Source organism: Streptomyces sp. NPDC006309, from assembly GCF_040613095.1.
In the GTDB taxonomy this organism is placed as follows: Bacteria; Actinomycetota; Actinomycetes; order Streptomycetales; family Streptomycetaceae; genus Streptomyces.
Genome location: NZ_JBEXRO010000018.1, coordinates 1 through 55,796, shown reverse-complemented (window position 1 = coordinate 55,796; position 55,796 = coordinate 1). Strand labels below are relative to the sequence as shown.

Annotated in this window: 54 protein-coding genes and 4 pseudogenes (1 of these 58 running past the window's edge); 33 read left to right on the top strand and 25 right to left on the bottom strand. The window is 71.9% G+C overall.

The features are described 5' to 3' along the window. The 3 genes from ABZ117_RS22685 to ABZ117_RS22675 form a co-directional block, all read right to left on the bottom strand. A protein-coding gene (locus ABZ117_RS22685; protein ID WP_356823423.1) for a 4'-phosphopantetheinyl transferase superfamily protein crosses the window boundary here: on the bottom strand, nt 1–111 show its beginning. It extends 555 nt beyond the left edge of the window; the window shows 111 of its 666 coding nt (coding positions 1–111); its start codon is at nt 109–111; its stop codon lies off the left edge, out of view. An 87-nt stretch (nt 112–198) separates the two neighbouring features. Further along, nucleotides 199–1,677 carry an AMP-binding protein gene (locus ABZ117_RS22680; RefSeq protein WP_356823421.1) on the bottom strand — a complete coding sequence of 493 codons (1,479 nt, stop codon included), beginning with the start codon at nt 1,675–1,677 and terminating at the stop codon, nt 199–201. Continuing rightward, entirely contained in the window at nt 1,677–1,928 is a 252-nt protein-coding gene (locus tag ABZ117_RS22675; RefSeq protein ID WP_356823419.1) for an acyl carrier protein, read from the bottom strand. Before ABZ117_RS22675 ends, ABZ117_RS22680 begins: the two co-directional genes overlap by 1 nt. 407 nt (nt 1,929–2,335) lie before the next feature. On the opposite strand from ABZ117_RS22675, the gene paaA reads away from it, so the two are divergent. From paaA to kynU, 9 genes are all read left to right on the top strand, one after another. Further along, nucleotides 2,336–3,439 (top strand): 1,2-phenylacetyl-CoA epoxidase subunit PaaA, encoded by a 1,104-nt coding sequence (paaA, locus tag ABZ117_RS22670; RefSeq protein WP_356823417.1) that lies wholly within the window; start codon nt 2,336–2,338, stop codon nt 3,437–3,439. Next, complete coding sequence (locus ABZ117_RS22665) at nt 3,439–3,750, top strand: 1,2-phenylacetyl-CoA epoxidase subunit B (protein WP_356823415.1); 312 nt, start codon at nt 3,439–3,441, stop codon at nt 3,748–3,750. The genes paaA and ABZ117_RS22665 overlap by 1 nt, the downstream gene beginning before the upstream one ends. After that, nucleotides 3,734–4,531, top strand: a complete 798-nt coding sequence (gene paaC / locus ABZ117_RS22660; protein ID WP_356823413.1) for a 1,2-phenylacetyl-CoA epoxidase subunit PaaC — start codon at nt 3,734–3,736, stop codon at nt 4,529–4,531. Before ABZ117_RS22665 ends, paaC begins: the two co-directional genes overlap by 17 nt. A gap of 74 nt (nt 4,532–4,605) precedes the next feature. Continuing rightward, nucleotides 4,606–5,100, top strand: a complete 495-nt coding sequence (paaD, locus tag ABZ117_RS22655) for a 1,2-phenylacetyl-CoA epoxidase subunit PaaD (RefSeq protein WP_356823599.1) — start codon at nt 4,606–4,608, stop codon at nt 5,098–5,100. A 779-nt stretch (nt 5,101–5,879) separates the two neighbouring features. After that, a complete protein-coding gene (locus tag ABZ117_RS22650) occupies nt 5,880–6,953 on the top strand; it encodes a 2Fe-2S iron-sulfur cluster-binding protein (protein WP_356823411.1) in 1,074 nt (357 codons plus the stop codon). 55 nt (nt 6,954–7,008) lie between these two features. Then, on the top strand, nt 7,009–7,785 hold the full coding sequence (locus ABZ117_RS22645) for an SDR family oxidoreductase (protein WP_356823409.1): 777 nt from the start codon (nt 7,009–7,011) through the stop codon (nt 7,783–7,785). A 103-nt stretch (nt 7,786–7,888) separates the two neighbouring features. Then, on the top strand, nt 7,889–8,743 hold the full coding sequence (locus ABZ117_RS22640; RefSeq protein ID WP_356823407.1) for a tryptophan 2,3-dioxygenase family protein: 855 nt from the start codon (nt 7,889–7,891) through the stop codon (nt 8,741–8,743). Then, nucleotides 8,733–9,581 (top strand): alpha/beta fold hydrolase, encoded by an 849-nt coding sequence (locus ABZ117_RS22635; protein WP_356823405.1) that lies wholly within the window; start codon nt 8,733–8,735, stop codon nt 9,579–9,581. The genes ABZ117_RS22640 and ABZ117_RS22635 overlap by 11 nt, the downstream gene beginning before the upstream one ends. Nucleotides 9,582–9,624: 43 nt before the next feature. Continuing rightward, the gene (gene kynU / locus ABZ117_RS22630; protein WP_356823403.1) at nt 9,625–10,875 is read left to right on the top strand and encodes a kynureninase; all 1,251 of its coding nucleotides are present in this window, start codon (nt 9,625–9,627) and stop codon (nt 10,873–10,875) included. Between the two features lie 42 nt (nt 10,876–10,917). Here the strand turns inward: kynU and ABZ117_RS22625 are convergent, their stop codons facing one another. The 6 genes from ABZ117_RS22625 to ABZ117_RS22600 form a co-directional block, all read right to left on the bottom strand. Continuing rightward, nucleotides 10,918–11,826, bottom strand: coding sequence for a PfkB family carbohydrate kinase (locus ABZ117_RS22625; RefSeq protein ID WP_356823401.1), 909 nt, complete (start codon nt 11,824–11,826; stop codon nt 10,918–10,920). A 118-nt stretch (nt 11,827–11,944) separates the two neighbouring features. After that, a complete protein-coding gene (locus ABZ117_RS22620) occupies nt 11,945–12,946 on the bottom strand; it encodes an SIS domain-containing protein (protein WP_356823399.1) in 1,002 nt (333 codons plus the stop codon). 78 nt (nt 12,947–13,024) lie between these two features. After that, nucleotides 13,025–13,867, bottom strand: a complete 843-nt coding sequence (locus tag ABZ117_RS22615) for an ABC transporter permease (RefSeq protein WP_356823397.1) — start codon at nt 13,865–13,867, stop codon at nt 13,025–13,027. Further along, nucleotides 13,864–14,772 (bottom strand): ABC transporter permease, encoded by a 909-nt coding sequence (locus ABZ117_RS22610; RefSeq protein ID WP_356823396.1) that lies wholly within the window; start codon nt 14,770–14,772, stop codon nt 13,864–13,866. Before ABZ117_RS22610 ends, ABZ117_RS22615 begins: the two co-directional genes overlap by 4 nt. Next, nucleotides 14,736–16,007 (bottom strand): spermidine/putrescine ABC transporter substrate-binding protein, encoded by a 1,272-nt coding sequence (locus ABZ117_RS22605; protein WP_356823394.1) that lies wholly within the window; start codon nt 16,005–16,007, stop codon nt 14,736–14,738. The genes ABZ117_RS22610 and ABZ117_RS22605 overlap by 37 nt, the downstream gene beginning before the upstream one ends. Before the next feature lie 16 nt (nt 16,008–16,023). Continuing rightward, nucleotides 16,024–17,202: an ABC transporter ATP-binding protein gene (locus ABZ117_RS22600; RefSeq protein ID WP_356823392.1), complete on the bottom strand. Its 1,179-nt coding sequence runs from the start codon at nt 17,200–17,202 to the stop codon at nt 16,024–16,026. A gap of 232 nt (nt 17,203–17,434) precedes the next feature. Here ABZ117_RS22600 and ABZ117_RS22595 point away from each other — a divergent pair, with 232 nt between their 5' ends. The 3 genes from ABZ117_RS22595 to ABZ117_RS22585 all read left to right on the top strand — a co-directional run bounded on the left by ABZ117_RS22595 (nt 17,435) and on the right by ABZ117_RS22585 (nt 19,805). Continuing rightward, on the top strand, nt 17,435–18,532 hold the full coding sequence (locus ABZ117_RS22595; protein ID WP_356823390.1) for a LacI family DNA-binding transcriptional regulator: 1,098 nt from the start codon (nt 17,435–17,437) through the stop codon (nt 18,530–18,532). Between the two features lie 581 nt (nt 18,533–19,113). Beyond that, entirely contained in the window at nt 19,114–19,284 is a 171-nt protein-coding gene (locus ABZ117_RS22590; RefSeq protein WP_356823389.1) for a hypothetical protein, read from the top strand. 230 nt (nt 19,285–19,514) lie between these two features. Then, nucleotides 19,515–19,805: a hypothetical protein gene (locus ABZ117_RS22585; protein ID WP_356823387.1), complete on the top strand. Its 291-nt coding sequence runs from the start codon at nt 19,515–19,517 to the stop codon at nt 19,803–19,805. Between the two features lie 162 nt (nt 19,806–19,967). Here ABZ117_RS22585 and ABZ117_RS22580 read toward each other — a convergent pair whose 3' ends face one another. The 4 genes from ABZ117_RS22580 to ABZ117_RS22565 all read right to left on the bottom strand — a co-directional run bounded on the left by ABZ117_RS22580 (nt 19,968) and on the right by ABZ117_RS22565 (nt 22,116). After that, a complete protein-coding gene (locus ABZ117_RS22580) occupies nt 19,968–20,462 on the bottom strand; it encodes a hypothetical protein (RefSeq protein ID WP_356823385.1) in 495 nt (164 codons plus the stop codon). Next, nucleotides 20,446–20,937 (bottom strand): RNA polymerase sigma factor, encoded by a 492-nt coding sequence (locus ABZ117_RS22575; RefSeq protein WP_356823383.1) that lies wholly within the window; start codon nt 20,935–20,937, stop codon nt 20,446–20,448. The genes ABZ117_RS22580 and ABZ117_RS22575 overlap by 17 nt, the downstream gene beginning before the upstream one ends. Nucleotides 20,938–21,070: 133 nt before the next feature. Next, the gene (locus tag ABZ117_RS22570) at nt 21,071–21,727 is read right to left on the bottom strand and encodes a class F sortase (RefSeq protein WP_356823381.1); all 657 of its coding nucleotides are present in this window, start codon (nt 21,725–21,727) and stop codon (nt 21,071–21,073) included. Continuing rightward, nucleotides 21,724–22,116, bottom strand: coding sequence for a sortase-dependent protein (locus ABZ117_RS22565; RefSeq protein WP_356823379.1), 393 nt, complete (start codon nt 22,114–22,116; stop codon nt 21,724–21,726). Before ABZ117_RS22565 ends, ABZ117_RS22570 begins: the two co-directional genes overlap by 4 nt. A gap of 509 nt (nt 22,117–22,625) precedes the next feature. Between ABZ117_RS22565 and ABZ117_RS22560 the strand changes: the two genes are divergently transcribed. The 4 genes from ABZ117_RS22560 (at nt 22,626) to ABZ117_RS22545 (ending at nt 25,063) form a co-directional block, all read left to right on the top strand. Continuing rightward, the gene (locus tag ABZ117_RS22560) at nt 22,626–23,057 is read left to right on the top strand and encodes a hypothetical protein (protein ID WP_356823377.1); all 432 of its coding nucleotides are present in this window, start codon (nt 22,626–22,628) and stop codon (nt 23,055–23,057) included. Nucleotides 23,058–23,335: 278 nt separating this feature from the next. Continuing rightward, nucleotides 23,336–23,830: a MarR family transcriptional regulator gene (locus ABZ117_RS22555; RefSeq protein ID WP_356823376.1), complete on the top strand. Its 495-nt coding sequence runs from the start codon at nt 23,336–23,338 to the stop codon at nt 23,828–23,830. After that, nucleotides 23,827–24,282 carry a MarR family transcriptional regulator gene (locus ABZ117_RS22550; protein WP_356823375.1) on the top strand — a complete coding sequence of 152 codons (456 nt, stop codon included), beginning with the start codon at nt 23,827–23,829 and terminating at the stop codon, nt 24,280–24,282. Before ABZ117_RS22555 ends, ABZ117_RS22550 begins: the two co-directional genes overlap by 4 nt. A 124-nt stretch (nt 24,283–24,406) precedes the next feature. Beyond that, the gene (locus tag ABZ117_RS22545) at nt 24,407–25,063 is read left to right on the top strand and encodes a hypothetical protein (RefSeq protein ID WP_356823373.1); all 657 of its coding nucleotides are present in this window, start codon (nt 24,407–24,409) and stop codon (nt 25,061–25,063) included. Here the strand turns inward: ABZ117_RS22545 and ABZ117_RS22540 are convergent. Next, nucleotides 25,047–25,700 (bottom strand): response regulator transcription factor, encoded by a 654-nt coding sequence (locus ABZ117_RS22540; RefSeq protein WP_356823371.1) that lies wholly within the window; start codon nt 25,698–25,700, stop codon nt 25,047–25,049. The genes ABZ117_RS22545 and ABZ117_RS22540 overlap by 17 nt on opposite strands. Further along, entirely contained in the window at nt 25,697–26,860 is a 1,164-nt protein-coding gene (locus ABZ117_RS22535; protein WP_356823369.1) for a histidine kinase, read from the bottom strand. The genes ABZ117_RS22540 and ABZ117_RS22535 overlap by 4 nt, the downstream gene beginning before the upstream one ends. A 485-nt stretch (nt 26,861–27,345) precedes the next feature. Between ABZ117_RS22535 and ABZ117_RS22530 the strand changes: the two genes are divergently transcribed. Continuing rightward, the gene (locus ABZ117_RS22530) at nt 27,346–28,836 is read left to right on the top strand and encodes a hypothetical protein (RefSeq protein WP_356823368.1); all 1,491 of its coding nucleotides are present in this window, start codon (nt 27,346–27,348) and stop codon (nt 28,834–28,836) included. Nucleotides 28,837–29,087: 251 nt separating this feature from the next. Here ABZ117_RS22530 and ABZ117_RS22525 read toward each other — a convergent pair whose 3' ends face one another. Beyond that, a complete protein-coding gene (locus ABZ117_RS22525; RefSeq protein WP_356823367.1) occupies nt 29,088–29,915 on the bottom strand; it encodes a MarR family transcriptional regulator in 828 nt (275 codons plus the stop codon). Nucleotides 29,916–30,735: 820 nt separating this feature from the next. Here ABZ117_RS22525 and ABZ117_RS22520 point away from each other — a divergent pair. Together ABZ117_RS22520 and lanL are read left to right on the top strand one after the other, a co-directional pair. Then, nucleotides 30,736–30,918, top strand: a complete 183-nt coding sequence (locus tag ABZ117_RS22520) for an SflA family class IV lanthipeptide (protein ID WP_356823365.1) — start codon at nt 30,736–30,738, stop codon at nt 30,916–30,918. Between the two features lie 71 nt (nt 30,919–30,989). Continuing rightward, nucleotides 30,990–33,500 carry a class IV lanthionine synthetase LanL gene (lanL, locus tag ABZ117_RS22515; RefSeq protein WP_356823363.1) on the top strand — a complete coding sequence of 837 codons (2,511 nt, stop codon included), beginning with the start codon at nt 30,990–30,992 and terminating at the stop codon, nt 33,498–33,500. Nucleotides 33,501–33,682: 182 nt separating this feature from the next. On the opposite strand, the gene ABZ117_RS22510 is transcribed toward lanL, so the two are convergent. After that, the gene (locus ABZ117_RS22510) at nt 33,683–34,702 is read right to left on the bottom strand and encodes an NADP-dependent oxidoreductase (RefSeq protein ID WP_356823361.1); all 1,020 of its coding nucleotides are present in this window, start codon (nt 34,700–34,702) and stop codon (nt 33,683–33,685) included. Between the two features lie 111 nt (nt 34,703–34,813). Between ABZ117_RS22510 and ABZ117_RS22505 the strand changes: the two genes are divergently transcribed. From ABZ117_RS22505 to ABZ117_RS22485, 5 genes are all read left to right on the top strand, one after another. After that, nucleotides 34,814–35,458 (top strand): TetR/AcrR family transcriptional regulator, encoded by a 645-nt coding sequence (locus ABZ117_RS22505; protein WP_356823359.1) that lies wholly within the window; start codon nt 34,814–34,816, stop codon nt 35,456–35,458. A 1,324-nt stretch (nt 35,459–36,782) separates the two neighbouring features. Further along, nucleotides 36,783–38,315, top strand: coding sequence for an amidase (locus ABZ117_RS22500; protein WP_356823357.1), 1,533 nt, complete (start codon nt 36,783–36,785; stop codon nt 38,313–38,315). Between the two features lie 120 nt (nt 38,316–38,435). Next, nucleotides 38,436–39,989, top strand: coding sequence for an MFS transporter (locus ABZ117_RS22495; RefSeq protein WP_356823356.1), 1,554 nt, complete (start codon nt 38,436–38,438; stop codon nt 39,987–39,989). Then, nucleotides 39,986–40,657, top strand: coding sequence for an HAD family phosphatase (locus ABZ117_RS22490; protein WP_356823354.1), 672 nt, complete (start codon nt 39,986–39,988; stop codon nt 40,655–40,657). Before ABZ117_RS22495 ends, ABZ117_RS22490 begins: the two co-directional genes overlap by 4 nt. A gap of 134 nt (nt 40,658–40,791) precedes the next feature. Further along, nucleotides 40,792–42,078, top strand: coding sequence for a galactosyltransferase-related protein (locus ABZ117_RS22485; RefSeq protein ID WP_356823352.1), 1,287 nt, complete (start codon nt 40,792–40,794; stop codon nt 42,076–42,078). 453 nt (nt 42,079–42,531) lie between these two features. Here the strand turns inward: ABZ117_RS22485 and ABZ117_RS22480 are convergent, their stop codons facing one another. Next, nucleotides 42,532–42,603 carry a DUF6207 family protein gene (locus ABZ117_RS22480; protein ID WP_356823597.1) on the bottom strand — a complete coding sequence of 24 codons (72 nt, stop codon included), beginning with the start codon at nt 42,601–42,603 and terminating at the stop codon, nt 42,532–42,534. A gap of 241 nt (nt 42,604–42,844) precedes the next feature. On the opposite strand from ABZ117_RS22480, the gene ABZ117_RS22475 reads away from it, so the two are divergent. The 3 genes from ABZ117_RS22475 to ABZ117_RS22465 all read left to right on the top strand — a co-directional run bounded on the left by ABZ117_RS22475 (nt 42,845) and on the right by ABZ117_RS22465 (nt 44,627). Next, the gene (locus ABZ117_RS22475; protein WP_356823350.1) at nt 42,845–43,381 is read left to right on the top strand and encodes a GNAT family N-acetyltransferase; all 537 of its coding nucleotides are present in this window, start codon (nt 42,845–42,847) and stop codon (nt 43,379–43,381) included. Between the two features lie 401 nt (nt 43,382–43,782). After that, nucleotides 43,783–44,199, top strand: coding sequence for a polyketide cyclase (locus tag ABZ117_RS22470; protein ID WP_356823349.1), 417 nt, complete (start codon nt 43,783–43,785; stop codon nt 44,197–44,199). Beyond that, the gene (locus ABZ117_RS22465) at nt 44,199–44,627 is read left to right on the top strand and encodes a MarR family transcriptional regulator (protein WP_356823347.1); all 429 of its coding nucleotides are present in this window, start codon (nt 44,199–44,201) and stop codon (nt 44,625–44,627) included. Before ABZ117_RS22470 ends, ABZ117_RS22465 begins: the two co-directional genes overlap by 1 nt. 137 nt (nt 44,628–44,764) lie before the next feature. Here the strand turns inward: ABZ117_RS22465 and ABZ117_RS22460 are convergent, their stop codons facing one another. Next, a complete protein-coding gene (locus ABZ117_RS22460) occupies nt 44,765–44,899 on the bottom strand; it encodes a hypothetical protein (RefSeq protein ID WP_356823345.1) in 135 nt (44 codons plus the stop codon). A 459-nt stretch (nt 44,900–45,358) separates the two neighbouring features. On the opposite strand from ABZ117_RS22460, the gene ABZ117_RS22455 reads away from it, so the two are divergent. Together ABZ117_RS22455 and ABZ117_RS22450 are read left to right on the top strand one after the other, a co-directional pair. Beyond that, nucleotides 45,359–45,919, top strand: a complete 561-nt coding sequence (locus tag ABZ117_RS22455) for a hypothetical protein (protein ID WP_356823343.1) — start codon at nt 45,359–45,361, stop codon at nt 45,917–45,919. Between the two features lie 29 nt (nt 45,920–45,948). Then, nucleotides 45,949–46,455, top strand: a complete 507-nt coding sequence (locus ABZ117_RS22450; protein ID WP_356823341.1) for a hypothetical protein — start codon at nt 45,949–45,951, stop codon at nt 46,453–46,455. A gap of 194 nt (nt 46,456–46,649) precedes the next feature. Here ABZ117_RS22450 and ABZ117_RS22445 read toward each other — a convergent pair. Next, nucleotides 46,650–47,180, bottom strand: a pseudogene (locus tag ABZ117_RS22445) (transposase). Between the two features lie 845 nt (nt 47,181–48,025). Here ABZ117_RS22445 and ABZ117_RS22440 point away from each other — a divergent pair. From ABZ117_RS22440 to ABZ117_RS22430, 3 genes and pseudogenes are all read left to right on the top strand, one after another. Next, nucleotides 48,026–48,793: a YihY/virulence factor BrkB family protein gene (locus tag ABZ117_RS22440; RefSeq protein WP_356823339.1), complete on the top strand. Its 768-nt coding sequence runs from the start codon at nt 48,026–48,028 to the stop codon at nt 48,791–48,793. Nucleotides 48,794–49,071: 278 nt separating this feature from the next. Continuing rightward, nucleotides 49,072–49,650 (top strand): VanZ family protein, encoded by a 579-nt coding sequence (locus ABZ117_RS22435; protein ID WP_356823337.1) that lies wholly within the window; start codon nt 49,072–49,074, stop codon nt 49,648–49,650. Between the two features lie 838 nt (nt 49,651–50,488). Continuing rightward, nucleotides 50,489–50,847: pseudogene (locus ABZ117_RS22430) on the top strand (fic family toxin-antitoxin system, toxin component). Nucleotides 50,848–51,205: 358 nt separating this feature from the next. Here ABZ117_RS22430 and ABZ117_RS22425 read toward each other — a convergent pair. From ABZ117_RS22425 to ABZ117_RS22415, 3 genes and pseudogenes are all read right to left on the bottom strand, one after another. Next, nucleotides 51,206–51,286, bottom strand: a pseudogene (locus ABZ117_RS22425) (transcriptional regulator); the annotation flags it as partial. A 113-nt stretch (nt 51,287–51,399) separates the two neighbouring features. After that, nucleotides 51,400–52,608, bottom strand: a complete 1,209-nt coding sequence (locus ABZ117_RS22420) for a PP2C family protein-serine/threonine phosphatase (protein WP_356823595.1) — start codon at nt 52,606–52,608, stop codon at nt 51,400–51,402. Between the two features lie 705 nt (nt 52,609–53,313). Further along, the gene (locus ABZ117_RS22415) at nt 53,314–53,919 is read right to left on the bottom strand and encodes a cadmium resistance transporter (RefSeq protein ID WP_356823335.1); all 606 of its coding nucleotides are present in this window, start codon (nt 53,917–53,919) and stop codon (nt 53,314–53,316) included. On the opposite strand from ABZ117_RS22415, the gene ABZ117_RS22410 reads away from it, so the two are divergent. Next, nucleotides 53,900–54,385 (top strand): hypothetical protein, encoded by a 486-nt coding sequence (locus ABZ117_RS22410; protein WP_356823593.1) that lies wholly within the window; start codon nt 53,900–53,902, stop codon nt 54,383–54,385. The two genes, ABZ117_RS22415 and ABZ117_RS22410, sit on opposite strands and share 20 nt — an antisense overlap. Nucleotides 54,386–54,439: 54 nt before the next feature. On the opposite strand, the gene ABZ117_RS22405 is transcribed toward ABZ117_RS22410, so the two are convergent. Next, nucleotides 54,440–55,369, bottom strand: a complete 930-nt coding sequence (locus tag ABZ117_RS22405) for an ADP-ribosylglycohydrolase family protein (protein ID WP_356823332.1) — start codon at nt 55,367–55,369, stop codon at nt 54,440–54,442. A gap of 56 nt (nt 55,370–55,425) precedes the next feature. Continuing rightward, a pseudogene (locus ABZ117_RS22400) lies at nt 55,426–55,701 on the bottom strand (transcriptional regulator); the annotation flags it as partial. Nucleotides 55,702–55,796 lie beyond the last annotated feature (95 nt).

The following is a 55,796-nucleotide window of genomic DNA, read 5'->3' as shown; positions in this document are numbered from 1 at the left end:
CTCCTCGGCGGGCCCGGCGGGGACGGCCTGCGGTTCCGAGACGACGGCGGCGCCCAGCCCGAGCCCGGCCGCCGCCCACTCCGGCCGCAGCGGGCGGAGCAGGGCGGCCACCTCGGCACCCGGACCGGGCGCTGCCCCCGGGCGCGTGCCCGGGCAAGGGCCGGCCGTCGGAGCCGGGCAGTGACACGGGCACACGCGTCAGGCCCGCAGCAGCTTCTTGACGATCTTTCCGGCGGGGTTGCGGGGCACCTGCTCGATGAACTCCACCCGCCGCGGGCGCTTGTACGGGGCGAGTCGCTGTCCCACGTGGGCGAGCAGGTCCGCGGCCCGGGTGTCCGGTCCGGCGACGACGTACGCCAGCGGTACCTCGCCGTAGTCCTCGTCGGGCATCCCGACGACCGCGGCGTCCCGGACCGCCGGATGGGACATCAGGGCCCGCTCGATCTCCGAGGGGTAGACGTTCTGCCCCGCCCGGATGATGACGTCCTTGGTGCGGTCCACGAGATGGATACGGCCCGCGTCGTCCACGAACCCCAGGTCACCTGTTCTGATCCAGCCGGCGAGGCTGATCTCGCGCGTGGCCTCGGGGTCGTTCCAGTAGCCCTGCATGACGCCCGGCCCGCGCACGACGATCTCGCCGATCTCGCCGCGCGGCAGCTCCCGTCCGGCTCCGTCGACCGCGCGGGCGGACATCCCGGGCACGACGCGTCCGCAGGGGATGCGGGCCGTGACGTCCCCGGGGGCCGGGTGCTCGTCGGGGCCGAGGGTGACGAAGGGCCCGCCCACCTCCGTCATGCCGTAGACCTGCCGGAAACCGCAGCCGAGACGCTCCACCGCGTCGGCGTACACGTCCAGGGGCATGGGGGCGGCACCGTAGAGGATCTCCCTCAGCGAGGACAGGTCGGCGCGCCCGGCGCCCTTGGCCTGGAGCATGAAGCGGAGCATCTGAGGGACCAGCCACATGTGTGTGGCACGGTGTTCCTCCACCGCGGCCAGCGCCCGCTGCGGGGTGAAGCCGGGCATGAGCACGACGGTGGCCCCGGCCGCCAGGTAGGTCAGGGACACCACCATGCTTCCGTGGTACAGGGGGCAGCAGTTGACCATGACGATGTCGTCGCCGGGCCGCGCCATGACCAGCCAGCCCAGGGCGATCGCGCGGAACGACGCGCTGTCGACCGTGACGCCCTTGGCCTGTCCTGTGGTCGCCGAGGTGTGCAGCACGGCGATCGGGTCGGTGTCGGCCACCTCGGGCAGGTCACGCTCGGCGGCCAGGGTGCCCAGCGCCTCGAACACCGGCTTGTCCAGGGCCACCCTCATCCGCACCGACGCCGGCAGCTCGGGGTGCCGGTCCAGCAGCTCCGACTCACCGAGGACGGCCACCGCTCCGACGCGTTCGACGATACCGGCGACCTCCGGCACGGTCAGGCTGTGGTTCAGCGGGACGAACAGCGCGCCGAGCCGGGCGAGCGCGAAGTATGTCTCCAGGACCTCGATACGGTCCTTGGACAGCACCGCGACGCGGTCACCGCGCCCGATGCCCAGATCGGCCAGTCCCCGCGCGAGTTCCAGCGTGCGGTCGTGGAACTGCGACCAGGTGAGCCGGCGCCGGTCGTCGACCAGCGCCAACCGGTCGGGCCAGCACTGGCGGTTGCGTTCCAGCAGCTGTGCCAGCCACATCACGCACCGCCGGCGCCTGCGACGGAACGCTCGGCCGTGAACCGCTCGTAGTCGGCGATCGTGTGCAGCTGCTCCATGTCGTCCGCGGTGATCTCCACGCCGAGCCGCTGTTCGACGAGCAGGACGAGACGCACCAGGTCGCCGGAGTCGATCCCGCTCGCGGCGAGGTCGACGTCGTCACCGACCCGCTCGGCGTCGGCGAACTCCGCGGTCCCGGTGAGTTCGACCAGCAACTCCCTGATGGTGCTCATGCTTTCCCCTTTCGCCGCGGCGAGTGACCGCCGGGCGGATCTCGTGGGTCCGGTGTCACCCGAACAAGAGGCCCGCGCGGCGCACGGCAATCCCCGCAGCCCGGCGTGAGCTTTGTCACGCACCCGCACCGGCCGACGCGGGGATAGCGCGGCCCGCTCCGAGCCTCTTTCCCCTACGAAAGACCGCGCGGCGCCCGCCCGGCGGACCGGGCGCCGCGACGCGCCGGGCGGCCGAATCCGGACGTGCCGCGACGCGCCGGACGGCCCGAGGCCCGACGCGCCGGGGCCCGCCGGGCGGGCCGAAACCCGAAAGACGCCGAAGGAGTGATGCCAGTGCCCAGGCCATACGTCCGGTCCGAGGACCGGTACGCGCCCGCCGTGGCGGCGACCGGCCGCGGAGGCACCGCATGAGCGCACAGCCGGCCGGCACCGCGCCCCCCGCGCAGGACGAGCTGCTCGCACACTTCGACGGCCTCATCGCCAGGGGCGAGACGATCGAACCCCGTGACTGGATGCCCGACGGCTACCGCCGCATGATGATCCGTCAGATCGCGCAGCACGCCCACTCCGAGATCATCGGCATGCAGCCGGAGGGCGCCTGGCTCACCCGAGCGCCCTCCCTGCACCGCAAATCGGTGCTCATCGCCAAGGTGCAGGACGAGGCCGGGCACGGGCTGTACCTCTACTCCGCCGCCGAGACACTGGGCGTGGACCGGGCCGACCTCTTCGACGCCCTGCACGCGGGGCAGCAGCGGGCCTCGGCGACGTTCAACCACCCCGCGCTGACGTGGGCGGACACCGGCGCTGTCGCCTGGCTGACGGACGGCGCCGCCGTCATCAACCAAGCGCCCCTGTGCCGCACGTCCTACGGACCGTACGCCCGGGCGATGCGCCGCGTCTGCCAGGAGGAGGCCTTCCACGTCCGGCAGGGGTACGACCTCATGCGCGCCCTGTGCGCGGGCACGCCGGAACAGAAGGCGATGGCCCAGGACGCGGTGAACCGCTGGTGGCTGCCGGCCGTGGCGCTGATGTTCGGGCCGCCCGACACCGAGGCCGGCGGCACCGACGCCCGCACCGCCGCACTCGGCGCCGCGGTCTCCCGCCGGGCCATGGCCTGGGGCATCAAGCGGCACACCAACGACGAACTGCGCCAGCGCTTCGTCGACAGCTGCGTCCCCCAGGCCGAGCGCCTCGGGCTCACCCTCCCCGATCCGGCGATCCGCTGGAACGAGGAACGCGGCCACTACGACTTCACCCCGGTCGACTGGGACGTCTACCGCCAGGCGCTCGGCGACGACACGCACTGGTCCCGGCAACGCGTCGAACACCGGCGCACGGCGCACGAGGACGGCGCCTGGGTGCGGGAGGCGTCCGCGGCGTACGCGGCGCGCTTCGGAGCGGACGGGGCACCTTCCGGCACGGCCACGGCCACGGCCACGGACACGGACATGATCACGGACACGGACACGGACGCGGCCCAGGGGGCGCGGGAACGGGTGGGTGAGCGCTGATGAGCCGGGAGCGAGAGGGCGCCCCGGCGTCCTGGGAGGTCCTCCTCAGGCCCCGCCGGGGCCTCGCCCACCAGCACGTGGGGTCCGTGCGCGCCTCCGACGCCGAAACGGCCCTGCTGCGGGCCCGTGATCTGTACACCCGGCGCGGCGACCCGCTGTCGCTGTGGGTGGTCCGCTCGGACGCCGTGCACGCGGCCTCCCCGGACGAACACGACCCGTTCTTCGCGGGCGCCCACCACAAGCCCTACCGGTACCCGGAGCAGTTCGCGCCGCTGACCGAGAAAGGCCCCGACGGTGACCCTCTCGACTGACCCCGCCGCGTCCGCCGAAGCCGTGCGCGTCGACGCCCACCTCGCCGTGCACCTGCTGCGCCTCGGCGACGACGCCCTCGTCCTCGGGCAGCGGCTGTGCCAGTGGATCACACGCGCGCCGACCATCGAGGAGGACATGGCACTGTCCAACATCGCCCTCGACCTGGTCGGCCACGCCCGCGCGCTGCTCACCCTGAGCGGACAGGCCGACGGAACCGGACGTACCGAGGACGACTTCGCCTTCACCCGCTCCGACCGCGAGTTCACCAACGCCCTGCTGACCGAACTGGCCAACGGGGACTTCGCGGTGACCGTCGCCCGGCAGCTCGCCTACACCCATTACGCGGTCCTGTACTACGAGGCCCTGGCCGGTTGCGCGGACCCCCGACTGGCCGGTTTCGGGGAGCGGGCCGCCAGAGAGGTGGCCTTCCACCGGATGCACGCCGACAACTGGACCCTCCGGCTGGGACTCGGCACCCCCGAGAGCTGCCGCCGCATGCAGCGGGGCCTGGAGCGGGTGTGGCCCTACACCGCCGAGTTGTTCGACGTGGACGACGTACTGAGCCACCTCGTCACGGCGGGTACGGTGCCCTCGCCCGCCCCGCTGCGTCCGGCCTGGGAGCGGAGTGTGGGCGAGGTCGTGGCCCGCGCCGGCCTGTCCGTGCCGGCCCCGCGCTGGCAGGCCCGCGGCGGGCGGGCGGGCCTGCACACCGAGGAGTTCGGTCCGCTGATCGCCGAAATGCAGTCGGTGTACCGCCAGTTCCCGGGAGGCCGCTGGTGAACGGCCCCACGCCCTCGGTGACGTCCCCGGCGCCGCCCCGGAGGACACCTCCGGCGCAGCGACCCGTCGTACCCCTGCGCCCCGCCCGCGCGGTGGCCGACGTCCGGGCCCTGGTGGAAGCACTGCCCGACCCGGAGCTGCCGATGATCGGCCTCGGCGACCTCGGCGTGATCCGCTCGGTCGCCCCGGCCGCCGACGGAGTGCTCGAAGTGGAGGTGACCCCGACCTACCTGGGCTGCCCGGCACTGCCCGCCATCGTCTCCGCGATCCGGGACGTGCTGGCCGCGAGCGGTCACCCCGAGGGGCGGGTACGGCAGGTCCTGTCCCCGCCGTGGACGACGGACCGCATCACCGAGGCGGGCCGGGCGCGACTCGCCGCCCACGGCATCGCCCCGCCCGTACCCGCCCCGGCGGACGGTCCGGTCCCGCTCCCGCTGGCCCAGGTGCCCTGCCCGCACTGCGGCTCCCGTGCCACCCGGCCGCACAGCCCCTTCGGACCGACCCGCTGTCAGTCCGTGCTCCGGTGCACGGCATGCCAAGAGCTGTTCCCCCACCTGAGCGCGCTGTGAGGCGGACCGTGAACACCATCGATACCTCCCACACAGCCGTCCCGTTGAGCGGGGCCGCCTCCGCCGCGGCCGAGGACACCCCAGGCGTGTCCGCCGAACCCCGCACCGCCTCCGCCGCCGACGTTCCGGCCGGGCCGGGCACTGCCTCGGCCGGGCCCGGCTCCTTCCCCGCCGGGCCCGGCACTGCCTCCGCGGCAGGTGTGTCCGCCACCGCAGGTGTTCCCGCCGCGTCGCGCCCTGCCTCCACCGGGACCGGCGCTATCCCTGCCGAGCCCGCCTGCGCCTCCGCCGCAGGCGTGTCCGCCTCGGCCGGGCCGGGCACTGCCTCGGCCGGGCCCGGCACCTTCCCCGCTGAGCCCGGCACTGCCTCCGCCGCAGGTGTGTCCGCCACCGCAGGTGTTCCCGCCGCGCCGCACCGTGCCTCCACCGGGACCGGGGCCATCCCTGCCGAGCCGGCCTCCGCCTCCGCCGCAGGCGTGTCCGCCTCCGCCGGGCCCGGCACTGCCTCGGCCGGGCCCGGCATCTTCCCCGCTGAGCCCGGCACTGCCTCCGCCGCAGGCGTGTCCGCCACCGCCGGCGTTCCCGCCGCGCGCCGCCCCGCCTCCGCCAGCACAGGCACCCTCCCCGCCGAGCCCAGCACCACCCCCGCTGCCCCTGCCCCTGACCCTGGCCCTGACCCCGCCTCCGCCGAGGGCGCCGTCCCGTCCGCTGTCGCAGCGCCGGTCGCCTCGGGTCCGCAACCCTCCGGCCGGACCCGGCGCAGCGGCTGGTACCCGCTCGTGGTCGCCGAGGTCGGGCACCTTCCCGGGGACGCGGTCGCGGTCACCCTGGAGGTGCCCGCGCCGCTGCGCGAGGTCTTCGCGCACCGGCCCGGCGAGCACGTCGTGGTCCGGCACCGCCTTGCCAGCAGGGAACTGCGCCGCAGCTACTCGGTGTGCCCCCCACCCGACGCCCCGGCCGCGCTGCGCCTGGTGATCAGGCGCGGTGCCCCCGACGGCTTCGGCGCCCACGCCGCCACCGCTCTGGTACCCGGGGACGTCCTCGAGCTCTCCCCGCCCACCGGCACGTTCGCTCTGCCCGGCCCACCCGGGGGTCACCACGTCCTGATCGCGGGCGGCTCCGGCATCACGCCGCTCGCCGCCATGGCCGCCACCGCGTTGCGCGAGGACCCCGCCTGCCGGGTCTCCCTGATCCACTCGGTCCCGACGTCCGCCGACGCCCTGCTGGCCGACGAACTCGCCCTTCTCAAGGACGCGTTCGTCGACCGTTTCACCGTCCTTTACGTCCTCACCAGGGAGGAGCGCGGCGCGGGGCTGCCTGGCGGGCGCGTCGACGGTGTGACGCTGCCGCGCCTGCTCACCGCGGTCGGCGCCCGCCCCGGCCCCGGCACCGCGTTCGCCGTGTGCGGCCCGGCCGGCCTGGTCGTCTCCGTGCGCCGGGCGCTCACGGCGTGGGGCGCCGAGGCGGCCCAGATCCGTTCGGAGATGTTCACTCCTGCCGGCACCGGCACCGGCACCGGCACCGGTACCCCGCGGCCGAGCGCGCCGCCTTCCCGGCCGCCGGCCGCCCCGCAGCAGACCCGTGTCACCGCGCTGCTCGGCGGTCACCGCCGTCTGGCGACCGCCGGACCCGGCGATGCCACGCTCCTCGACGCGCTGCTGCGCGCCCACCCCGACGTGCCCTACGCCTGTCGTGAGGGCGTGTGCGGCAGCTGCCGGGCCCGCGTGCTGTCCGGCCGGGTGACGGCGGCACCCCAGCACGCCCTGGACGCCGAGGAGACCGCCGCGGGCTACACGCTCGTGTGCAGGGCCCGGCCGCTCGGCACCGAACTCACCCTCGACTTCGACGCATGACCCGGCGCACGACGTTCGTGCGCGACCCCAGCCCACTCGCCCGAAGGAGAAGACGTTGACCACCACCTTGCGGCACGAGGGCAGAACCGCCCTGGTCACCGGAGGCAGCCGCGGTATCGGCCGGGCCATCAGCCGGCGCCTGGCCCGGGAGGGCGCCCTCGTGGCGGTCCACTACGGGCACGACCGGGCGGCGGCCGACCGAACCGTGAAGGAGATCGAGGCCGACGGCGGCCGGGCCTTCCCCGTCCACGCCGAACTCGGTGTGCCGGGCGACGCCGACGCGCTCTGGGAGGCGTTCGACCGCGCCCTGACCGGTCAGGGCGCGCACCCGGGCGTGGACATCCTCGTCAACAACGCCGGCATCACCCTGCCGCGCCGGATCACGGACGTCACCGAGGCCGACTACGACCGGGTGTTCGCCATCAACACCAGAGCACCGTTCTTCATCGTCCAGCGCGGACTGGACCGGCTGCGCGACGGCGGCAGGATCGTGAACGTCTCCTCGGTGGCCACCCGTTTCGCCTTCCCGGCGATCGTCGCCTACACCATGACCAAGGCCGCCCTGGACTACCTCACGCTGTCCCTCGCGCAGGAACTGGGCCACCGGGGCATCACCGTCAACAGCGTCGCTCCCGGCTACACCGAGACGGAGATCAACCCCACGCTGCGCATCCCGGAGATCCGCCAGAGGTACTCGGACGCCTCCGTGTTCGGCCGGCTCGGCGAGCCCGCGGACATCGCCGACGTCGTGTCCTTCGTGGCGAGCGACGAAGCCCGCTGGGTGACCGGCCAGTGGCTCGACGCCTCCGGCGGCGTGCACCTCGGCGTGTGAGACAGCCCCTCGCCGCACCGCTTTTCCCGCACCGCCCGACCGGTGGCCCCCCGCCCCGGCCGCAGGGCCGCGCTCCCGGCCTGTGGCAGCACTAGGAGATGCCATGAACGACAGCACGTCCGCCCTCGCCCCGCCCGTCGCGGACGACCTCGACCTGTTGACCCAGCCCTTCCCCGGCGCGAGCCCCTACGACGCCTACGTGCACGCGTCCGTCCTGAACACACTCCAGCACCCCCTCACCGAGGCCCCGGACGAGATGGGCTTCCTGGTCACCACCCAGGTGATGGAGCTGTGGTTCACCCTGATCGTCCACGAGTGGCGCACGGCCGGTACGGCCTTCGCCAAGGACGACCTGGACGCGGCGGTGGACGCACTGGTGCGCAGCCGCCGCGCCCTGACCGCCCTCAACGCCGCCTGGGCACCGATCGCCGCCCTGACACCCTCCCAGTTCAACGGTTTCCGCGCCGCGTTCGGCAGGGCTTCCGGCTTCCAGTCGGCGATGTACCGGCACATGGAGTTCCTCCTGGGGGACAAGTCCCCCGGCATGCTCCGCCTGCACCGGGGCGACAAATCGGTCCACGAGGCGCTCGGCGAGACCTACCGCGAACCGTCCCTCTACGACGAGGTGCTGCGCTTCCTGCACCGGCAGGGCCTGCCCGTCCCCGAACACGTCCGGGACCGGGACGTGACCGGCCCGTACACCTCGGACCCGGGCGTGGTCGAGGCATGGCGGCAGATCTATGCCGGCCCGCAGCACCACCCGCTGCTCGCCCTCGGTGAACTGCTCACCGACATCGCCGAACTCGTCACGCGCTGGCGCTCGGACCACGTCATGGTCGTACGCCGTGCCATGGGGACCAAGAGCGGCAGCGCGGGCTCCGCCGGGCTCGCCTGGCTGGAACGGCGCGCGGCCCGCCCGGTCTTCCCCGAACTGTGGGAGGTGCGCGGTGGCCTCTAGGACCATCTCCGCCTTCGCGGCCGAGGAGGAGAAGCGGGTACTGAGCCTCAAGCCGGTGCTGGCACCGGTGCACGGCTCCTACGGGGACCACCCCCACCAGGTCTACGACGCCTGGCCGGCCGACGACCCCGCCGCCCCGCTGGTGATCCTGTTGCACGGCGGATACTGGCGCTACGACCGGATGCACCTGACCCCCTTCGCGGCCTACCTCCGCGAGCAGGGCTTCGACGTCCTGCTGCCGGGTTTCCGCCGGTCCGGTGGCGCCGGCGGCTATCCCGAGACGTTCGACGATGTCGCGCGGATCGTGGACACCCTGCCCCAGGGACGGCCGTACGTCCTGGCGGGGCACTGCTCGGGCGGCCACCTCGCCCTGTGGTGCGCGGCCCGCGGCCTGCTGCCGACCGGTTCGCGCTGGTACACCGCGGACCTGCCCACCGCCGTGCTGGCGCTCGCTCCGATCACGGACCTCACCGCCACCCGCCGGGACGACCTCAGCAACGGCGCCGCTCTGCAACTCCTCGGCGGTGCCGACGCCTTCGAGGAGCGGCTGCCCGCGGTCGACCCCCTCACCCTGCTGCGCGAGGCGGGCAGGACCGGCGTCCCCACCGTGCTGCTGCACGGGGCCGTCGACGAGGAGGTCCCGCTCACCCAGTTCACCGACTACGCGTCCGTACACCGTGACCTGAGGACCGTCGTGCTGCCCGGCACCGGCCACTACACGCTCATCGAACCGGGCGCGCCCGGTGCCCGCGCGGTCGCCGACACCCTGGGGCAGATGTCGGCCGCCTTCGGCGCACGCCGCCCGGCCGACGACAGCCGGAAGACTCCGCAGCCATGACGACCACCGGCACCGGACCACGACAACCGGAAGGCCCGCAACCGTGACGACGACCTCCACCGCACTGGACGAACAGGCCGTGCGACTCGACGCCGACGACGTCCTGGCCCCCCTCCGCGAGCGGTTCCTGCTCCCGGACGGCGTCGTCTACCTCGACGGCAACTCCCTGGGCCCCCTGCCCGCCGCCGTCCCCCAGGCCCTCACCGACGTCGTGTCCCGGCAGTGGGGCACCGACCTCATCCGCTCCTGGAACAGCAACGGCTGGTGGGAGGCGCCCCTGCGGGTGGGTGACGCCGTCGGCAGGCTCCTCGGCGCGGCGCCGGGGCAGACCGTGGCGGGGGACTCCACCAGCGTGCAGTCGTTCACCGCGCTCAGCGCCGCCGCCGCACTGCGCCCCGACCGGACGCTGCTGGTCACCGACCCCGGCCATTTCCCCACCGACCGGTACCTCGCGCAGGCGGTGGCCGACCGCCAGGGCCTCGAAGTACGGCACGTCCCCCCGGCCGGCCTGGCGTCGTTCCTCGCCGCCGAGGGTGATCGCGTCGCCGTGATCAGCTACTCGCCCGTCGACTTCCGCACGGGGGAGCTGTACGACATGGGGTCGCTGACCGAGGCAGCGCACCGCGTCGGCGCGCTGGTCCTGTGGGACCTGTGCCATGCGGCGGGCGCGATCCCGCTGCACCTCGACGCCCTCGGCGTGGACTTCGCCGTCGGCTGCGGTTACAAGTTCCTCAACGGCGGTCCGGGCGCCCCCGCGTACCTGTACGTGGCCCGACGCCACCACGAGGCACTCGACACCCCGCTGCCCGGCTGGAACGGCCATGCCGACCCCTTCGGCCTGAACCGCCACTACACGCCCGCGCCGGGTATCGCCCGCGCCCGCATCGGCACCCCGCCCATCCTGTCCCTGCTGGCCCTCGAGGCCGCGCTCACCGTCTTCGACGGCGTCGACCTGGCCCGGGTCCGCGCCAAGAGCCTCTCCCTGACCGCCTTCTTCCTCCGCTGCACCGCCGAACTCCTGGCCCCCCTCGGCTTCGAACCCGTCACCCCGTCCGACCCCGCCCGCCGCGGCAGCCACGTCGCCCTGCGCCACCCCCACGCCCACGCTCTGACGCGGGTACTGGCGGACCGCGGCGTGATCATCGACATGCGCGCCCCGGACCTGCTGCGCTTCGGCGTGAACGCCCTCTACACGACCCATCAGCACCTGCTCACCGCCGCCACCCACCTGAGCGGCATCGTCCGGGAAGCCGCCTACGACCCGACGCCCCCGCCCTCGGGCCCGGTCACCTGAGACCCGGACGGGCCGTCCGACCGACGAACGGCTGCTGACCGGTCAGCAGGGTGCGTGGTCACTCGGGTCCCGTCCACCGGTCCGCGCCGCCGGCGTCGGCCAGCCGCAGCCGAAGGCGGCCTCCACGAAGCACTGGTGGTAGGCCGCCTGCGCGCCCTGGTGCAGGGCGCGTTCCAGGGCTTCGGGGGTCGGTGCGTCACGCCGGGACCATCCGTCGCGAAGCAGTGAGACGGCGAACCCGGCGACGAACGCGTCCCCGCAGCCCATCGTGTCGGACATGGAACCGGGGTCCGCGGTACGGGCCGGCGCGGCGGCCGTGATCCGGCCGTCGTACGCGATCGCCCCGGCCAGGCCACGGGTGGCCAGCGCCATGCCGGCCCCCCGCTGCACCGCCTCGGCGAGCAGCGCGCGCGTGGCGGCCTCGTCCAGGTGCGAGCACGACAGCAGCGCCAGGTCGACATGGGGGCAGACACGGTCGAGATAGTCGGGTGTGCGGTACTCCTCCTCGTCGGAGAAGTCGAAACTGACCAGTGGGCCGGCCGTGGCGAGCCGGGGGAGTTCGGCCTCGGTGCGGGAGTAGACGCTGGAGTGCACGAGGGTGAACGACGCGGCGTAGGCGAGCAGGGCGGGGGTGAGGGGGAGAGGTGCGCGGACGGCTTCGCCGCCGGCGTCGTAGCCGAGGAAGATCCGGTCACCGTCCCGCACGTGCAGGGTGGAGACCGAGGTCGTGCCGTGGCGCACGAGGCTCCGGTCCACGGTGACGCCCTGGGCGGTGACGGCCGCGCGCAGGGCGCTGCCGAGGTCGTCGTCGCCGAACACCCCGAGGTAGGCGGCGTCCAGACCGAGCCGGCGGGTGTAGACGGCGACGTTGACGCAGTTGCCGCCGGGGTAGTCGGTGCCGCGGTCCACGAAGCGGTCGACGGTGTTGTCGCCGAAGCCGAGGACGTTCATGAGGGACTCCCGAGGTGCGGGCACGATGTGCGAAGGCACCGCGCCCGCCGTGGGCGCGCCGGTGCCAGGGCACCGGCGCGCGGGACGTGGAGGGACGAGGGGTACCGGCCGGGAGGGCTCAGTAGTCCATGACGCGGTAGTAGCGGCGCAGGTCGAGCGAGTGGTCGCGCACCCGCTCCAGGTGCTTGCTGACCCTGTCCATCACGGTGTCCATCACCAGCGGGGCGAGCAGCCCGCGGAACTGCGGGCTGATGCCCTCCAGGGGGTAGTCGCGGGTGTCGAAGACGGTGACGTCCTTGGAGACGCGCTTGGCGAAGGCCTCGGCGCGGTCGGTCAGGGCCCGGGTCTCGTCCTCCCCCTGGAAGACGATGACGCTGGTGCTCTCCTCCAGGAGTTCCAGCGAGCCGTGGAAGAACTCCGCGCTGTGCACCCGGGTGGTGCGCAGCCACTGCATCTCCTCGAGGATGCACATGGAGTACAGGTAGGTGAATCCCCACAGGTTCCCGCCGCCGATGAGGAAGTGGTAGCCGGTGTCCTTGTGGGCCTCGGCGAAGGCCGCCGCCACCGGTTCGGCCTGCCGGGCGACGTCCACCAGGATCCGGGGCAGGCCGGCGAGTTCGTCGGCGAGGCGTTCGTAGCCCTCGAACTCGCCCCGGCGGGAGAGCAGCCGGCCCATGAACAGCAGCAGCTGGACGTCGAACGGCCAGGCCTTGGGCTCGGAGATCAGTGCGGTGTCGACGCTCCGGGCGATGGGGGAGTCGGGGTAGCCGGTGAAGCCGATCGTGTGGGCGCCGCGGGACTTGCAGTAGTCGATGGCGCGGAGGCTGTCGTCGGTGGTGCCGGAGACGGAGGTGAAGACGGCGATGGTGCGTTCACCGAGGCGGGCGTCGCCGGAGACGACGAGTTCGGCGGCGACGGCGGCCCGCACCGGCAGCAGCGAGGAACGCCGGGCGAGGTGCTCGTAGGGCCACATCTGGGCGTACGTGCCGCCCGCGCCCACGAGGAGGACGTTGTCGTAGCCGTCGTCGGCCAGACGGTCGACGGCTTTCTCGATCTGGGGACGCAGCGCCAGCAGGCTCTCCGTCTGGCAGACGAACTCGGCTTCGTTGAACTTGAGCACGGTGATGACTTCCTCAGAGGTTGTTGCGTACCGGCCGGCGTGTGCCGGTGAGCCGGTGTGCGAAGGAGCGCGGACCGGTCAGGTCGCGCGACGCCGGGAGAACAGCACGTTCGCCCCGGCGATGATCAGGCCGCCGACGAAGATCAGCGTTCCCATGACGTTGACCTGCGGGGGCACGCCGGTACGGCTGGCGCTGTACACCCACAGCGGGAAGGTGACCGTACGGCCGGCGTTGAAGCTGGTGATGACGTAGTCGTCGATGGACAGGGCGAAGCAGAGCAGGGCGCCGGAGGCCACGCCGGGCAGCAGCATCGGCAGGGTGACCAGCCGGAACGCCGTCCACGGGCCCGCCCCCAGGTCGCGGGCGGCCTCCTCCAGCGTCGGGTCGTGTCCGGCCATGCGGGCCCGTACGGTGATGGCGACGTAGGGGATGCAGAAGGCCACGTGCGCGATGACGACGGTCCAGTAGCCGCGGGGCACGCCCATGACGATGAACAGCGACAGCAGTGCGGCGCCGAGGGCGATCTCGGGGGCGGCGATGGCGGCGAACATCAGCAGGTCCACCGAGCCCCGGCCGCGGAAGCGGTGACGGCCGAGCGCCAGTCCGATCGGTGTGCCCAGGAGGGTGGCGGCCACGGCGACGACCACGGCGATGGTGAGGCTGTTGACCAGCGCGGAGGTCAGGTTGGGAATGGCGAACAGGTGCCGGTACCAGGTGAGGGTGAAGCCCTGCCAGGTGAAGTTCACCTTGCCGCCGGTGTCGTTGAACCCGAACAGGATCATGACGGCGATCGGCAGCAGCAACCAGGCCAGCACCAGGGCGGTGTACAGAGTCAGGGTGGGGCGGCGCCGGCGTCCGGCGCGGCGTGGATGTGGCGTGGCGGGTGCGCCGGCCGCGGGGGCGACGGTTGTGGTGGTCATCGCGCGGCCGCCTCCAGGACCTCTTCGGTGCCCAGGGCCCGGGCGTAGGTGAACACGGCCAGCAGCAGGGCGCCCATGAGGACGAAGGACAGGGCGGAGGCGCCGGGGTAGTCGAGGTTGGTGAAGTACTCGGTCTGGATGATGTTGCCGATCATCGTGGTGGAGGGACCGCCGAGGATCCCGGCGTTGACGTAGTCGGCACAGGCGGGCACGAACGTCAGCAGTACGCCGGCGAAGACCCCGGGCAGCGACAGCGGCAGCACCACGCGCAGGAACGTCCCCGCCTGGGAGGCGTACAGATCGGTGGAGGCCTCGATCACCGCGGGGTCCACCCGTTCCAGGGCGACGTACACGGGCAGCACCATGAACGGCAGGAAGTTGTAGGTCAGTCCGCCGATCACCGCGTAGGGCGTGGCCAGCAGGTGGAAGTCGGCCGGGAGCAGACCGATGTCCTTCAGCGGTCCGAGCAGGACGCCGTGGTCGGCGAGCACCACGTTCCAGGACTGGGTGCGGATGACGAAGGAGACGAAGAAGGGCAGCAGGAGCAGGAAGAGGAACACCGATTTGTGCCGGCCGGCCCGGAAGGCGATCCAGTAGGCCACCGGGTAGCCGACGACGGCGCAGCCGACGGTCGCCGCGGCGCCGTAGACCAGGGACCGGAGCAGTTGCACGTGGTAGGTGCGGACCACGTCGGCGTACGTGCTGAAGTGGAAGCTCTGGCGGAAGCCGTCGATGAAGTCGCCGGTCTGCAACGACAGCGACACCATCACGATCACGGGGGTGACGAAGAAGGCGGCCAGCCACAGCCAGCCCGGCAGGATCATCAGATAGGGGGCCAGCGCCGCCCCGGGACGGCGACGGCGCCGGGTCAGGCCTGGTAGATCGGTTCGAACAGCGCGTTCCACTGCTTCTCCTCCTCTTGGTCGAGCACCCGCAGACGGCGCAGCTTCGACTGGTCGGCTTCGGTCGGGAAGACCAGGGGGCTGGTGCTCAGGGCGTCGAGCACGGTGCGCCGCCTGCCGGTGGCGGCGGCCGCGTCGCGTGCGACGACGCGCTGCGCGGCGGGAACGGGGCAGACGAACTGCACGGTCTCACTGATCTTCGCGGCGACCTCGGGCCGGTAGGCGTAGTCCATGTAGGCGAGCGCGTCGACGGGATGGACGGCCGTCGACGGGATGCAGAGGTTGTCGGTCCACAGCAGACCGCCCTCCTCGGGGATGACGAACTCCAGGCGCGAGCCGCTCTGATTGGCCTGGAAGACGTCGCCCGAGTACACGAGGGAGGCCGCCAGGTCGCCGCGCTGGAGGGAGGACTGGTAGGTCGAGGTGGAGTAGGAGCGGACCATGCCGGCGTCGCGCTGCTTGCGCAGCCAGGCCGCCGCCTTGCGCCAGTCGGCATGGGTGGAGGTCTCCGGGTCCACGCCGACGGCCAGCAGCGCGATGTTGCCCATCTGGACCGCGTCGTTCCACATGCCGACCCTGCCGCGCAGCTTCGGGTCGAGCAGGTCCTGCCAGCTGGTGATCCTCCGGCCGACCCGGGCCGGGTCGTAGCCGATGCCGGTCATGCCGGACTGCCAGGGCACGGTGTAGACGTTGCCGTGGTCGAAGGGGGAGTTCTTGAAGGCGGCTCCGCCGTACTCCGCGAAGTGGGGCAGGCGGGTGTGGTCGAGCGGGGCGAGGTAGCCGAGTTCGATGTACTTGCCGAGGTAGCTGTCGCCGCCGACGACCATCAGGTCGTAGCCGATGCTCTGTCCGGAGGCGAACTCGGGCTGGATCTTGCCGAACCAGGAGGCGCTGTCGTCGATCAGCTCGTTGTAGGTGACCTCGATGCCGCTCTCGCGGGTGAAGGCGTCGAGGGTGGGGTGCTTGCTCTGGTCGGCGGGATCGACGTCGATGTACTGCGTGTAGTTGACGAAGTCCAGCCTTCCGGAGCGCTTTTTGCCCCTCCAGAAGTCGGTGACGGCGGCGGCGATCTCCGCCTTGCCGGTGGGGACGTGTACGCGGGCGCCGGGGACGCTGCACGCGGCGAGCGGGGCCAGTGCGGCGGCGCCGACCGCGGCGCGCAGCAGGCCGCGCCGGGTGCAGCCGCGCGGGGTCAGTCCGCGCGGCCGGGGCGCGAAGGGTGTGGAGTGCTCGGGCATGGTGCTCCGCCTGTCGTCAGCGCGAGGTGAGGGAAACCGGGTCCGCTGCGGTCGCCGGGGTGGCGGGGGCGGTGGTGAGCAGGTAGGAGTGGTCGGTGGCCCAGGAGAGCCAGACGGTGTCGCCGCGGGACGGGGACGCGCAGGCGCTGCCGTCGTTGGGCTGGAAGACCGTCATCTCCGCTCCGCTGCTGGTGTCCACCGTGTAGCTGGTGGAGGTACCGAGGTAGACCACCTCCCGGACGGTGCCGCGGACGCGGCTGGCGGTGTCGGCCGGCTCGGTGGTCAGCGTGATCTTCTCCGGCCGCACGGTGAGTTCGACGGTCCCACCGGCCACGTGGGAGCCCCGCAGCGGTACCGTGACGCGCTGGCCGCCGCCGAGGTCGAGCACCCCGGTTGCCGCTCCCACCGAGGTCAGGCGCCCGCCGATCAGGTTGGAGGTGCCGATGAACCCGGCGACGAACGCGGTGGCGGGCCGCTCGTAGACCTCCTGCGGCGGGCCGACCTGCTCGACCAGGCCGTGGTTCATCACCGCGATCCGGTCGGACATGGTCAGAGCCTCGGCCTGGTCGTGCGTGACGTAGATGAAGGTGATGCCGACCTCGCGCTGGATGCGCTTGAGTTCCAGTTGCATGCTCTGCCGGAGCTTGAGGTCGAGGGCGCCGAGGGGTTCGTCCAGGAGGAGCGCACGGGGGCGGTTGACCAGGGCGCGGGCGAGCGCGACCCGTTGCTGCTGGCCGCCGGAGAGCTGGCGGGGGTACCGGTCGGCCTTGTCGGCCAGTTCGACGGTGTGCAGCATCTTCTCGACCCGGTCGCGGATCTCGTCCTTGGGCACGCGTTTGCGGCGCAGGCCGAACGCCACGTTGTCGGCGACGCTCAGGTGCGGGAAGAGGGCGTAGGACTGGAACACCATGTTGATGTCGCGCTTGTCGGCGGGCACGCCGACCATGTCGCAGCCGTGCAGGAGGATCTGCCCGCCGGTCGGTTCCTCGAAGCCGGCGATCATCCGCAAGGTGGTGGTCTTGCCGCAGCCGGAGGGGCCGAGGAGGGAGAAGAACTCGCCATCGCCGATGGCGAGATCGACGCCGCGCACGATCGCCGTGTCCCGGATGCCGGCGCCGCCGAAGTCCTTGACCACGTCGACGAGGGTGATGGCGGGGCCAGCGGCTGGTGGTGGCGAGAGGGTGTCGGTTGCCATCCGGGAAACCTCCGGTGTTCGGGGCGTGCGAGCGGGGCGGACGCGGGCAGGACGTACCGTGGCCGGCCCGTGGAGAAGGCGGACGGGGTCGGTCTCGGCGAGAGTTGATAACGTTACCAACGGGGCTGACCTTACCCACGGACAGCCGTCGTCCGTCAATGGTTGAATGGCCTCGAATTTCATCGGCCGGTTCCTCGGCCTCCGCCCAGCCGTCACCCACGAGAGATCGCCCATGCCCAACACCCCACGGCCGCCGCGACGCGTCACCATCCCCGACGTCGCCCGGCACGCCGGCGTGGGACAGGCCACCGCCGCCCGTGTCCTCGGCGGATACGGCTCGTCCAGCGCGGCCACCCGGGAACGGGTGCTGGCCGCCGCCGCCGAACTGGGCTACAGCACCAACGCGGTGGCCCGGAGCATGATCAGCGGACGTACCCACACGCTGGGCGTGGTCGTCGCCGACGTGGAGAACGCCTACTTCGCCCGCGCGGTGCGCGGCGTCACCGACGTCGCGGCCAAGGCCGGCCTGCACGTCATCCTCGCCAACAGCGACGAGAAGGGCGAGACCGAGAAGTCCGCGGTGCAGATGTTCATCGAGCGGCGCGTGGACGGCCTGGTCGTGGCACCCGCCGCGACCGACCACGAGCACCTCGACAAGGCCGTCGCCGCGGGCATCCCCGTGGTCCTCCTGGACCGCGCGCTCAGTGGCGCCACGCTGGACACAGTCGTCGTGGACAACCGCGGTGCCGCCAAGGCGGCGGTCTCCAGGTTCACCGACGCGGGGCACACCCGCATCGCCGTGGTCACCTCGGCGTCCCCCGACGAGAACGCCGCACAGCTAGCACCCGGTGCCGACATCTGGACCACGACCGAACGCCTCACCGGCTACCGGCAGGCCCTGCGCGCCGCCGGCATCCCGCGCGGGGCGGAGCTGATCCGGCACACCGGATACGACCGGACCTGGGCGCGCTCAGCCGTACTGGAGCTGATGAGCTCGCCCGGCCGGCCCACCGCACTGTTCACCACCGACAACGTGGCCACGCTCGGCACCCTCGACGCCCTGCTCGACCTCGACGCCCACATCCCCGGTGATGTCTCGGTCATCGGCTTCGACGACGCCGAATGGGCCACACTCGTCCGGCCGCGGCTGAGCGTCGTCAGCCAGCCGGTGCAGGAACTGGGCGGACTGGCCGCCGACATCCTGGTCCGCCGTATCAACGGCTCCACGGCCCGTCCTCGCCGGCACACCCTGCGCGCTGTGTACGTGCCGCGCGAGTCCACCGGTCCCGTGCCCGCGCGGGTACGGCGCCTGCGGGCGCCGGGGCAGTGACGGGCTCACCGGTCCGGTGCCGACAGAACAGGGGTCCGGCGCGGGCGGCCAGTACGCCTCGATCGCCCCTGCTGGGCACCGTCGTGGCCGCCGGTGACACCAACAGGCGCTTTTCCGCCCGGCGAAGGGATGCGGCTGGGGAACGTGTACGTTCTGGTGGTGCTGATGGCAGCGGCGATGCTGGGGTGGTGCCAGAAGGCCGCGGACGCGTCCCCGGCCGCGGCGTTCGCCGCCGCGCCGCTCACCGACCACACGCTGGAGCGCCAGTGAACACTTCCCTCGACCCGGACCACGCACTCGGCACGGAGGGCTGCGAGTGGATCGCCGAGCCGGCGACCGGCCCGGGCAGCCGTGGCCGCGGACCTCACCGGCTGGCCCGACTATGTCCGATCGTGCCCGTCATCCCCGCCGGATCCAGCCGGGGACCGGCAGCCGGCCCCCGCCGAGGTGGCCCAGAGTCTCATGGAGAGCGCGCAGGAGTTGTTCACTGACGTGATGAACCGGTTCGGGCTCGCCCCGCACCCGTAAGCACCCCGCACGGCCCGGCCCGGGCCGGCCACTTATAGAAAGCAGACTGCACCGTGTTCCAGGAAACCCCCATCTTCAGCCGCCTCGTCGCCGAGCGCGGCGACATCCCCAACCAGGTACGCGGCGAAGCCGACCGTATACACCGCGACCTGGCACGGGTGATGCCCTGGGCATCCGCATCGGATCTGCCCGCCCGCCCCATGCAGGACACCACGAGATGGTGACGGTACGGACGTTGCGTGGTTTCTCCCGCTCGCTCGCCGCCGCGTCCCGCCCGAGTGGAGGCCGGCCCACCCCGGCGCGGGGGAACCGGACCGCCTGTCGTGCCCTCGTACGGATCGGGAACTGGTCGCCCGAGGTGCGCACAGGTCTGGTCTGACCGGGCGGGTCGTGTACGGGAACCAGTAAGTGCCCGTACACGACCGCCGGTTGCAGACCAGCGGCGAAATCGGGGATGACCGTCGAGATCCACGACACGCCACCGCGCAACGCACCGTCCGGCGATAGGGACCCCGCACAGGAGCTGGGCCTGCACCTGGACCTGCCCGCACCCCACCTCCCCACCCTCGAACAGGGCGGCATCCTCGACGCCTGGCCCCGACGACGAACCCTCTCGTACGCCTCCGGTACCGGCCTGACGTCCTCAACGGCTCGGCAGCCGGAACCGGCCACGCCCTCGGCTCCCCACGTCACCTTGATCAGCCGACATCTCGGCCGGACCGACCAGGCCCGGTCGGCGCCGTGAGTGCTGCGCCCCGTGCCGCGTCACATGGCTCGACCTGCCGCGACAGGTCCGAGAACAGACACTGATGCTCCGGCGCCTGGCGGCTACGGGCTCGTGGAGGCACATCCATCAGGGCACGCCGGCCGCCTGAGCGCGAGGCGCGGCCCGCCCCCCCGCCGCCGGTTACCTGCGGCTGGTTGCCTCCGGTGTGGGGTACGCCGGGGTCTGCTCCCGCGACGACGCCGGGCGGCGCGGGCCGGTCCGGGCCGTCTCACGGGAGCCGGGGGTGGCCGTAGGGCTGGGCGCGCGGCTCGGGGGCGCGTCGGCGCCGGCACTCTTGCGGGGGCCCGCGGTGGCGGAATCGGAGGCCGGGGCGGTCGGTTCCGGCGGGGGAGTGGGGCCCGGCGCCGTCGCGGGGGGCGGCGGAGCTAGCGGAACCGTCGGCGTCGCGGGGCCGGACGAGCCGGACAGGTGCAGCGGCAGTGCGACGAGGGCTGCCGCCGCGCACGTCAGGGCCGCCCCGCCGGCGGCGCGCAGCAGTTTGCGGCGGGCCGCCGTGCGGCGGATCGCCTTGTAGCGGCCGGGTGGCGGGCCGAGGCGGTCGGCGGGCGGCCGGAGGATCACCATGAGCGGGTCGTCGGACGCGGACTCCGGGTCGTTGTCAAAGCGAGTGGTCAAGGTTTCTCCTCAGGTGGACGCGGAGCAGTTCCCGGGCCGCGTGCAGGTCGGCCTTGACCGTTCCTTCCTTGCGTCCGGTCAGTGCGGACACCTCCCGGATCGGCATGTCAGCGTAGTAGTGGAGGAGGATCGGGACACGCAGTCGTTCCGGCAGGGACTGCACGAGCAGGCGCACCGAGGGGTCGCTCTGCTCGGTGTGGGGGCTGAGCGAGGCCTCGGTGGTGGCGCGGCGTACGGCCCGGCGTTCGCGTTCGAGCTTGCGCCAGTGGTCGCGGACGATGTTGGCCGCGGTCACGTAGAGGAACCCGCGGGGCTCCTCCACGGACGTCCAGCGGGCCCAGAGCCGGGTGAACGCCTCGGAGGCGATCTCGTGGGCCGTCTCGTCGTCGTCGACGAGGCGGCGGCACCAGCCGGCGAGGCGCGGGTACAGGGCGGCGAACAGTTCGGACGCTGCCTTGTCGCGGGACCGTTTCAACGCTCTCCAGGGTCGGGGTGCCGGGTCGGGCACGGGTGAGGGCCGCGGGCGGGCCGGCGCCCCGCGAGGGGATGACGCCGGGCCGGCGGTGTCGCGTTCGCCGGCCCGGCCGCCGCCGCGGGGTGCCGGTCCGTCACGGACCGGTGGAGCTGACGGTGGCGAAGACGATCACGTTGTCACGGTAGCCGTGGCCGTCACGCGGGCCGCCGCAGGTGATGAGCCGCAGTTCCGGGCGGTCCACGTTCCCGTAGACGTCTTCGGTCGGGAAGTGTGCCTTGGCCACCGTGCGGATGGCGGTGACGGCGAACTCCGCCTGCGTGCCGTTCTCCAGGCGGGCCACGATCCTCTCGCCGGTCCGCAGTCGGTCCAGGTGGCGGAAGACTCCGTCGCCGTAGGAGCCGACTGTGACGTGGCCGAGGATCACCGACGGTCCGCGCTGCCCCGGCGTCGGCGAATTCCGGTACCAGCCCGCCCGGTCGTGTGCGGTGACCGGGGGGACCTGCACGGTGCCGTCCGGTGCCAGGCCGAGGCTGAGCAGCGGGGTGTCGACCCCGATGGCCGGGATGCGGAGCCGGACCGGTGCCGAACGGCGCAGCGGGCGCGGGGCGTCGCCGGTGCCCTGCGGCTTGGCCGACGGGCTTGCCTGCGGGGTGTTTTCGGCGCCCGGGGTGCCGTGGTGCGTGCCCGCCGGGTGGGCGGGCACGGGCCGGTCGGTCCCGACACCGCCGCAACCGGCCAGCAGCGCGGTCAGTGCCGCGCCGCCGAACGCGCGCCTGGAGAGCGGTGTCATGCCCCGGTCGCCCGGCGGCGGACGACGAAGACGGCTCCGCCGGCCAGCACCAGCGCCGCACCGGCGGCGCCGCCGATCAGCCCGTCATGGGAGCCGGAGTCCGCGGCGGGGCTGGTGACGCCGGTGTCGGGCGCCCCCGCGGGCACCTTGCCGACCTGGTCGCGGGCCGGGGCCTGGGTGGGCCCGGTGCGCGGCCTGCGGCCGTTCTTGGTGCTGTCCTGGGCGGGGGCGCTGGGGGTGGGGGTGGCGACCTTGGAAGGGGCCTGGGTGGGCGTGGCGACCTTGGAAGGGGTCTGGGTGGGCGTGGTCCCGTCGGCGAAGGCGGGCACGGTGCCCGCCAGCACGGCGGTGCACGCGAGTGCCGTGGCACTGAGGAGGGTTCGGCGCATCGGATGGCTCTCTCTCGTCGGCCGCCCGCAGGGTCGGGCGGGCGGTTGCCGGAATCGAGCGGAGAGACGAAGCGGGGCGGAACCAGGTTGTAAAGAGCAGGCAAAGTCACGCGGGGACCTCAGCCACGGGGGCCGTTCCCGAGCGGTCGAGAAAATACGCCGACGCCAGTGGCGCACCCTGGCCCCGCGGGTGGCCCGCAGGGCCGGCGGGCGGCCGTACGGACAGCGGCGCACGGCCGGGACCGGGGCGAGGACGGAGGCGTCACGGCGTGACGAAGGGGGCCGCGATGACCCGGACGCCGTCGCGGGGGACCGCGGCGCCGAGGCGGCGCCGCGCGACCGAGGCCGTCGTATCTGCCGGAGGAGCGGCGGAGGGTGGACCAGGACGACACGGGCGTCTCGATCCTTGCCTCCATGCCGGATGACGTCGGGCCGGACGGCACCGTGGGCGCCGGCATCCCGTCGCCTTCCCCTGTCCGGGCGCCCCGGAGCGGCGCACGCACGCGGGCGTGCCGCTGCGCCGCTCACTGGCCGGCGACCGCACGGCAGCGGTGCTCTTCGCCGAGGAGGCGCTGTCCGACCTGCTGACCCATGTGTGGAACACCGGCGCCGACCTCGCCGACAACCTGCCGGCCGCACTGGACCCTATGTACGCGCTTGCCGCCGCCCTCACCCGCCCCGCCGCCCCGCCGCCCGCACGCCCGGACACTCCGCCCGCCCCCGGCGACGCGGGGCCGGGGGAGGGGTCGACGGGGTGGGAGCAGAAAGGCGAGCCGAGCGGGAGACCGCTGGAGTCGGATCCGACGATGCGCGCGCTGAGCTGTCCGATCGAGTGCTCCGCCCTCTCGCCCGAGCGGGCGGCACCATGCCGGGCGATGTCCTCGACCTGGTGGACGGAGCCCTCGCCGCCCGCTCCGGCGACCGGGCGGTCACCACCGTGATCGGCGTGCACCTGCCGGCCCTGCACCGCCACGCGGCCGCCTTCACCGCGGACCGCGCTCCCGAACCGTCCGCTCTTGCCCCGGCCGGCCCCGGCCGCCGCGTGACTGCGCTGGGGTGACCCCGACCCGGCGCCCCGCGCCGCCCTCGGACGGCGCCGCGCCCCAGTGACCGGGGCAAGCCCCCAGGTCGGTCGGAGGCGTCGGTCTGCTCGGGGTGCGCCGTCACATTCGCCAGAAAATAGTAGCCATAAACATAGTAGCCATGTACTGTAACTAGTATGAGCAAAGGTTCACCGGGTCCCACGCCCGGCTTCCTGGTATGGCGGCTTGCCAACAAGTGGCGCGTCGCGGTCGATCGCGCGGTGACTCCGCTGGGCCTCACCCACGCCCAGTACTCACTCGTCGCGTCGCTGCACGGCATGCAGCGCGCCGGCGAGCGGCCCAGTCAGCGCCAACTTGCCGACCACACCGGCCTTGAGGCGTTGTACGTTTCGAAGCTGGCGCGCGCTCTGGAGTCGGCCGGCCTGATCGAGCGCACCCGCGATCCCCGCGACCCGCGCGCCATGCAGCTCGCCCTCACTGAGCAGGGCCGGGCCGTCACGCGGCAGGCCATAGCGGTGGTCCAGGAGCTGCACCGGCAGTTGCTGGAACCGCTCGGCGGCTTCGACGCCCCGCGGACACGCGCGTTCACCGACGAGCTGACCACCCTGCTCGACGCACCTCTCGCACCATCCGTACCGAACGACCGGACAACTGAGGGGACAACACCATGACCACCACTGCATCCGCCCCCACGCCCGCCGCGGACGCCCGCGCCCTCGGCCTGGCCCACTACGCCGCCCGCGGGGCTCTGGAGCACGTCCTGGCCCGGCACGGCATAACGTTCCAGCAGCAGATCGCCCTGCGCGCCGCCGTCACCGCCGATGTCCCGCAGACGCCGGACGGTCTCGTCACCCAGGTCCGGGGCTCCCTCAAAGCCGATCCAGCCGACATCCACGCCACTCTCGACGAGCTGCTGGCCAAGCAACTGCTCGCCGCGGACGGGACGCACCTTCGCCCCACGGACGCAGGGCGCGAGCTGCTCGCGGCCGTCGGCGCGGAGACCGCCCCCGTCTCCGACCGCATCTGGGGCGGGATACCCGCCGAGGACCTGGCCGCCGCCGGCCGCGTCCTCGCCCTGGTCAGGGAGCGCGCCGACGCGGAGCTTGCGGCGCTGACCGCCTGACCGCCGACCATCCGACCGAGCTGATCAGGATCTGTTGCGACCGTGCGGGTCGTAGCCACTCCACACCGCGGCCGCGCAAGCCGGATATCGTACTAGGTCCCCGGCACGGAAGGGCGACGACGCCATGGACAGGTCTGCCTCCAGGAGTGTGGTCCGTGAAAGCCTCGTGCTGGGTGCGGCCCTGCTGTCGGTCGTGTTCTGCGGTACGGCCAGTGCGGCTGCTCCCGGGGACACGAGGGGAGCCGAGGCGACGGTTGCCGTTGCCCGCGCGAGCGGCGAGATCGGCTGTCCCGTTGTGTACTTCGACCTGGGCGAAACCCTCCTGCACACGGCGGACGACGGCACCACCTCCTATCAGCGTGGCGCGGCCTCGTATCTGCGCTCCTTGCGTGAACGCCACATCAGAGTCGGCCTGATCACCAATGTTCCGTCTTCCTGGGGCACGACCGACGCCGAGCGGGCCGCCAAGCTGAAAGCGGAGGTCGACGCGACGTGGCGCGGCCCGGTCCCCTTCGCCTGGGAGGATTTCGGGGACCGGATCCTCACTCCGCGCGCCGAGACCGAGCGCAAGCCGGCTCCGATCCTCTGGCAGCGCGCGAAGGCCGACTCGGGCCGGTGCCGCGTCGTCTACCAGGCGGAAACGGCCGAAGAGGTCATGGTCGCGTCCTCACTGGGCTTCGTGCCGTACCAGGTCGGCCGACCCCACCGTCCCGCCTTCCTGCCGGTGGGGTTGATCGAGCTCTTCGGGGCTCGGGGCGGCGGCGTCATGCCGGGTGGATGAGGCGGCTTTCGTAGGCGAAGACCACGGCCTGTATCCGGTCGCGGAGTTCGAGCTTGTGCAGGATTCGCCCCAGATGGGACTTCACGGTCGCCTCCGCGAGGTACAGGGTGGCCGCGATCTCGCTGTTGGACAGGCCGCAGCCCACCTGGACGAGCACCTCGCGCTCACGGGCGCTGAGCCGGCCCAGCCGCTCGTCGCTGCCGCCGTCGGGGATGTGCGGGCGGAGGTTCTCCAGGAGGCGGCGGGTGATTCGCGGGGTGACCACCGCGTCGCCCGCGGCCACGCTGCGTATCGCGGTGAGCAATTCCTCGGGCCTGGTGTTCTTCAGCAGGAAGCCCGAGGCTCCCGCGTCGAGTCCGGCGAAGGCGTATTCATCCAGGTCGAAGGTGGTGAGGATCAGCACTCTGCTCAGCGGGGAGATCCGGACGACCTGCCGGGTGGCCTCGATCCCGTCGGTCCCGGGCATCCGGACGTCCATGAGGACGACATCGGGGCGCAGTTCACGGGCGAGGCGTACGGCCTGGCCGCCGTCCGCGGCTTCGCCGACCGGTGCCATGTCGGGCTGGGCCTCCAGAACCGTGCTGAAGGCCATACGGAGCAGCGCTTCGTCGTCGGCGATGAGGATGCGGATCGTCATGCGGCCGCCGCCCCGCTGCTGCCGAGGAAGAGGCGGGTGTGGACTCCCCAGCCGCCGCCGCCCGGAAGCGGTCCGGCCTGCACCTTCCCCCCGTAGGCGGCCGAGCGCTCGCGCATGCCGGGGATACCGTGGCCGGATGGTGTGGCGCCGGGAAGCTGCGGGCGGGGGCCGCTGTCGGTGACGTCGACTGTGACGGTCTCGGTTGAGCACCGTATCCGCACCTCCGCCCGGGTGCCGGTGGGTGTGTGCTTGAGGGTGTTGGTCAAGGCTTCCTGTACCAGGCGGTAGACGGTCAGTTGTGCGGTGGCAGGTATGTGGGTGTGGCCGCCCCGGACCTCGACGCGGGTCGGCAGCCCGGCGGCGCACATCTGGTCGGCGAGGGCCTCCAGTTGCGCGATGCCGGGCAACGGGTGGCGCTCCGCGTCCGGTTCGTCGGTGCGCAGGACGCCCAACGAGCGCCGCATGTCGGTCAGGGCCTGCCGGCCCGTCTCGGAGATCTGGAGCATCGCGGTGGTGGCCTTGTCGGGCGACCGGTGCTGCGCGTAGACGGCGGCGTCGGTGAGCGCGACCATGACGGACAGGTTGTGGGTGACGATGTCGTGCATCTCCCGGGTGATACGTGTCCTCTCCTCGGCGACGGCCAGTCGCGCCTGCTGGTCCTGTTGTTGCTCCAGGCGTGCGGCCCGCTCCTCCAGGGCCGCGAGGTAGGCGCGCGTGGTCCGCACGTTCACACCCAGGACGGCGGCGGCGACGACCATCGCGGTCACCGCGACGAAGGGGGCCAGGAATGCGCCTTCCGTCGCCCAGCGCAGGCAGGCCAGCAGGGCCCCGCCCTCCACGATGGCACCGGCGACAAGCGTGCCGCGCCGGCCCGAGTTCGCGGCCGCCGTGTGGAGAGCCACCAACAGGGCGATGTCCGCCGGCAGTGGGATGTCCATCAGCCACTGGACGAAGGCCGCGGCCGCCACGGCGCCGAACGCCGTGAGCGGGGCCCGGCGCCGCCACACCAGGGGCAGCGCAAGGGCGGCGGTGAGGACCACGGCCACCGGGAATTCATGCGGCGCGCGCGTGCTCACGATGTGCAGCAGGAGCAGCGCCGGCAACACCGAGTCCCACACCATGGGCGGCAGCCGGAGGCCCCAGCGCCGGGCGGCTCTCATCAGTCGCGCCGCTCCTGCGGAGGCCAGGCCGGCGTATGTCGTCAGCCCGACGGTTGTCCTCGTCCGCCGCACGCGCTCCCGGTGACGCACCGGGTGGGCATTGCCGGGCTCCGTGGCCGCCTCGGTCATCACACGTCCCTGTCGATTCAACATCATGGTGGCCCGCCCGGGGCCACCACCGCCTACAGCCGGAGCCGGGTCGGATACGACGAGCGCACATCTCTCGCTCCCCGGCGTGTACCGGGGCCCTGTCACCGTAGGCCGCGGGCCCGCGCAGCGCATGAGCCCACCGTCTGACGGCAACACGCCGAGGTACGACCGCAGGAGGAGTCGCGCTACCTTCCGCGGTCGCACAGCGGCCGTTCCCCGGCGTGCTCGATTGCGACTCCGGTCGCACGGGAGAGATGCCTGGATGCGACTGTGGTCGCACGGGGCGCATGCCTCTGATTGCGACTCCGGTTGCATGCGACGGCGACCCGGGGCCGATGTGGCATCGCGTGCCCAGCCCCGAGGATGTCCGGGTGACCGAGATCATCGCGGGGCTGTACATGTCCCCTCTGGAATTTCTAGCCGTGCTGGGTGCCGTCGCGCTGGTGGTGGCGCGCTGGCTTCCCCCTGCTGCCCGCCCACGCGTCACGATCGCGGCGGGGGCGGTTCTCGTGCTGTCCGCGATCGTGCTGAGTGTGGTGGGGATCCGCTGGCAGATGCTGCCGGTACTGGCAGGCGCTGCTGTCGCGTTGCCGTTCGGCCTCTCGCCCGTGCTGCGGCGTCGTGCCGGCCGGCCGGTGTGGCGGGCCCGATGGTGGCTGGCGTTGCCGGGGTCGGTGGCCTGTGTCGGCTTGATCGCTGTGGGTCCGGTGGCGGCTTGGGCCTTTCCTGTACCCGTGTTTCCCGAGCCGTCGGGCCGTTTCCCGGTCGGTACCCGGGTGGTGCAGTGGACCGACCCGCACCGCCCCGAAAGCTTCACCGCCGACCCGCACGACCGGCGCACGGTCGTGGTCCAGCTCTGGTATCCCGCGAAGAAGATCCGAGCGGGCGCGCAGCGGGCCCAGTATCTCGGACGCACGGAGCGCGAGGCGCGCACCGTCTCCGATGCCCTCGCCCGCGAGGTCGGCTTGCCTGGTTTCCTGGTCGACGGCGTTCCGCGTGCCCGCACCCGTTCGGTCTTCGACGCCCCGGTGGCCGGTGGGGGCGGACGGTTCCCCATCGTGCTGTTCTCTCCCGGGTCGGGTGGAGTGCGTACCCAGAACACCGCCTGGGCGGAGGAACTGGCCAGCCACGGCTATGTGGTCGCCGCCCTTGACCACCCGTACGACTCCGCCGCCGTCGTCCTCGCCGACGGCCGAACGATTCACGCCAAGATCGCCTCCAGCGGGGACCGGGCCCGGGACGACGAACTGGCGGTCGGCTGGACCGCTGTTCGGGCCGCCGACCTCAGCTTCGTCCTCACCCAGCTGGACCATCTGGGCCGAGGTGAGATCACCGGTCCGCTGACCGGACGCCTGGACACCGGCCGGGTCGCGGTCACCGGCCATTCCATGGGCGGTGCCGCCGCTTTGCGGGCAGCCCGGCAGGACCGCCGCTTCGACGCCGTCATCGATCTGGACGGCTACCCCCACGGCCCCGCCTCCACCCCTCTGCACCAGCCGACGCTCGCGCTCACCCAGGCCGTCACTCCCGCAACCGACCCGCGTTACCTGCCCCGCCTCACCAAGGTCCTCAGGCTCAACACCACGACGAGCTACCGGCTCACCATTCCCGGCGCCGCGCACCTCACCTTCATGGACGGCCCTCTCTACTTGCCGCCCGTGCCCTCGATAGTCGGCTCCCTGGGCCGCACCCGGAGCCCGCACGTCGTCGCCGCGACCACTCTCGCCTTCCTGGACACCATCCTGCGGCGCGAACCCGGTGACCTGGCCGGCGTTCTGTCGGCCTACGGTGACCTCAGCGTCCACCATCCGGGCAACAGCCGCTGATCAGCCGTGCCGCGGCAGCCGACGGCACGTCCGTTCCCCTTCCCCGGCAGGCGGTGCGGTGCGCGGTGCCGTCCCCGTCGCGGACGGTGGTCCGGGGACGGCTCGGCCTCGGTGCCCGGGCCGACCGACTCGTCGGTATCGGGATGCGGCCGGCAGGCCGACGGTCGGGTCGGGTACCTCGGATGGGGGACACCGGGCGGAGAACGCGCCGTACCGGACCGTGGACTCCTCGTCCCGTCAGTCGCGGCTCGTCACGTCGACCCCGCGGCGACCAGCGTCGCGGTGATGGGTTCGAGCTCGGCGGCCAGCTCGTCCAGCTCGGCGGGAGACAGGGCGTCGTACGGTGGGGCGGCGAGCTCGTCGGTGAGGGCTTCGATGCGTTGCTTGGTCTCGCGGCCGGCGTCGGTGAACCGGCCGTCGGTGTCGACGAGCCCGCGCTCGCGCAAGCCGTCCATGACCGCGGTCAGCTGCTCCTTCGGCAGGTGATGGAGGCGCCCGAACGACTCCGGCGGGTGGATGCCCTGTGCCAGCGCCTCGAGCACGTGCGCCTGTGTGCCGCCGATGCGTGCGCCGACGAGAGCGGCGACGTGCCCGTCACCGCGGTGCTCGCGCAGCATGGTCGCGGAATGCCACAGCCGGGCGACGGGGTCGCTCGGGATGGGAAGGGTGCGCATCCCGGCGTACATCATCCGACCTTCTGTGGGCGCGTTCGTCGCGGCTTCGGTGGTGAGGTCGGCGGCGCGCGCCAGGCCCGGGGAGCCGGCCGGCTCCTCGCCGAGGATCCGCCGTAGGGAGGCCGCGCTGCCCCGCTCCCGAGCGGCGACGGACGCCTCGGGCGGGATCGTCTCCCACGCGCTCGGGATGTGCCGCGCGGCTTCCCCGTCGGCGAAGTTGTAGAAGGCCGCGTGCACGACCTGCGCCGGCACCCGCCCCAGTGGCGCGGCGCGGCTGGCGAAGTAGCCGTCCCAGTAGGTGCGGTGGCCGAGCGCGGCCAGCTCCTCGTTGCACTCGTCGGCGAAGTAGGTGACCAGGCAGATCGGTTCCAGGAGCTCGAACATGCGGCGAGCGGTGTGGGTCATGGCATCCATCATCCTTGCAGTCACGCCCCGCGGAGCAGTACGGGCCGCCGCTGGGTGAGCTCCTGGGTGAGGCCGTCGAACGTCCGACTCTCCGGTAGCTCGATCGAACGCCGTCCCCGTCTTCACCTCACTCGGGCAGTGGGCCGGCGTGGCGGACAACCCCCGACGGCATCGCCATCCTCATCGACGTCGATGAGCGCGTGAACGGTGGTGACGTCCGATTGCCTGGAACACCGCCGCGCGGGCCTGCGCCGTTCTGGAACGGTTCCCCGCCGGAGGCCCCCCGGCTCCTGGCCGGCCGAAGAGTCCGCCGCCTCCCGACGCGCCCAGGGCGCCAACGCTCGGGTCGTCCGGGACCTGTGACCGACCAGTCCCTCATGTCACCGACACCTCCACCCAGTGGCGCCACCCCGGAGCACCACGCCCTGCCCTGCCTGTCCTTCCCGGCCGGAGGCGGCGCTCCCCGCGTGTTCCCGCTCCTCACCCCGAGCAGGAGGCTGTCGTGCACCCCCGCATGCGTCTGATCCCGTTCGGCTACCTGCATCTGCTCACCGGCCCGGCCGGCTCTCCGTCCCACCCGTTCGGAGTCCAGTTCCTCCCGCGTCCCTAGTCCGCGCCGACGTCCGACCCGTCGGTGGGACGGCCCCGGCGAGGACGGCACGGCCCCGGCGCCGTCTCCGGGAACAGTGCCAGCTGACCCCTTGTCAGCGAGTTTCCTCCTGCCTACCTTTGTGCAGCGAGTTCGTGGCCCAGCGGGTCCACCGGCCCGCGTCGGCCCATTGCCTGCTCCTCAGCGCACGACACACCATGGAGGCGTCACATGCCCGTAGCCGTGCCGGATCTTCTTGAAGCCCACGGATTCCGCGACGCGGGTCCGCTGGAGATCGACGACGAGGCGATCGTGTTCGAGGACGACGACCGCGGCGACCGCGAGCACACGGCGTGTCTCGCCGACCCCTGGGTGACCGCCACCACCCGCTTCGCCTGTGACCTGAACTCGTAGTGGCGGCCGTTTCCATCGCCGGCCGCAGCGGTTGGTCCGACGACGCGTGGTCGTACCTGAACGATCCGCGGATGCCGGCGATGGAACACGGCTGGAAACTGCACGTCTCTGCGCGTCCCGGCGACCTCGACGCCGTGACCCGGCTCGTCCTGCCGGTGCTGTCCCGGCACGTCTGCCACGCGAAGTTCGCCCGTGACCCGGAGACGCTGCGCCGCCTCAACTCCGGGGTGGGGAGCGCCGGAGCCGTCGGCAAGGCGATCACCGTCTACCCCCTGGCCGGCACCGTGGTCGAGATCGCCCGGGAACTCGCCGCCGTACTGCGTGACCGGGAGGGCCCGCGGATCGTCAGCGACCGGCGGGTCGACCCGAGGGCCCCGGTCTACTACCGCTACGGCCCCTTCACGGGCGACTACCGGACCGGCCGGAGCGGGCGGCTCGAATCCGTCATGACCGGGCCGGACGGCCGGATCTTCGACGGCCTGGCCGTCGGCCGCTACCGGTGCCCACCCTGGGCCGAGGACCCCTTCGCGATCGGCTCCGGACACGGTGACGAGCCGTCCGCACCCGGCTTCGGCGGCGGACGCTACAAGGTCACCGCCGGCATCACGCGCGCACCCCGGGGCAACGTCTACCGCGCGGTCGACCGCACTCTCGGGCGGCCGGTGGTGGTCAAACAGGCGAGGGCCTTCGTGGGCGAGGACGAAGCCGGTACGGACGCCCGCCACCGGCTGCGCAACGAGCGCACGGTCCTCACCGCGCTCGACGGCGTCACGGGCGTGCCCCGCGCACTGGACTACTTCGCTCACCAGTCGGACGAGTACCTGGTGATGAGCAGCTGCGGCGACCGGGACCTGCGCCGTGAGGTCCTGCGCAACGGCCCCTACCGGAACGACGACACCCGGCCGGCGCGCGCCCTGTCCGTCCTCGCCTCCCGGCTCCTGCGCGTCCTGGACGCGATCCACGGCCGGAACGTGGTCGTCCGCGACCTCAAGCCCGACAACGTCGTGCTCGACGACTCCGGCCCCGGCCACTGCCACGTGATCGACTTCGGGATCAGCGAGTGGGACGGCGCCGGCCCGGGCGGGGCGACCCCCGGATACAGCGAGCCGGTTCTGTGCGCGACCGGACCGGCCGCGCCCGCCGACGACCACTACGCCCTCGGCGCGACCCTCTTCTTCGCCGCCACCGGCATGGACCCGGTGATCGTCGACACCGACCACGGGGTCAACCGGGACCGGACCCTGGCCTGCCTGGCATGGGCGCTGCCCGGGCGCGCCCACCGGGAGATCCGGTCGTCCATCACCGGCCTGCTGAGCTTCGATCCGGCCGTACGGGCCGCCGCCGCCGAGCGCCTGCGCACCGGCACGGCCGGAACCGCACGCCGGCCCGCACGCCGGCCCGCGCACCCCCGGATCGACAGCGACCTGCTGGACGAGATCATCGAGCACACGACCGCGTTCTGCGTCGGTGAAGCGCACGCGATCGTGGACCCGGAACGGGCCGCACGGCTGAACGTTCCCACCTCGATCGACGTCTACGGCGGCAGTTCGGGACTCGGGCTGGAACTCCTCCACCATGCGCACCGGCCCCACGTGCGTTCGGCCGTCACCGCATTGGCGCGGTGGACGGCGGAACAGTCCAGGAACCTGCCACCCGGCTTCTACACGGGGCGCACCGGCGTCGAACTCTTCCTCGCGGAGGCGGAGGCGGAGGCGCGGACGGGGGCGGAGGCGCGGACGGGGGCTGAGGCGGACACGCGATCCGGGTACCCCGTCCTGCCGGACCGCGCACCGGGCGGCGGACCGCCGGAGGCGGACCTGATCGCGGGCGCCGCCGGAATCGGCCTCGGCCGGCTGATGCTCGCCCGACACGCCCTCCGCTGCGGTCACCGAGACGCCGCGGACCGGCACCTCGCCGTCGCTGCCGACTGCGACCGGATGCTGGCGTCGGGCACCGCCCGGCTGACCCCGACCGGCTCGGACACGGCCGGCAGCGCCGCACTTCGCGAGGGCGTCGCACACGGTGAGGCGGGTGTCGCCTGTTTCCTGCTCGAATACGGCGGAGCGACCGGGGACCCGGACGCGATCAGCCGCTCCGAGAAAGCCGCCGCGCGCCTGGCCGCCATGACACCGGACATCATCGCGGCGGCCGCCGAGCCGGGGGCGACACGCCGCTACGGCTCGTGGTGCCGGGGCCTGGCCGGCATCGGGACCGTACTGGTCCGGGCAGCCGAACGCCTCGACGAGCCCGGGTACCTCGACCTCGCCCAGCGGACCGCGCGCGCCTGCGCCGCACTGGCACCGCGGATGCCGCTGGTCACGCAGTGCTGCGGACTGGCCGGAGTGGGCGACCTGATGGTGGACGTCGCGGAGGCGTCCGCGTCCGAGGAGTTCCGGAACGCGGCCGAGAGCGTCGCCCTGCTCATCCTGTGTCGCAGCGGCGGCACCTGGTCCCGGCCCGTGTTCCCGGACACCACTCTCGCCCGGCCGAGTGCCACCTGGGCAGGCGGCTCCGCGGGCGTGCTGGCCTTCCTCAGACGCCTGCGCGACCGGGGCGGTCCGCGGCTCGGCCTCATCGCCTGACCGCTGCCACCGCTGCTCTGGCCCGGGCCCGGGTGCCGGGCGCGATGGGATCGGCCCCGTAACGGCGTGACCTGATCGACCTGACCGTCGGTTCGATCCCGGCGGACGTCCAGGAAGACCTCACGGGTGGCCACCACGGCCTACGTCTGCCGTGGGAAGCGGCCGGCGCTCTTCTTGTTCACTCACCGCCTCTGAGCGACCGTGAGTACGATCTTGCCCTGGATGTGCCCTCGGGCGGCGCGTTCGTGCGCCGCTTTCGCATCCGCGAGCGGAAACGTGCTGTCGATCGCGACGCGAACCGTGCCTGTGTCGAGCAGGCGTCCCACTTCAGCGAGTTGCGCGCCGTGTGAGCGGACCTGGGTGCCTGAGACCGTGACGCCCAGCTTCGCGGTCTCTTCCTCGTCGTATTCGCCGAAGAACACGGGGAACAGGGCGCCGCCGCGCTTGAGCGTGCGCAGGAAGCGGCTGCTGTCGCGACCACCGACGGCGTCGAGAACAAGGTCGACGTCGTGCACGAGTTCCTCGGGACGCTTCTTGGTGTAGTCGATGAACTCGTCGGCGCCCAGCTCGCGCAGGAACGATTCATGCTCGCCTGACGCCACCGCGATAACGCGCGCACTCTTCCACTTCGCCAGTTGCAGTGCGAAGTGCCCCACGCCGCCCGCAGCGCCGTTGACGAGCACCGTCGTGCCGGTGCCGAGGGCCATCGGGCGATGCCGTGCCGTCTGGAAGGGCGATGGATGATCGTGACCGAGCTCGATCAGGAACTGCCACGCCGTCAGAAGGGACATAGGCGCTCCGGCGGCGTGCACGTGATCGATGCCGGCCGGCTTGCGTGCGAGATCCGACGCAGGCGCGGCCACGTACTCGGCATACGCCCTGCCGTCGACGCCGGGAAAGCGGAGGAGACCGAAGACTTCATCACCGACGGATAAGCCCTGCACATCCGCACCGACGGCTTCGACGACGCCCGACACGTCCGTCCCCGGAATCACGGGCAAGTCGAACTTCGGCCTCATCTCCAAAGGTATGTTGCTCAGCCCGTCGCGCAGGTACCAGTCCGGAGGATTGATGCCGACCGCGTGGACGCGGACGAGCACCTCACCCACCGCCGGCTCGGGAATGGGCACCTCGTCGTAACGCAGGACCTCGGGGCCGCCGTGCTCATGCAGCCGGATCGCCCTCATCGTGTGTGTCGGCATCGTTCTCTCCTGCCCGCGCCGCGGGATAGGCTGATCGGATCAGCGATCCACTTATCCGGACCACTGATCCGAATATATGGATCACTGGTCCGGATAGTCAAGAGGGACAGAATGCGGGCCGACGCCAGGAAGAACCGTGACCACCTGCTCGCCGTTGCGGGCGCCGTCATCGCCGAGCAAGGCGCCGAGGCATCGCTGCGCGACATCGCACGCAGGGCCGACATGGGGCTCGCCACGCTGCTCCGCCACTTCCCGACCCGCGAGGCGCTGCTCGACGCCCTGCTCCGCACGAGCTTCGACGAACTGACGGCACAGGCAGCCGAACTCGAAACGTCCAGCTCGCCCGAAGAAGCTCTCCTTTCGTGGCTGGGCAATTGCGTAGCGTACGCACGGGAGTATCGGGGCGTCACAGCGCTGATGACGGCCGCCCTCGAGGACACCGAGTCCGCACTCCATGCCTCGTGCGTCTCGATGCGCGCAGCCGGCTCGCGGCTCCTCGCCCGTGCTCAGGCCGCGGGCACAGCGCGGACCGACGTCGATGGCACCGATCTGTTTGCGCTGGTAGCGGCGCTCGCCTGGCTCGGCGATCAACCCTCGCTCGCGCCACGCGCCGATCACCTCTTCGACGTCATCGCGAGCGCGCTCCTGACCAGCGCGGCGAGCAGCGATACGAACCGATCCCCGGCAGCACCACCGGACCCCGGTTGCGCCAGTGCACCGACGGCATCGAAGCCGTGCGAGTCCCGTACTTCCTGACCACCCTGCGCACTGTGATCACCTGGGGTTCTGATCCGTGTGGCTGTGGGACATCTGCTGGTTGCCAGGCACGCGCTGACGGTCAGTCGTGGGTGTCAGGAAGTTCCGTGCCGCATGCGCCGAATCCCCCGTCGACGGGCGCCCGCTGTGGGCCGTTGTCGATGAGTCGTACCTGCGTCACCACGAGGCCTGCATGTTCTGGGCTTCGTTGCGGGGCATGGGCCGGTCGTTCCACACCGAGGCGGTGTACGGCATCCGGGCCGCCCGCTGCTGACCTGGTGCTCCGTGCGAGGGCTGGTCCGGAAGCAGATCGCGCTTCCGGACCTGGCCCCGTTCCTGCGGTGGCTTGTGGACGAGCCGCTGCGGCCACGCAGTCCGCGGGGCGCGTTGCCGCCGCGGTTCCCGCGAAACTCCAGCAGCGAATCGCCGAGTTCGAGGACGACCTCACCGCCGCCCGCATCGGCCTCGGCCGCATGATCCGCGGTCTCGGCGAGGACCTGGCGGGCGAGGGCGACCCCCTGCGAGGCGCGGTGAGGTCTGGACGCTGCCCGACTGCCGCAATGTCCTGGTCATCAGCCTGACCGGTCTGGAAGAGTCCTACCCATCGACGCTGCGGCCATGGCCCGCGTCGACCATGCCTTGCGCGCCGTCCGGGATCTCTGAAGCACCGGCCCCCGCCCCAAACCCATGCAGCGGGCGCGCCCCAGGCGCCGGTGTCGCCGTCCTCGATGCCATTGCTGGACGAGCGGACCGGCCGCAGTGGGCGGACTGGCGCGGCGGCCACGCCCACGAGTTCCCATGCCGTCTGACGTCCGGGAGAGGCGGTGGTGCCTGACAAATCCGCAGTTCATGCCCGCAGTGCTCCCTGCGCCCGCGGGAATGGTCCTGTGTCGCCGAGGCCATCGGCCCAGGGGCCCATGTGTTCCCTGTGTCCCCAGAGATGGTCCCTGGGAGTGCGGGATCCGGCACTCCTCGCAGAGCGGTCTCAGCTCGGAACTCCAGCGTGATGAGTCCTCGGCCGGGAGCCCAGCGGAACGCGGAAGACAGGCGCCGATGAAGCGCCTTGAACTGGTAGCCGTGTAATTCGAAGAGGTCAAGCGCCTCATCGAGCTCGGACGGGTCCCTGCGTCACACCGTGAGCACCGGGCGGCACACCTGCGGCCCGCGGTGTCCCCCGGTACGACCCCCGTGCAACCCGACCGCCGCGCCCGGTGTTTCCCCTCACGCCCGACTCGATGAAGGCAGTCGATGGAGACCTGCCGATGCGGACGGTCGGTACGGACATCCGACGAGACATGCGACGACCCAGTGTGCGAGGCGTGAGATGGGCGAAACCACCGAACTGAGCGCCATCCGGCTCGCCCAGGCGATCGGGGGGCGGGCCGTCTCCCCGGTCGATGCGGTCCACGCGCTTTTCGTCCGCATCGAGAAGGTCAACCCGGCCGTCAATGCCTTGGTGACCGTCTGCGGCGAACGCGCCCTCGACCGGACCGCCGCCGAGCGCGCCGTCTCGGACGGCGCCGAGCTCGGCCCGCTGCACGACGTTCCCATAGGCGTGAAGGGCCTCGACCCGGTGGCCGGCGTCCCGACGGCCTGCGGCTCACTGGTCTTCGCCGAGGACGTGCCGCAGGAGATCATCTGGTGCGTCGAACGGCTGGAACAGGCCGGCGCGATCGTCATGGGGGAGACCAACGCCCCGGAGTTCGGCTTCAAGGCCACCGCCGGCAGCGGCTTGTCCGGCCCTGCCTCCACGCCCTTCGACCGCGCCATGAACGCGGGCGGCTCCTGCGGCAGCGCCGCCGCCGTCGCCTCCGGCACGGTGCCGCTCGCCCAGGGCTTCGACGCCGGCGGCTCCTCGCGGGTGCCCGCGGCGTTCTGCGGCGTATTCACCCTGATGCCGAGCTTCGGCCGCGTGCCCGTCCCGGCCAAGCCCAACGCCGTCCGCCGGTACGACCCGATGGGCTGCTACGCCCCCCTCGTCCGTACCGTCGCCGACGCCGCCCTCGGCGTGGAGCTGATGTCCGGCGCCCGTCCGTACGACCCTTATTCCTTGCCCGCGCCCGAGAAGCTCACCGACGCCCTCCACTGCGATCTGACCGGCCTCACCGTCGCCTACAGCCCCGACCCCGGCGGCTACCCCGTCGAGCCCGAGCCCGAGCCCGAGGCCGAGCCCGAGGCCGAGGCCGTGGCACAGGCCGCCCTGCCCGCGCCGCGCGAGGCCGGCGCAACCGTCGAGGAGGTCGGCTTCCGGCTGCCCCTGCCGCACGCCGACCTCACCACGATGTGGCGTCGCAAGCTGCCCGTCGCCCACGCCGAATCCGCCGCCATCGCCCGCGACAACGGCATCGACCTGCTCGGCGCCTACCCCGGCTCCGTCGGCCAGGGCTATCTGGACTCCGTCCGGGTCGGCGAGTCGCTCGGCGCCGTCGACCTGCGGCCGGAGGACCTCGACCACACCCGCGTGCCGTACTCCTTCGAGGGCCTCTTCGACCGCTACGACCTCGTGGTCAGCCCCGTCAACGTCGTCGCCGGCATCCCCGACTCCGCCGGGCGCTACTCCGTCGGGCGCGACACTGTCGGCCCTGACACCGTCGAGGGCCAGGCCGTCGACCCGCTCGTCGGCTGGTCCCTCACCAGCCCGTTCACCCTGATCGGCAGCCCTGCCGCCTCGGTGCCGGTCGGTCGGGCGGGCAACGGCGTCCCCGGCGGCCTGCGGCTCGCCGCCCGCCGCCGCGGCGATGCCCTCGTCGTCCGCCGCCGTGGCGATGCCCTCGTCATCCGCGCCGCCGCCCCGGGGGCCCGCCTGCCCTGGGCGGTCGCCTACCAGGACCCCGACCTGGACGCCACCAGCGCCTGAACTGCGGCCACCGACCGGACCGTCCGCGACCCGACGGGTCCGGTCCGGGCCCGGCCGGGCGGGTCGACGTTCCGGCGGACCAACCGACCTCCCCGGCGGGGAGCGGAGACGGGAGACACTGTGCAAGCCACGACCGGCGGACGAACCGGACCCAGCGGCATGGCCCTGCTGGTCCTGCTGATCGGACAGGCGATGGCAAACATCGACCTGGCGATCGTCAACCTCGCCGCACCCGCCATCAGCGTGGACCTCGGCGTGAGCAGCTCCGAACTCACCCTCATGATCACCGCCTACGCACTCTGCTCGGCCGTACTCATCGCCCCCGCCGCTCGGCTCGGCGAGCACCACGGCGTGCGCCGGGTCTACCTGTGGGGCCTGGCCCTGTTCACCCTCGCGTCCCTTGCCTGCGGACTCGCCACCAGCGCCGGCGTCCTGATCGCCGGCCGCTGCCTCCAGGGCGCCGCCACCTCCCTGATGACCACTCAGGTCCTGGTCGGCATTCACCGCTGGTTCACCGGGCCCGACCGCGCCCGCGCCCTCGGCTGGAACGCGGTCACCCTCTCCGGCGGCGCCGCGCTGGGCCAGGTACTCGGCGGCACCATCGTCTCCGCCGACCTCCTGGGCACCGGCTGGCGTGCGGTCTTCCTGCTCAACGTGCCCATCGTCGTCCTCGTCCTGCTGCTCGGGCTCGTCCTGCTCCCGCACGACCGGCCCGCCGGCACCGGCACCCGTGAGGGCACGGGCCGCGGCGACAACGACATCCCCGGCACCGTGCTGCTCGCCGCCGCCACCCTCGCCGTCCTCATCCCGCTGAGCGTCACGCACCCCGACTGGATCAGGCTGCTCCTGCTCGCCGCCGTACCGCTCGCCGCCCAGCTCGTCCGCACCGAACGGGGGGTCATCGCCCGCGGCGGCAAGCCGGCTCTCGACCTGCGCCCGCTCGGCGCCCCCACCGTCCGCTGGTCGCTGGCCGCCTACGCCGGCACCACGCTGACCTACATCGCCATGCTCTACCTGCTCTCGCTCCACCTCCAGGAGGTGCTGAAGCTCCCGGCCTGGCAGGCCGGCCTGGTCCCGCTCGGCTGGGTCTGCGCCTTCGGCCTCGCCGGCCCGGTCCTCGGCCGCGCGCCGCGGACCGTCGTCCGCCTCCTGCCCTTCATCGGCTGCGTCCTGCTCACCGCGGCGTACGGACTCGCCCCCGTCGTGCCCGCCGGAGCGGGCACCGGCATCTGGCCGCTCACCGCCGTCCTGTGCGTCGGCGGCTTCGGCCTCGGCCTCGCCCACACCGCCCTGCTCAACGTGCTCACCAGCGCCGTCCCGCCGCGGTACGCCGCGACGCTCAGCGGCACCGTCAACACCCTGTCCACCGTCGTCGGCGTCACCGGCGTCGCCCTGTTCGGCGCCGTCTACTCATGGCTCGGCCGTAGTGCCTGGGCCGGACCCACCGCCGCCTGGGCCTGCTCCTGCGCCGGACTCGCCCTCGTCAGCGCCCTGTGTGCCCTGGCCGCGCTCCGCACCATGGCCATCGCACCCGCCCCGGCGAGCGCGGCCGCTGCAACCGCCGTGGCCGCCGCGGTGTTCACCTCCGAGGGGTACCCCGGCGACGCCACGCGCACTGTCGACCGCCCCGGCCGTTCCCCCGACGAACGCACGACGAAGGACGACCCGTCATGACCGAGCCCGCGCTGCACCACCTCCACGCCGAGGCCGCGCTCTTCGACCTCGACGGCACCCTGGTGGCCACCGAGCACCGCAGCCGCGCCGCCTGGACCCGTCTCTTCACCAGCCACGGCCTGCCCTGCGACGACGTGCTGCTGGCGACCTTCGTCGGGCGCCGGGGCCAGGAAGCCCTCGCCGACCACGTCCACCGCTTCTCCGGCCACACCGTCGACGAACTGTTCGAAGAGGCCTGCGGATACCTGATGGGGCCGGACAGCCCGCCGCCCTTCGCCGTCCCCGGCGCGGCCGAGCTCCTCGCCGACCTGCACGGTCGCGGTGTGCCGCTCGCCGTCGTCACCTCCGGTCTGCGCGCCCACGCCACCGAGCTGCTCGACCACGTCGGCGGCGCCGAGCTGTTCCAGGTCATCGTCACCGGGGAGGACGTCAGCGCCGGCAAGCCGGACCCGCAGGGCTACCTGGCCGCCTGCCGGGCCCTCGGTGTCCACCCGGCCGACGGCCTCGCCTTCGAGGACGCCCCGGCGGGCGTCGGGGCCGCCCGGGCCGCCGGACTGCGCTGTGTCGCCCTCACGACCACCCACGCCGCGGCCGACCTCGCCGGGGCCGACCTCGTGCTGCCCGACCTCACCACGCTGCGCTGGGCCCAGAGGACACACGACAGCTGATCACCCCGGGCCCGGCCGGACCCGCACGCCGCCCGTGCCGGACCCTCGGTCCGGTCCGGCACACCCGATCCGGGGCACCACCCGATCCGGGGCACCACCCGATCCGGCACCACCCGCTCGGCACACCCGCTTCGATGCCACCCGCCCGGTACCACCCGCCCGACACCGCTGGGGAGATCGCCGCCATGTCCGCCGCCCGCCCGTCCGAGCCCGCCGCGCTGGCCGCTGCGGCGACCAGCAGCCTGGTCCTGGTCCACGACCCGGTCTCCCGCGCGGTCGCCCCCGACTACTGGAACTGGTCGGCCGACGCCCACCACGCCGCAGCGGAGGCGCTCACCGCCCTCGACGACGACCGGGTCGGGGCCGCCGCCGCCCGGCTCGCCTCGGACCCCACCGACGGTGCCGCCGCCGCCGCGCTCACCGCCGCGCTCACCGCTCTGCTGCGCCGCCCCGGCGGCGAGAACGAGGGTGTCGACGGGCTGCGCGCCGCCGCCGCCCGTACCGAATCGCTGTCCCGGCTGCTCGTCCAGCCCGGCGCGCCCGGCCGGCCGGCGGCGGGGCCGGCCGCCGAGGCACCCGACACGGCGGACCTGCTGGCCGCCCTCGCCAGCAAGCCGCACGGCGGCACCCATCCCGTGGACGCCGCCGTGGTCATCCCGTTCCGCGCCCCCGACGACGCCACCGGCCGGGTCCGCAACCTGGCGGCCGTCCTCAACGCGCTCGCCGACCAGTCCCACCCCCGCGAGCGCTACCGCGTCGTCGTGGTGGAGAGCGACGGACGGCCCCACTGGCGCGAGCTGTTCGCCGGCGCCTGCGACGCCTACGTGTTCGCGCCCGACCCCGGCCGGTTCAACAAGTCGTGGACCGTGAACGTCGGCGTGGTGCACGGCGCCCGCCCCGCCGAACTGGTCTGCGTCCTGGACGGCGACATCCTCGTCGACCGCGACTTCGTCGCCCGGGCGGTCGAACGGTTCCGGCGGCCCGGCACCCAGGCCCACTGGCCGTTCGAGGACATGCTCTTCCTCGACCCCGCCTCCAGCGCCGAAGCCGTCCGCACCCGTTGCCTGGACGCCGCCCCCGACCCCGGCCAGGACCGGCTGCGCGGCGTCCACCTGCGCCGGCCCCCCGGCGGCTGCGTCTGGCTGCGCGAAGACCTGTTCACCCGCATCGGCGGCATGGACGAGCGCTTCTGCGGCTGGGGCGGCGAGGACCAGGACTTCGTGTGGCGGGCCGAACGGTACGGCCCGATGGACCGCCACCGCGATCCGCTCGTCCACCTCCACCACGACCGCGCCGCCCACCGCGGCGACGACGGCGTCCCCTTCTACGACGAGGTAGAACGCGCCGGGTTCTGCAGCTGGCCCTGCGACTCGGACTTCGGCCGCCTGGACCGGAACTCCCCACAGCCGCCCGGGGCCTAGTCACCTCCGCCCGCTTGTGCGTCGGGAGGGCACCGGCGCCGTTCGCACCGTCAGAGCCACGCGATGCGAGGACCGGCCCTGGACACCCGGCACACTGTCATCGACACGGACCTCGGCCCCGTCACCCTCGCCGCCCGGTGCCGGGCCCTCATCGGCCTGCACTGCGCCGACCACGTCCCCTCGCGGCCGAGTGGAACTCCAGCACGCCGTCCGGAACCTCGTCACCACCGTTCCCCGCGGCGAGACCACCCCCTGCGGCAGCATCGCCCGCCGCCTCCGCGCCCGGGACTCGCCCAGCGCGTCGACCGAGCGGTGGGTTCCAACGCGCTGTGCACCCTCGTCCCAGCGCAGCCGGACGCCGGGCCGGCTTGGGATCGGGCGTGGCGCGGTCGGCGGTCGCGGTGGCCCATCGAGAGGCAAAGGGCCTGCTGGAAGGCTGGCGGTGCGGTGCGGTCATTCGGTGGCAGCGACGTCCACGACGACCGGTCCGGGTCCCGTCAGGTGCGTTTCGTTGATGGGCTCCATGGTCAGGCACGACGCGCTGGCCGCGGTCAGGGTTCGCCCGCACACGGAGATTGACACGGACAAGGCGCCTCCGCGGTCGGAGGAGGATCCCGAAGGCGGCACGGCAGCGACGCCTGCGGTGGGGTGCCCGCCGTACTCGCGCCGTCACGCCTGACGGGCGCTATGTCGGCCGTTGGCGACAGTGCCCGATGTCGGCGGAGAATCGCTTGGCCAGTGCTCGCGGAGAGATCATCATGTCGGAATGTCTGAGAATCGATTCTCTGTGGCGCCGACTGTGGTGCGGCTCCCCCAGTACACGAAGGCGGACCAGGAGGAGATCCTCGGCAACAGCGATGACCCCTTCGGTGTCGCCTCGACCGGTCTGACCTGGCTGCCGAAAGAAGAACACTTCGGCATCCAACACGAAGACCGGCTCGTGGCACACGCCGGCCTGCTGCGACTGCCTGTCGCGATCGGCGGCGCCGAGACAGAGGTGGTGGGCGTCGGCGGGGTGGCCGTAGCACCCGGCATGCAAGGTCAGGGCCTGGCTCGGCTCGTCGTCACAGCTGCCCTGGAGCACGCCCGCACGATGGGTCCTCAGCACGCACTCCTGTTCTGCCGGCCTCCCCTCGTGCCGCTCTACCAGCGCCTCGGATGGCACCCTCTCGACAAGGACGTACTGGTCGAACAACCCCAAGGCCGCCTGGTGACCATGCCGCTGCGGACCATGGTGACGCCCCTGCGCGACGACGCACGCTGGCCCTCAGGGCCAGTACGACTGTTCTCACTCCCCATGTGACAGAGGGCCACCCAGCGCGGCGACAGAACGACTCACTTCACTGTCGAAGGACACACGCTGGCGCACAGCCGAGCGCCTCTCAGCGCGCCGATGAGTGTCGAGCAGTCGCCGGTACGCCTCCGCCCGGTCCTCGATCTGCCCAGCCGGATCGCGTTGGCCTGCGGCGACTGGACTGATTGGCAAACGATCGGGTGAGGCGGGTTGGCTTCGTAACCGCCACGCTCACGGCCGCCGGTCGAATCCGGTTGAAGCCGGACTGCTGGGGGGGCAGGCGAGCCGTGGAAGCGGCGATGTGCGAGGGCTTCCCTCGGACCGAAGAAGGGGCGTCGAGAGGCGTGTGGACAACTAGTCGCCGCACAGATATTCTCTGCGAAGACAATCTCGAAATCAGGAGGCTTCTGATGTGGACGTACGAGCACAGCATCGAGAGCGATGCCGCACCCGAGGCGATCTGGCGCCTGTGGGCCGACGTCGAGAACTGGGGAGTCTGGAACGCCGACATCGCGAGCATCCGGATCAGCGGCCCCTTCGCGGCGGGCGCTGAGATCGTGATGACCCCGGCCGGGGACGACCCGGTGCACTTGCTTGTCGCCGAGGTGAAGGTCGACGAACTGTTCGTGGACGAGGCCCGGTTCGACGGGCTGCTGCTGCGCACCACCCACCGGCTCGGCCAGGGCGAGAGACTGCGCACCCGGGTGACGTACCGGATGGAGATCACCGGCACCGGGGCAGACGAGCTCGGCCCGCAGATCGGTCCGGCCGTCACCGCGGACTGGCCCGAGACCATGGCCGCCCTGGTCAAGCTGGCACAGGACTGATGGCGCTCGCCCCCGGGAGCAGCCCCGGCTTCCTGCTCTGGCATGCCACGCTGCGCTGGCAGCGCGACATCGCCGCGGCTCTCGGACCCCTGGACCTCACCCACGTCCAGTTCGTCCTGCTTGCCTGCATCTGGTGGATGAACACGCACGGCGAACACCCCAACCAGCAGGCCGTGGCCCACCAAGCGGGCACCGACGTCAAGATGACCTCGCAGGTCCTGCGCGCCTTGGAGTCCAAGGGTCTGATCGAGCGGGAGGTTGACCCCGCCGATACCCGCGCCAAACGGCTGCGTGTCACCAGCGTCGGTGCCGAGCTGGCCCCGCGTGCGATCGCCGCCGTCGAGAACGTCGACGCACGCTTCTTCCAGCCGGTGGCGCACGACGAAGCCGTGACCCTGCTCAAGCGCCTGGCCGACCCCGAAGGCTGAGGCCCCCAACGAGGACGCCGTAGGCCCCCCGAATCCGCCGGCAAGAAGCCGGCAGCGCACCCTAGCCGGACGGCACGCCGGCGGTTACTGGTCGGGGTGGCCGGCCTGGACGCCGGTGCGGGCGTACGCCTCCGACGTCAGGGTGAGCAGGTATCGGCCGGTGGGGTGGGCGGGGGAGGGGCGGGCGGCGTGGACGGCTGGAGGGCGGCCCAGGGGTGCCCGAAGCGCAGCAGTTCGGTGGCGGTGATGGCGGCGTCGGTGTCGAACCCCACGATCCGGATGAACCGCAGCCCTTTGATGTAACAGAACGGGCCGGCCGTTCGGCGTCGCCGGCTGTCAGCGACAGCACCGGGGCGTACAGATCACCGGGACCGCCGGAGCCCTGTACGTCCTCGTTGAGCGGGTCCTTGGGGTCGTACAGCGCCGTGGCGGTCGTGTGGTCCAGTACGACCGTGATCGCCGCCACTGGGCGGCGATCGCGGACTGTACGAGGCGGAGTCCAGGCGCTCCAGCAGTGCCCGGGGCTTCGCCTCGGCCTCCGGGCTGACCGCGCTGCCGAGGGCACGGCGACCCAGTCGGACCGGTTCGATCCGGCCGAGTCATGGACAGGAACGAACACATCGCGGAGCCGGGGTCTGTTTTCAGCAGTCGATCAATGGGAAGCGGGTAAAACGTCTCAAATAGTGGCATTCTTGGAGTGCATATCACTACTCCGTGAGGGGCGTGTGCCCATGTCAACGGGAACGCTTCTGGCGATCATCATCCCTGTCGTCGTGGTGGTCGCTCTAGCCGCTGTGGCGGCCTCGATGCTGCTGCGGCGCCGTCGTCTCCGTGAGCGGTTCGGTCCGGAGTATGACCGGACGGTCGAGGGAACTGACAGTCGGCTCGCCGCCGAGCGCGAGCTGAGGGCTCGCGAGCGGCGACACGACGAACTGGAGATCAGGCCGCTGTCCCCGGTCTCCCGAGACCGGTACACGCGGGAGTGGACCGGTGTTCAGCAGGAGTTCGTCGACCGGCCGGAGGAGGCGGTGCATGACGCGGACAGTCTGGTGATTTCCCTCATGCACGAACGCGGTTACCCGACCGAAGGGTTCGAGCAACAGATGAAGGATCTCTCGGTGGAACACGGCTCCACACTGGAGCACTACCGAGCCGCGCACCAGGTGGAGATCCTCTCCACGCGTAAGGAGGCTACGACCGAGCAACTGCGGGGCGCCATGGTGCACTACCGTGCCCTGTTCGACGAACTGCTCTCCGATGGCGGCGGCCGGGCACAGTCCTCCCGCGCCTGATGCCGATCGACTCAGCATGGAGGAACGCCATGCACCGCAACGAGGAAACGAACCGCACGACCGGGCTCTCCACCGACGACCTCGCCGAGCCTACCGGCAGCGGAGAGCAGACAGCGGCGGCGTCCGCCGGAGCACCCACCTTTCCCGGCGAGGGCGTCGAGCCGACGCAGACCGAGCGGGCGGGCAGCGAGTCCGCCGGTACCACCGGTACCGAGGCCCAGGGCGAAGCCGAGACGTCCGACGTCTCGGGCGCCTCGAGCGACGAGGTTCGGCAACTGCTGACGGGTGACGAGGAGCGCGGCTTCCGCGACCGTTGGCAGGACATCCAGAACAGATTCGTCGACGATCCCCGCGAAGCCGTGCACCAGGCCGACGCCCTGGTCGCGGACGTCATGCAGACCCTGGCCTCGACTTTCGCCCAGCACAAGAAGGACCTGGAGGCCCAGTGGGGCCAGGGCCAGCAGATCGACACCGAGGAATTGCGCGGGGCGCTGCGCCGATACCGTTCGTTCTTCAACCGGCTGCTCAGCACGTGAAGACCGTCGGACACGGCCTGCCCAGGCAGTGAGCCGTGACGGGCCGACGCGGCCGGGACCCCCGCTCGGCGGATCGGCGCGTCACGGCTCCATGGATGTATATGTCGTCGAGCCAGGGCGGCGCCATGGCCTTCAGTGAGCGTTTCGTTCGCTTGTCGGTTACTGAGGTTGAACTTGTGATGTCGCATGGTTGCTCAGGTGGGCCGGATGATCAGACCGGTCTCGGCGAGGCAGCCGTCTATGAGATCGCTGCGGAACTGGATGTGCCGTAAGCCCCGTCGGATGCGCTGGACGAGGTGTTCGGGGGTGCTGAAGGCGACGTTGGAGAGCCGGCCGCGCCGCAGCAGTGACCAAATCTCTTCGACGGGTTGAGGTCGGGTGCGTAGGGCGGCAGGTAGTAGATGGTCAGCCAGTCGCGGTCCTCGGCGAACTTTCGCAGATCGGCGGCCTTGTGGACGTTGAGGTTGTCCCGGACGAGCACGATCGGGCCGCCGAGCTGCTGGTGTGCGGCGATCAGCAGGTCCCGGTAGTCGCGCCAGGAGAAGCTCTTGCGGCCGTCGCGGCGGCCGTCGTCCCGTCGCGGCCGGTAGATCAGCCGGGAACGATGGCCGTGCTTTGTAGATGTCAGGTCGGCAATGGACACCCGTCTGCGGGAGCGGCCGCGGATGCGCACCACGGGGGTCCGGCGCGCGCTGTGACCAGGTCTTTGCCTGCGGCGGCGTCATGGAGAAGCCGGCTTCGCCCTCGAAGAGGAGCCAGGCTCCACGGGCCGCCGCGAGCCTTCCGCGCAGGGCCACACCTCCTTCACCCACCCCCGGTTCTCCACTGACGGCAGTCGCCCGGTGCCTTCCGTCCATATCGGGAAGTCATCCTGCACGCGGCCGGGTTGGCGCGCCGGTTCCGGCAGCTTCCCTTGCCCGGCTCGATCCACCAGGGCGGCGAGCCCGCGTATGGGTTGTCCCATGCCCGCGGTGCCGCGTGCGACGACCGGCCGGCGGCGCGCGGAACCGGTGAGGGGAAAGCCGTGACGGAGACGGGCCGCCGACCGCCTCATGGCGCTTGAGCCAATTCCTCGGCCCGGTACGGCCACAGGATCGTCGGCCCGACGATCCTGGCCCGGATCCCGATGCCGAAGTTGACACCTCACTGCGTTACTTCGGACGGGCCGTTGGCTGTCCGGCGGGGCAGCGGATACGTTCTGCGGCATGAACAGATGCGGGTCCGCCCGTATCTCCACGCGGACCGTGCGCCGGTGAGAGCGGCGTGCCGCCCGGGGAACGTACGAACGGCTCGTCGGGGAAGCCTGATGGGGAGAGCCGGACGGTGGTCCACGGCACGAGGGAGAGGCGCCCGCCCGATGATCAACTCGCCGACACCCGCACTCGGGCCGGGCGGTGCCGACCGCACTCCGCTGCCCCGCTCCAGGACGGATCACCCTGCACACCACTTGCGGACAAGCCAGGCGACCACACCGCCCTTTCCGCCCCCGACGTACGCGCGCGACCTACCGGGCTGGCGTGACATCGGTACCGCTCTGCGCCGAACTCCCCCTTCGGTGTGGAACGACAACGTGACCGATTTCGCAGCCGCCCTCACCTATTACGCGGTGCTCGCGCTCTTCCCGACGCTCCTCGTCACGGTTTCGTTGTTGGGCATTGTCGGCGCGTCGACCACCGAGGACGTGATCAGTAGCGTCATCGCCGTCGTTCCGACCGAGTCCCGCCCCGTCATACGGAGCACCTTGCAGGGCATGGCGGAGCAGCACACGGCTGCTTGGACGCTGGCCGTCTTCGGCACGATCGGCGCCCTGTGGTCCGCCTCCAGCTACCTGGGGGTCTTCCGCCGAGCCCTGCACGTCATGCACCGCGCCGAGGACCTCCGCCCGGCGTGGAGGACGGCACCACGGCTGGTGATGACCGCCCTGGTACTGCTGGTGCTCCTGGTCTCCAGTGCCCTGGTGCTCATTATGACCGGCGAGGCGGCCCACACCGTCGGCCGGCTCGTAGGCATGGGCAGCATGGCCGGCACCGCCTGGAACACGTTGAAGTGGCCGCTCCTGCTGTGCCTGGTCGCCGTGTTGGTGCTGGTGCTGTTCCGCTCGGGTCCGGCCGGCACACGTGGGGTGCGGCAGAGACTTCTGGGAGACGCTCTGGCCGTGGTCCTGTGGCTCGTCGCCTCCGCGAGTTTCGCGCTCTACGTCTCGCACGTCGGCAACTACAACCGGCTGTACGGATCACTCGCCGGGACCATCGTCTTCCTGGTGTGGCTGTGGCTGTCCAACCTGGCCCTCCTCACCGGCGCCCAGTTCAACGCCGAACTGGCCAAACTCCGCCGTTGACGACCGACAGGGCGGTCGCCACGCCGCATGTCACAGAAAACCCGCTCTGGCACTCATGAGGTTGAGAAAGCCTGAGAGCGTGACACACTCAACCGATCCGTCGGCGACCAGTGACCGCCCCGGCCGCCGAGGAGCCTGACGGCACGCTGCTGTGCCGATGCTCCTCCGATCAGGGCACGCCGACATCTTCGGGCCGGAACGGACCCCGTGTAGCGCCTGCCGCTTCACACCGCGGATATCCGAACGTCCAAGCGAATCAATGGTGCTAGGAGCTTTCAATGGCGCGGACAGTCCTGCGTGACAAGACCACAAGGGAACCCGGGAACCCGGTTCCCGGGAAACCTCCTCTGTCCGGGCTCGGCCGGGTACTGGCCATGCTGCTGGCCTTCACGGCGATGGTGGGATTCGCGGTGGTGCTGGCCCGGTTGACGTTGGAACCGTCGGCCGCATCCGTGCGCTTGACGCACAGTAATCTGCGGCCCGGTGACTCCATCCGTACCTATCTCGCCCAGCCCACGTCCCTTGACACGGTCAAGCAGCTCGGCGGCAATGTCGTGCTGGGGATGCCGTTCGGCGTGCTGCTGCCGGTGCTGGCACCCCGCACGCGAGGGCTTGCCCGGGTGGCGGTGGTCACCGCTTTCGTGATGCTCCTCGTGGAACTTGTTCAGGGCGCCCTTATCACCGGACGTACCTTCGACATCGATGACGTGCTGCTCAACACCACTGGTGCCCTTCTCGGATACCTGCTGATCGGCCTCCGGTTGGGTCGGGCAATGCATCCCCGGCGCCGCCACTGGTGGCACCGATTCACCAAACACCCGGTGACTGCTACTGATCCCACCCGACCGGTCGCGTGAGAACGCCACAGCAGCGGCATGAGCCGGGTATCGGGGCCGGGCGGTGATCGAGCAGCAACGTGATACCGCTCGGTAGCCGGGTGAACCGGATACTCACCGGTTCACCCGGCGCCGCGCTGTCCCGGGCGGCCGGCACCCACCACGGCACACGGGCGGGGATGCGAGCCCGCGGGAGAACTCTGCGTCGAAAGCACGAAGGGCACGGTTCGATGCTCGGCCACGGCAGCGTCCGCAGGCTGCGAACCCCACGTACAGGCCCTGGCCGGCGCAGCGCGAGAGACCTCTGGCGAGGCGGTCGTCCGACGCGTCTTCGCCATCCAGGCCCAGGGTGCCACGGCCACTGACCTGGGCATCTCGCTGACGGCCAGGCCATCGCCCCAAAATTCGCTCCTCCGGCGCGCCCTCCATCCACGTGGACCCCTTCGAGCGCCTGTCCCACCCCTATTCGAGTATTCGAGCAGGTAATCGACTCGGACTACTGCCACAGCTTGACGGTCGGTGACGGCCGCTGCCCCGCGGGCAAGTGCGCGCAGGGCAGCCGGGTCACTGCGCAGGAGGCGGTCCGCCTGGCACCTCCGCCGCTGGCCCCGCCCTCTACCCGGTCGCCTGACGCAGGCCGAGGGCGTCTGACCGGGCCGCGCGCCGACGGCCAGGACGCCCGACCCCGGATCCGCCCGTAGGCGCCTGATCCGCGCGACCCACCGAGGGGCGGCGCGTGCACCAGCGGCCTGCGCGCCCGTGCGGCGGACGCGGCCGCCCGCTTTCTGGCAGAACACCGGAGCGCCTTCGACGACGCCGAACAAGCCCAGCAGGCGAAACAGGGAGCGCACGGAGCCTGATGGACCTGCACATCGACGTCCCCTGGCTCCTACGGGCCGCCGACGCGGCCGGAGCGGACGATCCGCCCCCGACGAGTACGGCGTCCCCGTCTCGGCGGTCGCCCGCCACCGGGCCGGGCCGTTCGAGCAGCCCGTCTACGACGGCCCCTACGCCAAAGTCGCCGCCCTCGTGCACACGCTCGGCCGGTCCGCTGGCTGGACCGTTCCAACCTGGCCGCCGCCGCGTCCGGCGTCATGAACCTCCACGCTACCGGGATCACCGTCGAACCCGCTGACGAGAACGCCATCGCCCTGAAAGACCTGCGTGTCGACCCTGCCTAGCACCGCCGGGAAGATCGCCGCCCTGCTGCGTACCTGACCCAACGCCCGACCTGACCCCCGCAAGCCCGACACCGCTTCCGGTGACGCCCGGAGCAGCACCGAGGAGGTGAAGCCTGCAACTATCCGAAGCTCCGGTCGGCACCGGAGCCCGGCTCCGGCCGGACTGTCGGCAACGAGAGACGAGCATGCCGGCGGCAGTGGAGCGCGTGCACTCCCGTGCCCTCGGCGAGGACGAGATCGTATGGCATGTTCTGGTGGACCCCGCATCGTGCGGCGGCGCCTGCGACATGTACGACATCGCGGGCGGGGAGCCCGGTATCAGTGCGCCCGGCGGGAACCGCGAGGTGCCCGCCGACCTCCACGAGAGCGACAGCGGTGGTGCACCGCCGGCCTCTGAGCGTGCGGGTGGCGTCGCCGTGGACGGCCATCTCTGCGAGGCCGGCGAACGCCTTCGCATGGTCGGCGAGCTCGCGCGGATCCACCGGTGACCGGGAGAACCCGCGGCCGGCAGCAGAACGGTCCGCGTGCCCAGAGCGCGCAAGCAGTTGGTCAAATGGTCCGGCTCAGTACCTGGGAATGGTCCGTCCCGTCATGACGGTGCAGAGGCGTCGGCGAGGTCGGCGCCCGTGTCGGCGTCCCGCCCGGACCTGTCGAGCCCGTGCCAGTCCAAGCACATGACGGTCGCGTCGTCTTCCAGGTGGCCTTGGTTGGCGTCGACGACCGCCGCGATGAGGGCGCGGGCGGCTTCGCGGGGGTGCAGCGCGCGGGTGCGGACGATCAGGTCCGGCAGGTCGATGCTGACGGCGTTGCGTTCCAGCATGCCGTCCGTCAGCATCACCAGCCGGTCACCGGGGCGCAGGTCCAGCGGCTGCATCCGGTAGGTGTGGGGTACCTGGAAACCGAATGGCATGTCGATCTCTGGGGTGATCTGCCGCACCTGCCCGTCGCGCATCATCAGCGGCCAGGGGTGCCCGGCGTTGATGAACTCGGTCCTGCCGTCGGCCAGGCTGATGCGCAGTATTTGTCCGGTGACGTAGCTCTGGCTGTGCTCGCGCATGGCCTGGTCGGCCTGGCGGGCCTGCTCCGCGAGGTCGGCGCCCGCCCTCCGGGCCCGGCGCAGGGCGCCTACGGCGAGGGTGGCAAGGAGTGCGGCGTCGACGTCGTGGCCCATGGCGTCGGTGACGGAGAGTTGGACCGTGTCCCGGTCGATCGTGTAGTCGAAGGTGTCACCCCCGACGTGGTCGGCGGGCTCCAGGGCCCCGGCGACCGCGAACTGTGCTGCCTCGCACGCCAGTGACGCCGGCAGCAGCCGGTGCTGGATTTCCGCAGCCAGGCTCAGCGGCTTGGTGCGGCGGCCCCACTGATAGACGTCTGTGAAGGACCGATTCGCGATGACGATGTAGGCCAGCGCGTGCGCGCTCTCGCCGATCTCCTGCATCACCTGGGCGTCCGGTGCCGCGGGCAGGAACAGCTCCAGGAGCCCGATGGCATCCCCGCGGTTGGTCACCGGGGCGACCACGCGTACCCGCCTGTCCTCGCCCGTTTTCTCCACGCACGGCTGCTGGGTGCGGATCACGTCGTCGTACAGGGTGCCCCGCAGCGTGATGCGGCGGGCGGGCTCGCCGGTATCGACGCTTCCCGCGGCCCCCAGCCGTACGACCGAACCGCCGGTGAAGTCGGTGATCAGGAACGACACCGACACGGCCCCGAGGTGCTCCCTGAGCATCCGTGCAACCACGTCCAGGGACTCCACCGGTGCAGCGGTCTCCGCCGCCGCCAGCACTCCTGCCAGGGTCAGCGCCCCGCCCCGGACACTCCCCACAGAAGAGGTGATCGGCCCGCCGTCTCTGCCCGGCCCCCCTGCGCTCACGCCGACTCCCTGCTGCTCGATGGTGCTCCGGGCCCCGTCCAAGGTGCCGAAAAGGCTGGTGTCAGGCGGGATGCCTGCGGCCATATTCCACCACGGTCGTCACAGCGGATGCGTCAAGGCCACTCGAACAGACGGGGGTCCGGCAATGGCACCGTTGCGTACCCGGGGCTGCCGGCTGCGGGCGGGTCAAGCGGTGGGGCAGGCCCGGGTTGCAGGTGTGCCCTTGCGGTGTGGGATGTTCAGGCGCTGGCTTCTTCGAGGTGGTCTTCGAGGATGACGATCCGGCGCGCCGTTGCGATGGGTTTCCCTGGTCGGGGAGCGGGGCACGAGTTGGGACCCTTGTCAAGGGGGGCGAGGGCTCCAGGGCGCAGCGGAGCTCTTTTCCGGGGTGGGTGGGGCGGGGCGCGGCACCGGCCGCCGCCTGCCACGCGGCAGGCGTACCGGGCGGCCGCTGCGCTCCCGCCCTCGCTGCGCGGCCCCTGCGAGCGCTGCGCGCTCTGCGCGTGCTGCGCGGCGACCGCCCCCCTTGTCGGGCACCGCTCCGCGGTGGCTCCGGACACGAGAACGGACAACACGTGTAGGCCAGTTCGGGAGGCACCTGCGGCCGGGAGGAATTCGAACTGGCCCTGACCCTCACAGGCCGAAGGCGCCGCCTTCGATGAGGATGAGCAGGCCGATGGTGATCAGGACCAGGGGGAGCAGGACGTGGCCCCACCGGGTGAGAGCCGTCGCTACGACGGGGCGGGTGGCGAGGAACCGGCCGGCGAAGCACCACACGGCCACCAGCACGAGGAACACCGCGGCGTACACGCTCATCCCGCCGATGCCTGCGGTGGCGAAGACGGGGACGTAGACGCCGATGTTGTCGCCGCCGTTGGCGAAGGTGACGGCGGCGACCTCCAGCGGGCTCCGCCCGCTGCCCTGGGCCTGCGCCTCGTCCTCGCCTCCGTCGCTGTCCCGGTGGTTCCTCCATGCCTGCCAGGCGGCCTTGAGGCCCAGCATGAGCGGCAGGAGACCGAGGTAGGGGATTGCGGACTCAGGCAGGAATGTAGCGCCGAACGCGGCGGCCGCCGCCACGGCGAGGATCGCGGAGAAACCCAGGTACTGACCCACCACGATGCGGCGCGCGGAACCCCGGTGCCCGGTGCCCTGGGCGAAGAACAGCGCCAGGACCAGGATGTCGTCGATGTTGGTCACCGCGAACAGCCCGGCTGCCTGGCTGATAGTGCCTGGATTCACAAGCGGGTGTTCTCCTCGGTGCGGATGCCCCGGCGAATCGCTACCGGAAGCGAGTGTCCCTGATGCCTCGGGGCACAACTGGCAAGACGTACTGGATCTCATCATGGAGAAGGACTGGAAGTGCCAATACTCCGACGGAGAGAGGGTGCTGCCCCTGCCCCGGGCGGAAGCTGCACTGCCTCGACCAGCGGATACTGAGTGCCCGAGCCTGCGTGTCTGGCTGAGAGCTGATGTGCTGGCGATCTTCCGCTTCTGCTCGGACGAGGAGATCGATTTCGACGTTGATCTGCACGAGTTGCAGGGGCAGGAGCGACTTGAACTGTTCTGCGGCTTCTTGCGGGAGATCGGGCGGCGGTTGGGTAAGCCGGTGCTGATGCATCCGGAGGGTGCCCATGGTCATCCGGTGCTCGGATTCGATGTCGAAGCAGATCGAGTTGTCCTCCTTGCGGAGCCACTGGTCAGGTGACTGCGGCTGAGAGCCGGAGTTCGTGGAGAGTGCCATCGCGGAGCAGTACCCGGTTCAGCCTCCGAGGCGGTGTGCAAGGTTGAGTAGATCTGGCGCGTGCAGCACCCGTCCGTCGAATCCTGGGAGGGGGACACGGAGCGGTTGGGTCCAGCGGGCGGGGATTGCGTCCAGCCCGTAGTACGCCCCCGCGAGGCCTCCGGTCACCGCGGCGACGGTGTCCGTGTCACCGCCGAGGTCGATCGCCGCGCGTATCGCGTCTTCGAAGCTGGCGGTGGTGCGCAAGGCCCAGACGGCTGAGCCCAGACAGGGCCAGACGGCACCGTTGAACTCGGTCGCCTGCTCGGGGTGCCAGTCGGGCGCGAGGACGGTGGCGTAGCGGCCGCGGTGGTCGGGGTGGACAAGAGCCAGGACGTCCGGGAGCGCAGCGAGGGGGTCGGTGTCCTCGAACGTGACACGGATGAGCTCGTGGAAGATCGCGGTGCCTTCCCAGGCCGCGCGGTCCCCGTGGGTGAGGGCAGCGATACGGCGGGCCGCCTCCATGGTGGCTTCTTGGCCGGCGGCCGCGAAGTGAACCGCGGAGGTCGACGCCCGCATCAAAGAGCCGTTTCCCGCCGCTCGTTGGTTGACCTGGAAATGGATCGCGGCGGCGAGGTCCCAGGGCATGCCGTTGGTCAGGACGTCTTCGGTCTGCAAGCCGATGTCCTTCGGCTCTGATGCCGCCCACCGCTGGAAGCGGGCGAAGATGTCCGGCAGATCCAGCCCGCCCCGCTCCAGCAGCGACTCCGCGACCAAGACGGCCATCTGCGTGTCGTCAGTGGCCTCGCCAGGGTCCCAGCCACCACCTCCGCACATCTCGCCACCGGCACCAGGCGCGGGAAACCGCGCGGAGAACGCTCCCGGGGGGCCAAACTCGAAGGGGGCGCCCAGGGCGTCGCCCACCGCTGAGCCGACGACCGCGCCGGCCGCTCGCTGAATCCGCTTCATTCGCGATTGTTGCCCCACGTCATGGTCCGCTGACTGGTACGGCTGGAGGGGCCGGATTATCCGTTGGGTGCTTCGATCTCGGTCGCCAGCGTCTGTCGGGTGGCCGCCCACGACGCCAGGAGCGCCAAATTGTCAGCGGTCGGCGTGCCCGCGGGTGCGGTGTAGACGATGAGGTGCAAGCCGGGTTCGGCGGGCAGTTCCAGGGACTCGACGTCCAGGTCGAGCCGGCCCACGATCGGATGGCGCACACGCTTGCGGCCGGACCGGTGCAGCCGCACGTCCTGAGATGCCCACCGCTGCCGAAATAGCTCACTGCACGTTGACAGTTCGCCGACTAGGTTCTGTCCGGCGGATCATGTGACTGTCGGATCCTTTGCTCGTTGTGCCCTGCATGGGGCGGGGTGATCTGACCAATGCCGAATGGGTT

Coding starts and splice junctions, on each gene's coding strand:
- ABZ117_RS22680 (WP_356823421.1), bottom strand. CDS start 1,677: ATGTGGCTGGCACAGCTGCTGGAACGCAACCGCCAGTGCTGGCCCGAC.
- ABZ117_RS22675 (WP_356823419.1), bottom strand. CDS start 1,928: ATGAGCACCATCAGGGAGTTGCTGGTCGAACTCACCGGGACCGCGGAG.
- paaA (WP_356823417.1), top strand. CDS start 2,336: ATGAGCGCACAGCCGGCCGGCACCGCGCCCCCCGCGCAGGACGAGCTG.
- ABZ117_RS22665 (WP_356823415.1), top strand. CDS start 3,439: ATGAGCCGGGAGCGAGAGGGCGCCCCGGCGTCCTGGGAGGTCCTCCTC.
- ABZ117_RS22640 (WP_356823407.1), top strand. CDS start 7,889: ATGAACGACAGCACGTCCGCCCTCGCCCCGCCCGTCGCGGACGACCTC.
- ABZ117_RS22625 (WP_356823401.1), bottom strand. CDS start 11,826: ATGAACGTCCTCGGCTTCGGCGACAACACCGTCGACCGCTTCGTGGAC.
- ABZ117_RS22615 (WP_356823397.1), bottom strand. CDS start 13,867: ATGACCACCACAACCGTCGCCCCCGCGGCCGGCGCACCCGCCACGCCA.
- ABZ117_RS22605 (WP_356823394.1), bottom strand. CDS start 16,007: ATGCCCGAGCACTCCACACCCTTCGCGCCCCGGCCGCGCGGACTGACC.
- ABZ117_RS22600 (WP_356823392.1), bottom strand. CDS start 17,202: ATGGCAACCGACACCCTCTCGCCACCACCAGCCGCTGGCCCCGCCATC.
- ABZ117_RS22595 (WP_356823390.1), top strand. CDS start 17,435: ATGCCCAACACCCCACGGCCGCCGCGACGCGTCACCATCCCCGACGTC.
- ABZ117_RS22585 (WP_356823387.1), top strand. CDS start 19,515: ATGACCGTCGAGATCCACGACACGCCACCGCGCAACGCACCGTCCGGC.
- ABZ117_RS22570 (WP_356823381.1), bottom strand. CDS start 21,727: ATGACACCGCTCTCCAGGCGCGCGTTCGGCGGCGCGGCACTGACCGCG.
- ABZ117_RS22565 (WP_356823379.1), bottom strand. CDS start 22,116: ATGCGCCGAACCCTCCTCAGTGCCACGGCACTCGCGTGCACCGCCGTG.
- ABZ117_RS22555 (WP_356823376.1), top strand. CDS start 23,336: ATGAGCAAAGGTTCACCGGGTCCCACGCCCGGCTTCCTGGTATGGCGG.
- ABZ117_RS22550 (WP_356823375.1), top strand. CDS start 23,827: ATGACCACCACTGCATCCGCCCCCACGCCCGCCGCGGACGCCCGCGCC.
- ABZ117_RS22545 (WP_356823373.1), top strand. CDS start 24,407: ATGGACAGGTCTGCCTCCAGGAGTGTGGTCCGTGAAAGCCTCGTGCTG.
- ABZ117_RS22540 (WP_356823371.1), bottom strand. CDS start 25,700: ATGACGATCCGCATCCTCATCGCCGACGACGAAGCGCTGCTCCGTATG.
- ABZ117_RS22535 (WP_356823369.1), bottom strand. CDS start 26,860: ATGAGAGCCGCCCGGCGCTGGGGCCTCCGGCTGCCGCCCATGGTGTGG.
- ABZ117_RS22530 (WP_356823368.1), top strand. CDS start 27,346: ATGTGGCATCGCGTGCCCAGCCCCGAGGATGTCCGGGTGACCGAGATC.
- ABZ117_RS22525 (WP_356823367.1), bottom strand. CDS start 29,915: ATGACCCACACCGCTCGCCGCATGTTCGAGCTCCTGGAACCGATCTGC.
- ABZ117_RS22520 (WP_356823365.1), top strand. CDS start 30,736: ATGCCCGTAGCCGTGCCGGATCTTCTTGAAGCCCACGGATTCCGCGAC.
- lanL (WP_356823363.1), top strand. CDS start 30,990: ATGCCGGCGATGGAACACGGCTGGAAACTGCACGTCTCTGCGCGTCCC.
- ABZ117_RS22510 (WP_356823361.1), bottom strand. CDS start 34,702: ATGCCGACACACACGATGAGGGCGATCCGGCTGCATGAGCACGGCGGC.
- ABZ117_RS22505 (WP_356823359.1), top strand. CDS start 34,814: ATGCGGGCCGACGCCAGGAAGAACCGTGACCACCTGCTCGCCGTTGCG.
- ABZ117_RS22500 (WP_356823357.1), top strand. CDS start 36,783: ATGGGCGAAACCACCGAACTGAGCGCCATCCGGCTCGCCCAGGCGATC.
- ABZ117_RS22490 (WP_356823354.1), top strand. CDS start 39,986: ATGACCGAGCCCGCGCTGCACCACCTCCACGCCGAGGCCGCGCTCTTC.
- ABZ117_RS22485 (WP_356823352.1), top strand. CDS start 40,792: ATGCCACCCGCCCGGTACCACCCGCCCGACACCGCTGGGGAGATCGCC.
- ABZ117_RS22475 (WP_356823350.1), top strand. CDS start 42,845: ATGTCTGAGAATCGATTCTCTGTGGCGCCGACTGTGGTGCGGCTCCCC.
- ABZ117_RS22470 (WP_356823349.1), top strand. CDS start 43,783: ATGTGGACGTACGAGCACAGCATCGAGAGCGATGCCGCACCCGAGGCG.
- ABZ117_RS22465 (WP_356823347.1), top strand. CDS start 44,199: ATGGCGCTCGCCCCCGGGAGCAGCCCCGGCTTCCTGCTCTGGCATGCC.
- ABZ117_RS22455 (WP_356823343.1), top strand. CDS start 45,359: ATGTCAACGGGAACGCTTCTGGCGATCATCATCCCTGTCGTCGTGGTG.
- ABZ117_RS22450 (WP_356823341.1), top strand. CDS start 45,949: ATGCACCGCAACGAGGAAACGAACCGCACGACCGGGCTCTCCACCGAC.
- ABZ117_RS22435 (WP_356823337.1), top strand. CDS start 49,072: ATGGCGCGGACAGTCCTGCGTGACAAGACCACAAGGGAACCCGGGAAC.
- ABZ117_RS22405 (WP_356823332.1), bottom strand. CDS start 55,369: ATGAAGCGGATTCAGCGAGCGGCCGGCGCGGTCGTCGGCTCAGCGGTG.